Source organism: Paraburkholderia sp. SECH2 (assembly GCF_030464795.1).
Classification (GTDB): Bacteria; Pseudomonadota; Gammaproteobacteria; order Burkholderiales; family Burkholderiaceae; genus Paraburkholderia; species Paraburkholderia aspalathi.
This window is the reverse complement of sequence record NZ_JALPRH010000021.1, coordinates 1-54,580: the sequence shown is the minus strand read 5'-3', so window position 1 is coordinate 54,580 and position 54,580 is coordinate 1. Positions and strand designations below refer to the sequence as shown.

The following is a 54,580-nucleotide window of genomic DNA, read 5'->3' as shown; positions in this document are numbered from 1 at the left end:
ACGACACGCTTTGCGTCACCAGATGCGGCGTGCCATAACGGTCCGCGAGCGCCTCGCGCAGGTCTTCGGCGGTAATCTCGTCGATCACGAAGGAAATCTCGTATAGACGCAGCGCGCTCTGGCCGTCGACACGCGCAAAGCGCAGCACATGCTCCAGTGCCGGCGCGCCGTCGACGACGGCTTGCGACACCGCCCAACCATCGTCCGCACGATGCGCCCAGCGACAGGCCACCGTCAGACTCTCGCGCGATTTCAGCCGCATGCCGAGTGCGCCTGCCTGCACATCCGTCTCGCAGACCGGCACGCTGCCAATCGGCGTAGCGCGCACGGTCGAACCTGCGCGGAACTCGTCGAGCGTGATGCCGAGCGCAATGCCGCGAAATGCAAACGGCATGTCCTGCGAGCGCCGCCGTGCGTCAGCGGAACCCGCCTTCGACGCAGCGCTGGCCGCGTTCGCTTCGCGCACGACGGGCTGCGCCGCAGCGAACATCGAGAACGCGCCGCCCAGCAGCGCCAGCACGCAGGCAAACCGTTTGAGTGTCATGATTCAGTCGATCGCGGATGAACACATGTCGAACGGGGTGGCCGCGGCATGGCCGACGACCGGGACGATTTTCAGCGTAGCCGCAGTCAGCCGGCACGGCAGCGCGGCGACGGCGCAGCCGCCGAGTGGCAGCAGCGCCGAGCCGAGCGTCAACCACGCAGCGACACGGATGAAACGTTCAGGAATGCTCGGGGTCGACACACGGGCCTCGGTGCGTCAGGCAGTCGTGTTGACGTGATGCCCGACCAGCCCCGTCGGCAGCGACGGCGGAGCCTCGCCAGCGGGCTCCCTGGTCTGCGGCGTGGCCAGCGAGTTGGTTGGGGCTGCAGGTTTTTCCGCTGGCGGCGTGGGCGCGAGCGAAGAAAAGCGGGTTGAGCTGAGATTGCTATGAACGGTCATGATGAGCCTCGCGTGGCGCTAGGTTTCGATTTCACGCCGCCTGCCGTGGGCCCAAGGCGTTAGGCTGTTTTCGGCATGCGGCGCAACGTACTGCATGACGAATCATCTCGCTGCGCACGTAGTGGCGATGCGCGAAGGAACGCGCGCTTTTCCACGGTTCTTACGACCCGTTGCGACCCCTTGCCGTCAGTAGCAATTGCGCACAGATTCTTTCCCGGAAGAAATTCAAGCGGTGCAAAATGGCTTCCACGCCGCGCTATGCATGGGCAAATGGGCCAACGCCTTACCGGTGCGTTGCCGGCGCGTTGCCGGATATGGCGGCCGTGAAATGTGCCGTGAGCCTTTGGTGGCGGGCCTTACGCCCGCGCCGGAGGGCACGGCGCGGGCCGGGGTAAGCATTGGTAAGAAAACAGTCGATCGCGCGCCGCGCGTGCCAGTCTAAAATTTCGTTATGAATCCACAGGTCCTTATCGTCGACGACGACCCGGTAGTGCGCGATCTGCTCTGCAAGTTTCTGCAGACGAACGGGTTCGACGCGTCAGTGCTGCACGACGGCACCCATTTGCAACGCCGGCTCGAACGTGAACGACCGTCGGTCGTCGTGCTCGACATCATGATGCCGAACACCGACGGCTTACGCGCGCTCACCGCGCTGCGTGCCGCCGGCGACGACATTCCGGTGATTTTCGTAACGGCGCGCGGTACGGTGGCCGACCGCATCGTCGGGCTTTCGCTCGGCGCGGACGACTACCTGACCAAGCCGTTCGACCCACGCGAGCTGCTAGCGCGCATCCATACGGTGTTGCGCCGGCGTGGGCCGTCCACCACGAGCGCGCCGGAAGCCCGCAAGCCGTATCGCTTTGGGCCATTCGAACTCGACTTCGCCACGCGCGCGCTGTCGCGCGACGACTCGAAGCTGCCGCTGCGCGACAGCGAGTTCGCCCTGCTAAAGATTTTCGTCAACAATCCGTACAAAGTGCTGTCGCGCGTGCTGATCCACGATCTCGTACATCGTGACAACCTCGCCTTCCGCGATCGCAGCCTCGACGTGCCGATCTGGCGCCTGCGCCGCGTGATCGAAGACGACCCGTCCAATCCCTGCTACGTGCAGACAGTGCGCGGCAAAGGCTACGTATTCGTGCCGGACGCCGACGGCACACCGTTCGCCGACGAGGCTGCCTCAAGCGCATGAGAAACCCGCTGAACACGCTGTTCGGCAGAATGGCGTTATTGTCGGCAGCGGTGTTGTTCGCAATTCAGGCCGGGTGGTTCGTACTGGTGGTGATGCAGCCGCCGCGCCACGAAATCGACGGTTTCGCACGCGGCATTCTGCTCGTGCTGCAGGCCATCAACGGCGAGCCGATGAAGGGCGCCGCGCTCGCGCCCGCCATGCGGGTGCACCTCGTGCCTACGTGGAACATGCCGTCGAGCGTCCATCTGCGCACGCCGGATCAGCGTCCGCTGGTCGAATTGAGCCGGCACTTGCGCGAGAACCTGCCGCCCGGCACGCAGATCGCCGTCGACGACCTTCGCCCGCCGCAGCTATGGGTGCTGTTCCCCGGCAAATCAAACTGGGTTGTCGTGCCGGTGGACGTGCCGCCGCGCCCGCGCTTCGTGATCGAATCCGTCTCGATGCTGGCGGCGGCGCTGATTCTGTCGCTGTTCGCGGTCTGGCAGATGCAGCGGCCGCTGTCGCGCGTGGCCGATGCCGCTCGCGCGTTCGGTTCAGGCGGCCGGCCGGAACCTGTGACCGTGCAGGGCCCGCGCGAACTGCGCGATCTGATCGGCTCCTTCAACGACATGATGCGCCGCCTGAACGAGGCCGGCGACGACCAGGCGGTGATGCTGGCCGGCGTCGCGCACGACCTGAAAGCGCCGCTCACGCGGCTCAAATTGCGCGCGAGCGTACTGGTTGCGGAAAGTGAGCGGGCCGGCCTGATACGCGACGTCGACTCGCTGACCAACATCGTGCAGCAGTTTCTGGAGTTTGCGGGTCAGTCCGCCGACACCGGGCCGCCGGTCGAAGTCGACGAATTCCTGCAGGAACAGTTTTCCGCCGGCGACAGCGCCGAGACGCCGCTCTTCACGCTCGATCTACGCGCCGGTTCGTCGTTCACGCTGCCGCGCACCTTGCTCGACCGGCTGGTCACGAACCTTGTCGACAACGCGCTCGAGCACGGCTCACCGCCGGTGGATATCGCCACGGCGCGCGATGACAGCCGTTGGGTCATCAGCGTGCGCGACCACGGCCCAGGCATTCCCGACGACCGTATCGCGGCGGCGATGAAACCGTTCGTGCGGCTCGACGCCGCCCGCGGAGGCGAAGGTCATTGCGGCCTGGGTCTCGCGATTGTCGCGCGCCTCGCGCACGATCGCGGCGGACGCTGCCATGTGCGCAATCACGTGCAAGGCGGGCTGGAAGTACGGATCGAATTGCCGGTTGAGCCGGCACACGCGTAAGAATGATCGAGAAGGGTGAAGCGCCATTGAGCATGGGCACTTACGCGCCCTTACCAGATGGCCTTTTGTGATGGTTGCGGCCTTATAGTCGCCCCCGGCAACCTCGATGCCGCCCTTCTCTGTCCGCCCGCTTATTTGGGGCGGACTTTTTTTCGTTTGTACCTGCCGGTGTGGTCCACGCAATACCAGGCGCATCGGGCTCGCCAGGCGCGGCGAGCGCGGGTCAGACGACGAGGCGGTCGTGCAACGCGTCGATGGTGGCTTGAGACAGACCCAGGCCTTGTGTCAGATAGCTCGCCATCGTGCCGTAGCTCGCCTGCACCTGATCGAACCCCGCCTGCAGATAATTGTCCTGGACGGTGAACAGGGGCGACTCGCTCGCGGCGACCACGTCGCCGCTTTGCGCGCGTATCACCTCGGTCTGCGCCGCGATCGACTGAGCCAGATAGACGTTGCTCAGCAGATAGTCCTGCATGATGACGTCGAGTGGCACGTTGGCAATGCTGAGCAGGAGAGCCGAGACCCAACCGGCGCGATCCTTACCCGCATTGGAATGAAACAGTTGCGCGCCGGCGCCATTGGCGAGTCGCGTGAGGAGCTCGCCGTAGCCGACGCGCTGGGCGGCGCCGGTGACATAGGCGCGAGCCTGTGCCTCCATGAACGCGACGGCGGCAGCTGCCGTATCGAAGGTTGGCGCGACGAAGTCGCTGACACCGAGCACGTCGAGCGCTTGCGAGGTCGCGCCGGCCGGCAGGATATCCGCGGTACGCGCGATTTCACCGGGCGTGCGCAGATCGTAGACCGAGGCGATGCCGAGTTTGTTGAGCGTGATCGTGTCGGCGGCGCTCAAGGTCAGCGCGTTCGCGCGATAAAAGGCCCCGCGGCGCATCTGTTTGCCGTCAACTGTGGGATAGCCGGCAGCCGCGCCCGCCACATCGCGGAAGTTAGTTACCGAGGCGAGGCGTGGCGTTTCCGGCTGATCGGCGTCCAGATTTCCGCCCCCGCAAGCCGACAGCAGCGAGCTGCCCATGCCGGAGAGCAGCAACACGCTTGCCGAGGATTTCAGGAATGCGCGGCGCGATTGATAAGCCCGCAAAGGCGTACTCGCGGAGCGACGGGATGGCGAGCAGGTTTTTGCGGTTGCGTGCATTAAGGGTGACGGGTGCGGACGTGAATAGGACTTTCCCAGCTTGAGTGCTGCCGGCGCAGTTTAACGGCGAATAATTTTTTTCGGGTTACTTCGTAGTAGTTGGTAATGAACAGCAATGAAATTTCTTACTCCATCGCCATTTTTGACCACAACTGGCCGCACAACACCTCGTCCCCTTAGAATACAAAAAAACCCCCGATCAAGCCGCCGGAAGGCAAAAACTGCCTGGAGACCACAAAAAAACATGCCCTCTCTCCAATGGTTCACCGAACTGACCCAGCGCGAACGCCGGACCCTCTACGCTGGCTTCGGCGGCTACGCAGTCGACGCGTTCGACTTCATGATCTACTCATTCCTCATCCCGACGCTGATCGCAACGTGGGGCATGACCAAAAGCGAAGCCGGCATGATCGCGACCAGTTCGCTGATTTCGTCGGCGATCGGCGGCTGGCTCGCCGGCATTCTGGCTGACCGCTACGGACGCGTCCGTGTGCTCCAGTGGACCATCGCCACCTTCGCGATCTTCACCTGCCTGTCAGGCTTCACCCACTCGTTCTGGCAACTGCTCACCACCCGCACGCTGCAAGGCATCGGCTTCGGCGGCGAATGGTCGGTCGTGACGATCATGATGGCTGAAACCATCCGTTCACCTCAACATCGCGCGAAAGCCGTCGGCACCGTGCAGAGCAGCTGGTCCGTCGGCTGGGCCGCGGCGGCCATCATCTATTGGGCGTTCTTCGCGCTGCTGCCGGAACAGGTCGCATGGCGCGCCTGCTTCTGGATCGGCCTGCTGCCCGCGCTGTGGATCTTCTACATTCGCCGCAATGTCAGCGATCCTGACATCTTTCTCGAAACACGCCGCGCGCGCGACAGCGGTTTCGATACCTCGCACTTCCTGCAGATCTTCTCCTTCCCTCACCTCAAAACCACCCTGCTGGGCAGCGCGCTGTGCACCGGTATGCTCGGCGGCTACTACGCGATCACCACCTGGCTGCCGACCTATCTGAAGACCGTGCGCCATCTGTCGGTCTTCAACACCAGCGGCTATCTGATCGTGCTGATCGTCGGCTCGTTCACCGGCTATATCGTCGGCGCGATTCTGTGCGACAAGATCGGCCGGCGCGCGTCGTTCGTGCTGTTCGCAATCGGCTCGTTCGTGCTCGGCATGGTCTACACGATGCTGCCGATCACCGACGGCATGATGCTCGCGCTCGGCTTTCCGCTCGGCATCGTCGTGCAGGGGATTTTCGCGGGCGTCGGCGCATATTTGTCGGAACTCTATCCGAATGCGATCCGCGGCTCGGGACAAGGCTTCTGCTACAACCTGGGCCGCGGTCTCGGCTCGTTCTTTCCGATCCTGGTGGGTACACTGTCGCAAACCATGACGCTTGTTAAGGCGATGGGAATCGTCGCCGGTTCGGGCTATCTGCTGGTGATCGTCGCCGCCGTGTGTCTGCCGGAAACCAAGGGCAAGGTGCTCGGCGCGACCAGCCCTACCGCCTGAAATCGCTGTACACAACCATGAAAACGATTGTTCTGGGCGGCGGCGTCATTGGCGTCGCCACCGCGTTTTATCTGCGCCAGCAAGGCTGCGACGTCACCGTGATCGAGCGCGAGCCGGACGTCGCGCTCTCCACCAGCTTCGGCAACGCCGGCGTGATCGCGCCGGGCTATGTCACGCCGTGGGCCGCGCCCGGCATGCCGACGAAGATTCTCAAGTATCTGTTCGAGCCGGCCTCACCGCTGATTTTCCGCCCTACCCTGGATCCGGCTCAATGGCGTTGGATCGCGCGCTGGCTGCGTGAATGCGACCTCGAACGGTTTCGCGTCAACAAGCAGCGCATGCAGCGCATCGCTTATTACAGCCGCGAGTGCCTGCACGAATTCCGTGGCCGTCATCCGTTCGACTATGGCCGCAGCCAGGGCTATCTGCAATTGTTCCGCAGCGAATACGACGTCGAACTCGCGCAACCGGCGTTGGCGGTCCTGCGCGACGCGGGCATCGCGCATCGTGAAGTCAGTGCAGCGCAGTGCGTCGAGATCGAACCGGGCTTGCGCTGGGCGCGTCAGACTCCGCTCTCAGGCCTCTATCTCCCCGACGACGAAGCCGGTGATTGCGCCCGCTTCACCCGCGAATTGCGGGCGATCTGCGAGCGCAACGGCGTGCAGTTTCGCTTCGACACACGGGTAAGTTCGCTCGACGTGCGAGGCGGTACGGTGCGCGCGGTGCATCTCGAGAGCGAACGCGGCAGCGAGACATTGCAGGCGGATGCGGTCGTGGTGGCGCTGGGCGTCGACAGTGCGGCGCTGCTCGCGCCGCTCGGTGTGAAGGTGCCGCTCTACCCGGTCAAAGGCTACTCGGCGACGCTGCCGGTCACCGACGATGAAAAGGCCCCGCATGCGGCGCTGATGGACGAGTCGCTGAAGACGGCGATCACGCGCTTCGGCAACAACCTGCGCGTGGCCGGCACCGCGGAGCTCGGCAATCGCCAGACGACTCTGCGTGAGCAGGCCTTGCAGACGCTGATGAAAGTGCTCAAGGACTGGTTTCCGCACGCGGCCAACCCGACCTCTGCACACTTCTGGGTGGGCCGCCGGCCGATGACGCCCGATGGCGCGCCGCTGCTCGGCCCGGCCGGCGTGGACAATCTGTGGCTGAATCTCGGGCACGGCTCGACGGGCTGGGCAATGTCGATGGGCTCGGGCCGGGTGGTCGCGGATCTGATTACGCAGCGCACGCCGGAAATCGATCTGGACGGGCTGACGTTGGCGCGGTATCGGAAGTAGCAATAAAAAGCCGGGTCACCCTCTCAGGTGCCCGGCTTTGTTTTTACCGCTTTGTCGTCTCCACCACATCCTGCAAGTAGTGGCTGGTTTCCGCGTTGAAGAGCGAAAACCGGCCGGAGACGTTACGTTAGCGCGGCAGTTCCGAATGACCCATCAGGAACGCATCGACCGAACGTGCGCACTGACGGCCTTCGCGGATCGCCCACACCACCAGCGACTGGCCACGACGCATATCGCCCGCGGTGAAGACCTTGTCCACCGACGTGTAATACGCCTTGTCGCCTTCAGTCGAAGCGCGCACGTTGCCACGGTTGTCCTTGTCGACGCCGAACGCTTCGAGCACCGGCGACACCGGTTGCGTGAAGCCCATGGCCAGCAGCACCAGATCGGCCTTCATTTCGAATTCCGAGTTCGGCACTTCCTGCATCTTGCCGTCCTTCCATTCGACGCGCGCCGCGATCAGCTTCTCGACCTTGCCGTTCTTGCCTTCGAGGCGCTTGGTAGCCACCGCCCAATCGCGCGAGCAACCTTCGTCATGCGACGACGACGTGCGCAGCTTGATCGGCCAGTACGGCCACACGAGCGGCTTGTTCTCTTCTTCCGGCGGTTGCGGCAGCAGTTCGAATTGCGTGACGCTCTTCGCGCCATGACGGTTCGACGTACCGACGCAGTCCGAACCCGTATCGCCGCCACCGATCACGACCACATGCTTGCCCTTGGCGAGCAACTGGTTCGCGACCTTGTCGCCGGCGTTGACCTTGTTCTGCTGCGGCAGGAATTCCATCGCGTAGTGGATGCCTTCCAGCTCGCGGCCCGGCACCGGCAAATCGCGCGGCGTTTCGGAACCGCCGGCTATCACGACCGCGTCGAACTGCTCTTTCAGCTCGGCCGGCGTGATGGTTTCCTTCGCGGTGTTACCGATATGCGCCGGCAGCGAATCCGCCTTGCCGACGAATACGTTAGCGCGGAACGTCACGCCTTCGGCTTCCATCTGGCGCATGCGGCGGTCGATCAGCCACTTCTCCAGCTTGAAGTCAGGAATGCCGTAACGCAGCAAGCCACCGATGCGGTCGTTCTTTTCGAACACGGTGACATCGTGCCCCGCGCGCGCGAGTTGCTGCGCGACGGCCAAACCGGCGGGGCCTGATCCGACCACAGCGACCTTCTTGCCCGTCTTGTGCTTCGGCGGCAGCGGTGCGACCCAACCTTCGGCCCACGCTTTGTCGATGATCGCGTGTTCGATCGACTTGATGCCGACCGCGTCGTCGTTGATGCCGAGCGTGCATGCCGCTTCGCACGGCGCCGGGCAGATGCGGCCCGTGAACTCGGGGAAGTTGTTCGTGGAGTGCAGCACTTCGATCGCGGTCTTCCAGTCCTGATGGAACACCAGGTCGTTGAAGTCCGGGATGATGTTGTTCACCGGGCAGCCGTTGTTGCAGAACGGAATGCCGCAGTCCATGCAACGTGCGCCTTGAATCTTGGCTTCGTCGTCGGTCAGTGCCGCGACGAATTCCTTGTAGTGCTTCACACGCGTGAGCGGAGCTTCGTACGCCTCGTGGCGGCGCTCGAACTCGAGAAAACCGGTTGCCTTGCCCATGTGGTTCTCTTCTCTATCTGTATCAGGTGAGGTGATCTACACCCGCCGCGCGTCGAACAATCGAATCGTCGAGCGGCGGGTACGGCTAAATGTGACGTCTGCGGATCGAGCCGCGGGCGGGTCAGTTAAGCAGCGAGGACTTCCTTGTTCGCCTTCTTCGCTGCCATTTCGCCCAGTGCGCGCTTGTATTCGGTCGGGAACACCTTCACGAACTGACGGCGCGACGCATCCCAGTTTTCCAGCAACGCTTTCGCACGCGGCGAACCCGTGAACTGGAAGTGACGTTCGATGAGACCCTTGAGCAGGGCTTCGTCGGTTGCGCCGCTGTGCCACAAGCCCTTGTCGACCGTGCGTTCCTGTTCCGCCTGTTGCAGAACCGGATCGAGCGCGACCATCGACTTGTTGCACTTGCCCGCGAACGTGTTGTCCGGGTCGTACACGTAAGCGATGCCACCCGACATACCGGCCGCGAAGTTACGGCCCGTTTCGCCGAGCACGATCACCGTGCCGCCCGTCATGTATTCGCAACCATGGTCGCCCGTGCCTTCGACAACCGCCGTTGCGCCCGAGTTACGCACGCAGAAACGCTCGCCCGCGACGCCGCGGAAGAACGATTCGCCTTCGATCGCGCCGTACATCACCGTGTTGCCGCAGATGATGTTTTCTTCGGACTTGCCGCGGAAATCGTTGGTCGGGCGGATGATGATGCGGCCGCCCGAGAGGCCCTTGCCGACGTAGTCGTTGCCGTCGCCGACCAGATCCAGCGTCACGCCTCTCGCGAGGAACGCGCCGAAACTCTGGCCTGCGGTGCCCTTCAACTGGATGTGAATCGTGTCGTCAGGCAGGCCGTCGTGGCCGTACTTCTTCGCGATCGTGCCGGACAACATCGCGCCGACCGTACGGTTCACGTTGCGCACCGGCTGGATGAACGAGACGTGCTCGCCCTTCTCTATCGCGGCCTTCGCCTTCTCGATCAGCACGTGATCCAGTGCGCGGTCGAGACCGTGGTCCTGCACGTCGACGTGCTTGCGTGCGACATCAGCCGAAACTTGCGGCTGATAGAACACGCGCGAGAAGTCGAGACCCTTCGCTTTCCAGTGTTCGACGCCCTTCTTCATATCGAGCAGCTCGGCGTGACCGATCAGGTCCTCGAACTTGCGGATGCCCAGTTGCGCCATGATTTCGCGCGCTTCTTCCGCAACGAAGAAGAAGAAGTTGACGACGTGTTCCGGCTGGCCCTGGAACTTCGCACGCAGCACCGGATCTTGCGTCGCGACGCCGACCGGGCAGGTGTTCAGGTGGCACTTGCGCATCATGATGCAGCCTTCGACGACGAGCGGCGCCGTCGCGAAGCCGAATTCGTCCGCGCCGAGCAGCGCGCCGATCACGACGTCACGGCCGGTCTTCATCTGACCGTCGGCCTGCACGCGGATACGGCCGCGCAGCTGGTTCAGCACCAGCGTTTGCTGCGTTTCCGCCAGACCCAGTTCCCACGGCGTACCGGCATGCTTCACCGACGACAGCGGCGACGCGCCCGTACCGCCATCGTGGCCGGCGATCACGACGTGATCGGCCTTCGCCTTGGCGACACCGGCAGCAACCGTACCGACGCCCGACTCCGACACCAGCTTCACCGACACGCTGGCCGCCGAGTTGGCGTTCTTCAGGTCGTGAATCAGCTGCGCCAGATCTTCGATCGAGTAAATGTCGTGGTGCGGCGGCGGCGAAATCAGGCCAACGCCCGGCACCGAATAACGCAGCTTGCCGATGTATTCCGACACCTTGTGACCCGGCAGCTGACCGCCTTCGCCAGGCTTTGCGCCTTGCGCCATCTTGATCTGGATCTGATCGGCCGACGCGAGGTATTCCGCCGTCACGCCGAAACGGCCCGACGCCACTTGCTTGATCTTCGAGCGCAGCGAATCGCCGTCCTTCAGCGGAATGTCGACGATCACTTCGTCGCCAATCACCGACTTCATGGTGTCGCCGTTCTTGATCGGAATGCCGCGCAGTTCGTTGCGATAACGGTTCACGTCCTCGCCGCCTTCGCCGGTGTTCGACTTGCCGCCGATGCGGTTCATCGCGACAGCCAGCGTGGCGTGGGCTTCCGTGCTGATCGAGCCCAGCGACATGGCGCCGGTGGCGAAACGCTTGACGATGTCCTTCGCCGATTCCACTTCGTCGAGAGGAATCGCCTTGGTCGGGTCGAACTTGAATTCGAACAGGCCGCGGAACGTCATGTGGCGCTTGGTCTGATCGTTGATCAGATGCGCGTATTCCTTGTACGTCTGGTACGAGTTGCTGCGCGCCGAGTGTTGGAGCTTGGCGATCGCATCCGGCGTCCACATGTGTTCTTCGCCGCGCACGCGATAGGCGTACTCGCCACCCGCGTCGAGCATGTTCGCGAGCACCGGGTTGTCGCCGAACGCATCGCGATGCAGACGGATCGCTTCTTCCGCAACATCGAACAGGCCGATGCCGCCGACCTTCGACGAGGTGCCGTTGAAGTACTTCGACACCAGGCCTTCAGACAGACCGACTGCTTCGAAAATCTGCGCGCCGGTGTAGGACATGTAGGTCGAAATGCCCATCTTCGACATGACCTTCATCAGACCCTTGCCGACTGCCTTGGTGAAGTTGTAGACCGCCTTCTCCGCCGACAGGTCGCCCTTCAGGCCCACTGCCATCTGGCTGAGCGTTTCCATCGCGAGGTACGGGTGCACGGCTTCCGCGCCGTAGCCCGCAAGCAGCGCGAAGTGGTGCGTTTCACGCGCCGAGCCGGTTTCAACGACGAGGCCCGCGCTCGTGCGCAGACCGTGCTGGACGAGGTGCGTATGGATCGCGGCGGTGGCCAGCAATGCCGGGATCGCGACGTTGTCGCGGTCGGTCTTGCGGTCCGACACGATCAGCATGTTGTAGCCGGACTTGACCGCATCCACGGCTTCCGCGCACAGCGAAGCCAGACGCGCTTCGATGCCTTCCTTGCCCCAGGCCACCGGATAGCAGATGTTCAGTTCGTAGGAGCTGAACTTGCCGCCCGTGTACTGATCGATCGCGCGGATCTTGGCGATGTCCTTGAAGTCGAGCACCGGCTGCGACACTTCGAGGCGCATCGGCGGGTTGATGTTGTTGGTGTCCAGCAGGTTCGGCTTCGGACCGACGAACGACACCAGCGACATCACCATGTTTTCACGGATCGGGTCGATCGGCGGGTTCGTGACTTGCGCGAACAACTGCTTGAAGTAGTGATAGAGCGTCTTGTTCTTGTTGGACATGACCGCCAGCGGCGAGTCGTTGCCCATCGAACCGACGGCTTCTTCGCCGGCTTGCGCCATCGGCGCCATCAGGAACTTGAGGTCTTCCTGCGTGTAGCCGAACGCCTGCTGGCGATCCAGCAAAGCAGCGGCTTCGCGGCGTTCCGTCGCGACGTCTTCGGCCTTCGCCTCGATTTCGTCGAGCTTGATGCGCACGGCGTCGATCCAGCTCTTGTACGGCTTGGCGTTCGCGAGGTTGTCCTTCAGTTCCTTGTCGTCGATGATGCGGCCGTGTTCCATGTCGATCAGGAACATCTTGCCCGGCTGCAGACGCCACTTCTTGACGATCTTCGACTCGGGGATAGGCAGCGTGCCCGCTTCCGACGCCATGATGACCAGGTCGTCGTCAGTAACGATGTAGCGCGCCGGACGCAGACCGTTACGGTCAAGCGTGGCGCCGATCTGGCGGCCGTCGGTGAAGGCGATCGCGGCGGGGCCGTCCCACGGCTCCATCATCGCGGCGTGGTATTCGTAGAACGCGCGGCGGTTGTCGTCCATCAGCGTGTGCTGTTCCCACGCTTCCGGGATCATCATCATGACCGCGTGGACGAGCGGGTAGCCGGCCATGACCAGCAGTTCGAGGCAGTTGTCGAACGAGGCGGTATCCGATTGGCCCGGGTAGATCAGCGGCCACAGCTTGGGCAGATCGTCGCCGAGCACGTGCGACGCGATCGCGCCGGTACGGGCGTTCAGCCAGTTGACGTTGCCCTTCACCGTGTTGATTTCGCCGTTGTGGGCGATCATGCGGTACGGGTGAGCCAGTTCCCACGCCGGGAACGTGTTGGTCGAGAAGCGTTGGTGCACCAGCGCCAGCGCCGACACCGTGCGCTCGTCCTGCAGGTCGCGGTAATACACGCCGACCTGGCCGGCCAGCAGCAGCCCCTTATAGACGACCGTGCGCGCCGAGCACGACGGCACGAAGTATTCCTTGCCGTGCTTGAGCTTGAGCGCCTGGATGCGGTGGCTCGCTGTCTTGCGGATCACGTACAGCTTTCGCTCGAGCGCGTCGGTCACCATGATGTCCTTGCCGCGGCCGATGAAGATCTGGCGGATCAGCGGCTCGCTCGCCTTGACGGTGGGCGAAATCGGCATGGTGTGGTCGACCGGCACGTCGCGCCAGCCCAGCACGACCTGGCCTTCAGCCTTCACCGTGCGTTCCAGCTCCTGTTCGCAGGCGAGACGCGATGCATGTTCCTTCGGCAGGAACACCATGCCCACGCCGTACTCGCCGTTCGGCGGCAACACGACGCCCTGCTTGGCCATTTCCTCACGATAGAAACCGTCCGGAATCTGGATCAGGATGCCCGCGCCGTCGCCCATCAGCGGATCGGCGCCGACGGCGCCCCGGTGGTCGAGGTTCTCGAGAATCTTCAAGCCTTGCTCGATGATCTCGTGGCTTTTCTTGCCCTTGATGTGAGCGACGAAGCCGACGCCGCAGGCGTCATGTTCGTTTTGCGGGTCGTACAGACCTTGCGCGGCGGGAACCGGGTGAGTCGGTTGCTGGTGGTCGTTCATGGGGACACCGTCTGTGAGGGGCCGGACAGGCCGTTAAAACCGTTTTTCTATTGCCGCAGTGCGCTCCGCAACCGCGTCGGCGACTCTGTACGCTTGAATGCTACGCGTGCCAAAAAGTGCCGGAATTCGGAATATACGCGACGAATCAACGGAATAGCAAATAAAACGTGATGTTCGAACCCCAATTATCAAGTTGGTGCATTGCGGCTATTTTTTATTGGTGCCACATCAAAAAGGTGCAAAAGAAAACGGCATGCGAAGATGCCGTTTCGGGTGCAGCCCTTTGATATGGAACGTTTTATTGCGTCTGCGGTGTCTCGCGGACCTTGCGCGGCCGGCCGCGCGGCAGCGGCGAAACACGCCGGTTGGCGGCCCGCGCCGCCCATTCGCGGTAGGTGTCGCTGCCCAGAACCCAACCTTTCAGGGTGGCCTGCTGAAGCTGACTGGCTTCGCGTTCGTCGAGCGGCTGCTCGCACAACTCGCGGTAAGCGCGCTGTCGTTCGAACGGCGTGTTGCCGAGCGACCAGTACAACGGGTGGTCGGTAATCAGGCTGTCGAGCGTGAGGCCGATGTGATGCCGGTAGCTCGACCAGCGGTAGTCCTCGGGCGCGCTCACCAGCCCGGCTCGCACCGGCGACATCTCAACTACGCGGCTCGCCAGCAGGAAATACCGCTCACCTTCAATGACCGTGGCACGGTAGCGGCCCTCCCACAGGGTGCCGCGGCGCGCGTAACGCCGGTTGAAGTGCGCAACGTAGCGGCGCCCCACCGCCTGCATCGCCTTCGGCAGGCTCGACTCCTCAGTGGGCGTGACGAGCAGTTGGACAGAGCCAGGCATCAACGCATACGCGTGGATGGACAAGTGATGGTCGCGTGAAGCCGCTTTTAAACAGTCGATGAAAAGCTCGTAGTCCTGGTCGTCGACGAATGCGGGCTGCTGATCGAGTCCACGGAGGATGACGTGCTGCGGCTGGTCAGGGACATAGAGACGTGCAAGCCGTGCCATGCTGGAGTATCCAATAGTCGCGTTGGTACATACCCGAAGGTCCGAAGAACCGCGCGCGCCCGGGGTTCGGCGCAGCACGGCTAAGCCAGAAACCACGCGGAGCCTAGGGAGAAAGCTCTAACCGCCGCGTATGGTTTGTTTCAAACGTTGTAGTCATAATGAGCGGGCCTTTTTTGGAGGAGCACATATGAAATTAAAACAGGCCGTAACGGGGATCGCGGCGCTAGCCTGCATGACAACGGCAGCGCACGCGCAATCGGCCGGAAGCTTTTACGTCACATCAGGCTGGTTCCATCTTGCGCCTCAATCGAGCAGCGACCCGTTGAAAGTGACAAGCATTGGCGGCAGCCCGACCAACATCACCGAAGCCAACACCGGCGCATCACTCAGTTCAGCCGACACTCTTGGCTTCACCGCCGGCTACTTCATCACAGATCACATCGCGACCGAGTTCGTGATCGGCGTCCCACCTTCGTTCGACCTTGAAGGCTCGGGCAGCCTCGCCCAATTCGGCAAGCTGGGTCAGGCGAAACAGTGGAGCCCGACTCTGCTGTTCAAGTACTACTTCAACGCCCCGACCGCCACCTTCCGCCCGTATCTCGGCATCGGTGTAAGCCGCATCTGGTTCACCGACGAAAAGATCACCAACGGCGCATTCGAGGCAAACGTTCTGCATGGTCCGACCAGCGTCTCTACGGATAGTTCGTGGGAGCCGGTGTTTAATGCGGGTTTCACCTATGCGTTCAACCAGCACTGGTTCGCGGGCGTCTCGGTCTCGTACCTGCCGCTCAGCACGACCGCCAAGCTCAGCACCGCCGCAAACACGCCGGTCGGCACGCTGAATGTGCAATCGCAAACCAAGATCAAGCTGAACCCGATCGTTACCTACGTCAACATCGGTTACCGTTTCTAACGCGTCACGAAATTGGGGCCGTTTAGTTAGGGTAGTCGAATTTTCGCGGCTTGGACAACGCTGTCATCATCCAATGACGGCGTTTTTCATTTGGTGCGCGTGGAAGGGCTGTTCGCGGTGTGTGTGGCGATCATCCAGCGGGGCAAGTGCGAGCGTGCGTTTGTAAATTTGACCAGCAAGCGGGCCGGCTCGTGCAATATCTGCTGAGGAATCGCGGCCCGCGCCACGGTGCGTAGGGGCTTGGGGTTTGGCACCGAAGTTGCGCTCTCGAAGTGTTTCCCGCGTGGCGACGTGTATCTCTATGCCAGCGTGGGACCTTTTTCATCCTCATCTCATCGACGGAGCGACCATGACAACACTTCCGAACACGCGAGACGCCCTCGGCGAATCCTGGACCACCACCAGCCGCCGTGCGCGGCGTATCGCTCGCCATAGCCGCCACGCGGCCGAAGATATCGCAGGTGAACTGCGCACGCTGATGTCGGAACTCGAATCCACCCTGGCGGACGGCACCCAGGCGGATGCAGTGGCGCTGCGCAGCAAACTGCGCAAGCAGCTCGACACCGCTCGCGAGCGCCTGAACGACACCCGCGAAGCCATGCGCGAACGCGCTGAAGTGGCGATCGCCGACGCCGACGACTACGTGCACGAAAACCCCTGGCAGACGATTGCGATCGTCGGCGGCGTTGCGCTGATCGCGGGTGCGCTGTTCGCATCGCGGGTGCGCTAGGCGGGTTTTTGCAACGAGCAGCGAGACGGGCCGCCATCGCGGCGGCCTTTTTGCGCCGACGCCCGTCGGTGCAGGCCCGTTTAGTTGTCGTCGATTACGAACAGCCGTTGATACTCCTTCACCGCGTATCGATCCGTCATGCCCGCGATGTAATGGGCGATCAGGCGCGGTTGCTGCGACGCGTCCGTTGATTGATAACCGGGTGGCAATAGCCGCGAATCTTCGGTGAACGCATCGAACAAACCGGCCACCACGCGGCGGGCCTTATTGGCCATGCGCATCACGCGATAGTGGCGGTACAGATTTTTGAACAGGAAACGCTTGAGCACCGCCGCCTGCGCGGCGATTGCTTCGCTATGCGCGACCAGCGGCGGTGCGGCGCGCACTGCGTCCAGCGAAGCCGGCGCATGCTTTGCAAGATTGAGCGAGGTCGTATCGATCAGGTCGACGATCAACGTATTGATGATGCGGCGCACCGTCTCGTGAATCAGCCGGCGCCCTTCGATCTGCGGAAAGTCGCCGCGCGCCGCCACGTAGTGCGTCTGCCATAACTCCACTTCGGCAAGCTGCTCCACCGTGAGCAAGCCCGAGCGCAAGCCGTCGTCGACGTCGTGGTTGTTGTACGCGATCTCATCGGCGACATTGGCGATCTGCGCTTCGATGGAAGGCTGCCGCCCCTCCAGAAAGCGCTCGCCGAGCGCGCCGAGGCGCCGCGCATTCTCGCGCGAGCAGTGCTTGAGAATGCCTTCCCGCGTTTCGAAGCACAGATTCAGGCCGTTGAACGCGCCGTAGTGCTCCTCCAGATCGTCGACCACCGCGAGGCTTTGCAGATTGTGTTCGAAGCCGCCATGCTCGCGCATACATTCGTTCAGCGCGTCCTGGCCCGCATGGCCGAACGGTGTATGACCGAGATCGTGTGCAAGCGAAATGGCTTCAACGAGGTCTTCGTTGACGCGCAGATTGCGAGCCACCGAACGGGCGATCTGCGCGACTTCCAGGCTATGGGTGAGTCGCGTGCGAAACAGATCGCCCTCGTGATTCACGAATACCTGGGTTTTGTATTCGAGCCGGCGGAACGCCGTCGAATGGACAATGCGGTCGCGATCGCGCTGGAATTCGGTGCGCGCGCTGGGCGCGGCTTCGGGATAGCGGCGTCCGCGCGATTGAGCAGAACGTGCCGCATACGGCGCGAGGTGCGCTTCGAGTGCTTCCTGCGACGGCACGCCGCTCACGGGCGTGCCTGCCGGGTCATGCTTTACATCGTCGCTGCGCCTGTCAGTCACCGGATTCTCCGAAACATGGGCGGCGCCTCGTGACGCTCGTACGTGCTGCCTTGCTGCGAAGCCTCTGCCGGGTCGGTCTAGACGGCGGCGGCCAGCGTGGCGTGCACCTCGGCGTCGGGCGCCTGGGTGATCAGCGTCTCACCGAAACGCTTCAGCAGAATGAATTTGATCGCGCCGGCTTCAGCCTTCTTGTCGACCCGCATGAGGTCGACATAACGCGACTCGCCGAGCGCAGGCGCCCGGGTGGGCAGATGCGCGGCAACGATCACGTCGACCAGACGCTTGCGCGCCGCTTCGTCGAGATAACCCATGCGCACGGACAGGTCCGCCGCCATCACCATCCCGCAGCCCACCGCCTCGCCGTGCAGCCATTCGCCGTAGCCGAGTCCGGCTTCGATCGCGTGGCCGAAGGTGTGGCCGAAATTGAGGATCGCGCGCAGCCCGCCTTCGCGCTCGTCCTGCGCCACGACTGACGCCTTGATCTCACACGAGCGCTTGACCGCCAAGGCCAGCACTTCGGGCTCGCAGCGATTGAGCGCTTCGACGTTCGCTTCGATCCAACTGAAGAAACCGGCGTCGGCAATCGCGCCGGTCTTGATCACTTCAGCGACGCCCGCCGCCAGTTCACGCGCCGGCAGCGTGCGCAGCGCGCCGATGTCGGCGATCACGGCCTGCGGCTGGTAGAACGCGCCGATCATGTTCTTGCCAAGCGGATGGTTGATGCCAGTCTTGCCGCCCACCGACGAATCCACCTGCGATAGCAACGTAGTCGGTACCTGAATGAACGGCACACCGCGCATGTAGCACGCTGCGGCAAACCCCGTCATGTCGCCGATCACGCCGCCGCCCAAGGCAATCAGCGTGGTCTTGCGATCGGCGCGCGAGCCCAGCAGCGCGTCGAAAATCAGGTTCAGGGTTTCGAGGTTCTTGTACGCTTCGCCGTCGGGCAAAACAACCGTGGACACCTGCTTGCCAAGCGGCGCCAGCGCGGCGCGCAGCTTGTCACCGTACAGCGGGTCAACCGTGGTGTTCGTGACGATAGTGACCGAACTGCCGGCGATATGCGGCGCGAACAACGCGGTCTGGCCGATCAGATCGGCACCGATATGGATGGGGTAGGCGCGCTCGCCCAGTTCGACATTGACGGTAATCATACGGTCCATTATGACGCAGGATGTTTGGCGACGCCGGCCATCTCGAGCTGCATCAGAACCATGTTGACGAGTCCGTTGACCGAGGGCCGGCCAGTTTCGATCACGAAGTGCGCGCATTCCCGGTATAGCGGATCGCGTACTTCGTAGAGCGCCTCGAGGCGCGCTTTGGGGTCTTCAGTCTGCAAAAGCGGGCGATTCTTGTCGCGTCGGGTGCGCAGCCACAGATCGTGCGGATTGGCGCGCAAATAGATCACCACACCCCGATTTTGCAGCGCTTCGCGGTTTTCCGGCCGCAGCACCGCGCCGCCGCCCGTGGCCAGCACGATATTGTCGCGCCCGGTCAGGTCGGAAATCACGTGCGCTTCGCGATCGCGAAAGCCCGCTTCGCCTTCCAGCTCGAAGATCACCGGGATGCGCGCGCCCGTACGCGCCTCGATTTCATGGTCGGAATCGAAGAACGGGCGATCGAGACGGCGCGCAATGGCCCGGCCCACGGTGGTTTTGCCTGCCCCCATGAGCCCTACAAAAAATACATTGGCGTGTGCGTCCCGCGCTTGCAACGGTGTCCCTCTGGCTAATCCGGTATGGTTCGTGCCGCAGCTTACTGGCAAAGCGGCTGCCTTGTCGAGCCTGCAGGCCGCCGCTGGAGAGCGGCGGCAGCGTGCCCCTAATTTGTCTGAACGACGCGCGGCGTGATGAAAACTGCCAGTTCACTGCGCTGGTCCCGATGGGCCCGATGGCGGAAAAGCGCGCCTAAAACCGGTATTTTGCCCAGGAGCGGCACCCGCGTCACATCGTCCCGGTTGTCGGTCGCGTAAATTCCGCCGATCGACACCGTACCACCATCTTCGACTTCGACGCGCGTTTGCACGTGTTTGGTATTAATCGCGGGCCCGGCGTCGGTCTGCTCGCCGACGCTGTCTTTGGCGACGTCGAGGTCCAGCACCACTCTACCGTCCGGCATGATTTGCGGCTCGACCTCCAGTTTGAGCGTAGCGCGGCGAAACTGCACGCCCGACACGCCCTGCCCCACTTTTGCCTGATACGGCAGCTCTGTGCCTTGCTCGACAACCGCTTTCATGCGGTCCGCCGTCACGACGCGGGGGCTCGAGACGATTTCGCCGCGCCCTTCGGCCTCCAGCGCGCTCAGCTCGATGTTCAGGAGCCGCGTCGCGCCGGCTGCGAACAAGGTCAGCCCGGCGGTGGCGGCATCGAAACCGGAAATCGGACGCGCTGACAGATCGTACACGGTGCCGTCCGCGCCGCCGGTCAGGCCTCGGGCGGTGCCGTCGGCGCTGGTGGCCGCCATTGAGAGCCGTACGCCGAGATTGCGCGAAAAGCCGTGCTCTCCCTCGACGATGCGTGCTTCGATCAACACCTGACGGGTCGGCCGGTCGACGGAAGCAAGCAGCGCCGTGATTTGCGCGAGGCGTCCTTCGAGATCGGTGACGAACAGCAGATTGGTACGCGGATCGGCCGTCGCGGCGCCGCGTTTGGACAGCACGCGCTGGTTACCGGCGCCGGTCAGCAGGCGCCGCACGTCTTCGGCCCGCGCGTAGTGCAGCTCGAACGTGCGGCTTGCGAGCGGTTCGAGATCGGCGGCTCTCGCGTGCGCTTCGAAACGCTGCCGTTCGCGCGCGGCCAGCTCCGCGATCGGCGCGACCCAGATCACGTTGCCGTGGCGCTCCATGGCCAGCCCGTTGACGTCGAGCAAGGTGTCGAACGCGGTGCGCCACGGCACCTTGTCGAGTCGCAATGAGACGGCGCCGCGCACTCTCTCACTCGCGACGATGTTCAGGCCGGTGAACTGGGCGAACGCGTTGAGCACCGCACCGAGTTCCGCGCGCTGGAAGTTAAGTGAGATCGGTTTGTCGTCTGCGGCGAGTTTGGCGTCGTCGGGTGTTTTCGGTGCGTTGCTTAAGCGCGCAAGCGGAGGCAGCGGCACCGGCGGCCCTTCGAGCGCCGAGGTTCCCTTGGCGTCGTTGTGCGCCGACATCGCGGATTGCCTCCGTAGTGGCACCGAACCGTCTGCGTCGTCGGCAAGGTCGTCAGCGCGTCCGATGTCAGCGGGTGCCGTCCCTCGCGATACGCCAGAGTCGGCGACGGAATTGTCGCGGAACGGGTTGGGTACTTCGGCAGCGATGCCGCGCGGTAAGGGCGGTACATCGTATCGGGCTTCGGGCGCCGTAATGGCGTCGTCGAGCGGCATGTATGCGGGCAGCGGCGGCAACGGTGGCGTCGAAGCATGCACGATGCCGACGCTTATCGCCATGCATGCGATCAGGCTGCGAATCGGATTGCGAAGCAGGCTGCAAAGCGGATTGTGAATCGAGCTGCGAACCAAGTTGCAAACTGGGCTCGCACGCATCCTTCCAGACAAGCCGCGACACACGCCCGAACCAAACCACACACGAACGCCGACGCGCGACTCCGCAAAACCGAACGTCTTCATCAACCTCATCAGGACGTCCCCGTCAGTGCCAGCGTGCGTGTCACGCCGCCATTTGCCAGCGTGATGCTGAGCGCGTCGAGCCGCGTGACGCGCTCGGTGCCGAGTTGCTGCCCGGACACGACGGTGGTCGCACCATCCGGCGTATCTAGCAAGGCAAGTCCGCGCGTGCGATCGTGCAGCAAGCCGACGAGGCGCAGCTGCGAAGCATCAGGCGGCGGCTCACCGGACGCAAGCATCTGCGGAAGCGAGAACGGGTCGAAGAACACGATATTTTCTTCGTCATCCGAATCGAGGCTTTCGTCGGCGAACGCGTCCGCATTCGCAGTTGAAGGCAGCGGCCTCAGCGCGCTGAATACGTGCAGCGTTGCTTTCACCGCTAACCAATCCGCATCGCGCTTGACCGTCACATCGACGGGCACGATCAGCACCGGCAGATCCGACAGGCCGCGCAGAAATGCCATCAGGTGAACGAAATCGGTGTGCGCGGTGAGTTGCACAGGACGCATGCTTTCGGCACCTGAGCCACTGGCAGCACCCGGTTCTACCGAGAGCAACGAGACGCTATTCTGCGCCGCGAGTTCGGATACGATCCGCACGTCGTCCGCGGAGGTCCATGGCGCAGGCAACTGTGCACCCGGCATGGCGGCAACGTCCCGACGCAGCGCGGGCAATTGCGTCAGCGCACGGTGCGCGTCAGTGAGGTGCCGCGTGGCCGCCTCCAATGCCGCACGGCTCGCCTCGATGCCGCCGAGATCCGCCACAACCCAACCATGCGTGCCAAGTCCGAACACCACTGCAGCGATCAGCAACGCAACCGCCCAACGGCGCCGACGACTCCAGGCAGCGAGCGGCACGCGCACGCGCGTCATCCACTGAGAAAGCGCTGGCCGCGCGCTGGCCGCGCCGCCGAACCCGACAAAAGTCGTACTCATTTCGTATCTCCTGACTGTTCAGATTTCATGTGACGTTGCGCGGCGAGGCCCGACGTATGGGCTGTTTTCTTCGGCGGGTCGCCCCAACGCAGATGCGCTCCGAATTCGATCGGGCCGCTCACGCTGGCCGCCGCCACCGGACTGCTGCGTGACGCCGAGCGACGCAGATCGCTCACCTCGGCGCCCTTCACACCGCGGATCGCGCTCAAGCGTTTGAGCCACTCGGCCGATGCGATATGTCCGCGCGAGGTCGCGAGCAACTCCGTCTCATGCTCGCGCTGCCGCATCTGCTGCAACACCACACCGTCACCGGGTTCAAAACTCAGTGCATCCAGCAGGTCGCGCAAATGCGTAAGTGGCTCGGACAAGTTCATCGCACGCGCCACGCCTTTGCGTTGTTCGTCCTGCACCCGCAACAATCTGGTGTGCTCGGCGAGCGGCTCGGCCAGTTGCGCAAGCGATTGTTCGACCGACGCGCGCCGCGCATCCAGCCGCGCCCTTTCGAATGCCTGCCATCCGACTAACGCGAACACGGCCGCAAAACCGGCTAGCGCGGCGGCAAACCATTCGAGCAGACGCCGCCGGCGCGCGAGCCGGGCGTTGCGTTGCCTGTACGGCAGCAGGTTGAAGCCGCCGAGCCACGGCTGTGTGAAGCGCACGCCACGCGTAGAAGCACGCGTGTCCGGGGCCGCCGGATCCAAACGGGGCTGCAGACCGCGCATCATTCGAGTACTCCGCGCAACGCAAGTCCGAATGCGACCGCGGCAGCCGGCTCGTGCAACAGCGGATCGTGCAGTTGACGTGCGCGCCCACCCAGCGCCGCACACTCGAACGGCATCACGGTGCAACCCAACACATCGGCGATATCCGCGATCGAGAAACCCACGCTGTCGAGCAGATCGACCTCGCCGCTCAACAACGCACAATCGAGTACGGGGCCGTGGACAAGATCACGCAACGCGTCAGCGAGATCGGCGTGTTCGGGAGCCGGGTAGCGCATTTCACCGACCAGGCAATCGTCGACGATGCGCCAGCCATACACGCCGTCCGTGCCGATCCAGAGCGCGACATAGGGTTCGTGCGGATCGAGTTCGTGACTGGCCGCGTAGCGCATGGCGCGCAATGCCGCGTGCGGCTCGCCATCGATCGCGGTGAGCGAGATGCCGGCGGTCGCGGCGCATTCGATACGCGCTTCGAGATGCTGGCGTGCGGTTGCGGCGATCGTCACCGAACGGATTGGCGAACGCGTTTCGTCGACGAACCAGTCGACCGCCAACGCGTGCCGCTCGAGGCCTGCGATGCGCTCGACTTCGCTCATCACCGCCGGTTCGAGTTCGGCGAGTTCATGCCCGCCGTCTCCCACGCAACCGGCGAGCGCGGCAAGCCGTGTGAGCGGCACGGTAGTGGTCAACGTGGCCGAGGCGGGCAGCGCCATCGCGCAGCGCAATGCATGCGTCGCACACGCGCGCGGCAGCCCCGCGAATGCGTCACGCAACGCACGCGCCACCGCATGCCGGTCGGCGATCTCCGTACCGGCCATTGCGCCCGCGCCGAGCGGCACGGTGCTCGCATGTTCGATGTGCAGCGCGGCACGTGCGCGCGAATGCTGACTCACCACGACCAGCCGCACCGCCTGCGAACCCACATCGATGCCCGCCGCGAAACGCTGCGCGCCGAGTTGCACACCTTGAAGCCACGAACTTTTGAATGTCATCACGCCCTCCCTCAGACTCACGCGACGAACCATTCGAACGCGAGTAACGAGTGAGGATTGTGCTTAGCCGCGCCGCCGCGCGACACTCAGCCGAATGGCTAACGTTGCGCGACGCGCGCCCTCTCGGCCATCAAAGCGTCTACAGTGAAGTCATTCCCGCGCGCGGCGTGCAGACTTGTCAAGAACTGTCAGTAAGCACGCCGAAAGCTGAAAAGCGAGGCGGCTATAATCGCGGGACTGTTTTTTGGTGCCCATATGCAATCCACGTCTCCCACGTCTCCGCCGCCCGCGCCGCAGAAGCGCAAACGCCCCCTGTGGCTCAAGCTCATCATCGGCCTGGTGGGTCTGATCGTCGCAGGCATCCTGTGCGTGCTGCTGGTGCTCGGTTATGCGCTGGTGGTAGCAACGCCGAACCTGCCGTCGCTCGATGCGCTGACCGACTACCGGCCGAAGGTGCCATTGCGCATCTATACGGCCGACCACGTGCTGATCGGCGAATTCGGTGAAGAACGGCGCGATATCGTCCATATCCAGGACGTGCCGGATAGCCTGAAGAAAGCCGTGTTGGCGATTGAAGACGCGCGCTTCTACGATCACGGCGGCGTCGACCTCACAGGCATTGCGCGCGCCGGCTTCGTCGCACTGACCAACGGCCACGCCACGCAAGGCGCCAGCACGATCACCATGCAGGTGGCGCGCAACTTCTTCCTGTCGAGTGAAAAGACCTACACGCGCAAGATCTACGAGATGCTGCTCGCGTACAAGATCGAGTCGAAGCTGTCGAAAGATCAGATTCTCGAGGTGTACATGAATCAGATCTATCTCGGTCAGCGTGCGTATGGCTTCGCGAGCGCGGCGCGGGTCTACTTCGGCAAAGATCTGAAGGACCTGACCCTGGCGGAATCCGCCATGCTGGCGGGTTTGCCGAAGGCGCCGTCCGCGTATAACCCGGTGGTCAATCCGAAGCGCGCGAAGATCCGCCAGGAGTACATCCTGCAGCGCATGTACGAACTGCACTACATCACTCAGGAACAATACGACGAGGCAAGCAGGCAGCCGCTGATTGTCAAGGGCGCGGGCAAGGAATTCAGCGTGCACGCGGAATACGTCGCGGAAATGGTGCGGCAGATGATGTACGCGCAGTATCGCGAAGAGGCGTACACGCGTGGGCTGAACGTGGTGACCACCATCGACTCGGCCGACCAGGACGTTGCTTACCGGGCGCTGCGCAAAGGTCTGATGGACTACGAACGGCGCCACGGCTATCGCGGGCCGGAAGCGTTTATCGATTTGCCGTCCGATGCGGACGACCGCGAACAGGCCATCGACGACGCGTTGCTCGAACATCCCGACAACGGTGAAATCATCGCCGCGGTGGTCACGGCGGCGAGCCCGAAGCAGGTGCAGGCCACCTTCATCGACGGCAACGTCGCGACCATTCAGGGCGACGGCCTGCGCTTCGCGCAGTTCGCGCTCGGCACGCGCGCGCAGCCGAATCAACGCGTGCGGCCCGGCGCGATCATTCGCGTCGTGAAGGATGACGAGGGCAACTGGTCGATCACGCAGTTGCCTCAAGTGGAAGGCGCATTCGTTTCGGTGGTGCCGCAGGATGGCGCGATTCGCGCGCTGGTCGGCGGTTTCGACTTCAACAAGAACAAGTTCAACCACGTGACCCAGGCGTGGCGTCAACCGGGCTCGAGCTTCAAGCCGTTCATCTATTCGGCCTCGCTCGAAAAGGGGCTCGGACCGGCCACGGTGATCAACGATGCGCCGCTCTTTTTCAGCGCTGCGGAGACGGGCGGCCAGGCGTGGGAACCGAAGAACTACGGCGGCGGTTTCGATGGTCCTATGACCATGCGCACCGCCCTGCAGAAGTCGAAGAACCTCGTGTCGATTCGCATCCTGAACCACATCGGCACCAAGTACGCGCAGCAATACATCACGCGTTTCGGCTTCGACGCGGATCGTCACCCAGCTTACCTCCCGATGGCGCTCGGCGCGGGACTCGTTACGCCCTTGCAGATGGCCGGCGCGTTCTCGGTGTTTGCTAACGGCGGCTATCGCATCAACCCGTATCTGATCGCGGAAGTCACCGATCAGCGCGGCATCGTCGTGGCGCACGCGCAACCGCTGGTCGCCGAGCAGAGCGCGCCGCACGCGATCGAACCGCGCAATGCATATGTGATGAACAGCCTGCTGCAAAGCGTCGCGCAACGAGGCACGGGCGCGAAGAGCAACGTGCTGAAACGTACCGACCTCGGCGGCAAGACCGGCACGACGAACGATTCGCGCGATGCGTGGTTCGGCGGCTATCAGCACACGCTCACAGCGATCGCGTGGATCGGTTACGACAACCCGCGCAGTCTCGGCGATAAGGAAACGGGCGGCGGCCTCGCGTTGCCGGTTTGGATCGAATACATGGCGCGCGCGCTCAAGGGTGTGCCGGACTACAAGATGCCGATGCCCGACGGTGTGACCGAGCTCGGCTCAGAACTGTATTTCGACGAGTTCACGCCGGGCCACGGATTCGTCTCGACGGTCGGTATCAGTCAGGCAGCGCTGGATGCCGAGGCGAGCGGTGCGTCCGCGGCCGCGCCCGAGCAGGTCGGCGAACAGGAAAAGCAGGACATCATGAACCTGTTCCGCGGGCACTAAAGACGCGCTCAGAAGAGGCGGCAACGTTCGCCAGAAAAAACCGCCGCGCTCGATGCGCGGCGGTTTTTACCAAACGCTTTACGCTTTGAACTGAACCGGCTCGCCGGCCTGCTGCGTCGCGTACTCCGACAGCGCGGCGAAAAACTCGGTGCCGCTGCGCGTATCGCGCCATTCACCGTCGATGAAACGGAAGTGGAAACCACCCGCTTTCGCGGCGATCCAGATCTCGCTCATCGGCGGCTGCAGGTTGACGATGATCTTCGTGCGGTTCTCGAATTCGAGGGTCAGGACATTGCCGCTGCGCTCGAGTTCGATGTCGGCTTCCGTGTCGTCGAGCGCGCGTTCGATGGCGGCTAGCGCGGCTTCCGCGCGGGTCAGGTAATCACTATCGGACATGCTAAACTCCATCGATTATTTATTCAGGGACAGTCATGCGAGTCGTATCTCGGATGCGCGCGGCGGCGCCCGGCCGCGCGATTGTAGCGGGTTTAGCCATTCTCGCAGGTTGTGCACTTGCCGGCTGCGGGCAACGCGGTTCGCTCTATTTGCCCACCGTGCCGCCGCTACCGGCCAAGCCGATCGATCGCACACAACCGCCGTCGCCGGATACAGTGAAATCGGGCACGGCAACCCCCTCCACGATGGGTGAGGTGCCGGATACTTCCGGCGCGCCGCTCTCGTTGGCGCCGGAAAGCGAACTCGCCGCGCCGCCCGCATCCGCTGCTGCGCCTGCGCAACCTGCCTCCGCCGTCACTCCCGCTCAATAAGACTTTCGCATGACTCGATCCGCATTTGACTACGTCGACGGCGTGTTGCACGCCGAGGGCGTGTCCGCCGCCTCACTCGCCGAACAGTTCGGCACGCCGCTGTACGTCTATTCGCGCGCCGCGCTCACCGAAGCGTGGAATGCCTACGCAGGCGCTTGCGCCGGCCGCCATGCGACCGTGCACGTCGCCGTCAAGGCCAATAGTAATCTCGCGGTGCTGAACGTGTTCGCGCGTCTCGGCGCGGGCTTCGACATCGTGTCGGGCGGTGAGCTGGCGCGCGTGCTGGCCGCCGGCGGCAAAGCGGAAAACACCGTGTTTTCCGGCGTCGGCAAGCATGCGGACGAGATGCGTCAGGCGCTCGCGGCCGGCGTCAAATGCTTCAACGTCGAGTCGATTCCCGAGCTCGACCGTCTGAATGCGGTGGCGGCGGAAATGGGCAAAAAGGCCCCCGTCTCGCTGCGCGTGAATCCGGACGTCGACGCAAAAACGCATCCGTATATTTCCACCGGCCTGAAGTCGAACAAGTTCGGCGTCGCGTTCGAAGATGCACGCGCTACGTATCGCGCCGCCGCGGCGATGACGCATCTCGACGTGGTCGGCATCGACTGCCATATCGGCTCGCAGATCACTGAAGTCGCGCCGTATCTGGACGCAGTCGACAAGGTTCTCGAACTGGTCGAACAGATCGAACAGGACGGCGTGAAGATTCGCCACATCGACGTAGGCGGCGGTCTCGGCATCACGTATGACGACGAAACGCCGCCGGAAATCGGCGACTTCGTGCGCACCGTGCTGGATCGCATTGAAGCGCGCGGTCATGGGCATCGTGAAGTGTATTTCGAGCCGGGCCGTTCGCTGGTCGGCAATGCCGGTGTACTGCTTACGCGCGTCGAATTTCTGAAGCCTGGCGCGGAAAAGAACTTCGCCATCGTCGACGCGGCGATGACCGATCTTGCGCGCCCTGCGATGTATGAGGCGTATCACGCGATCGAGGCGGTCGTTAAGCGCGACGTGCCCGCCCACGTGTACGACGTGGTCGGCCCGGTTTGCGAAAGCGGCGATTGGCTGGGTCGCGAGCGTCTGCTGGCGGTCGAACCGAGCGATCTGCTGGCGATTCGCTCGGCCGGCGCCTATGGCTTTGTGATGAGCTCGAACTACAACACCCGTCCGCGTGCGGCCGAGGTGATGGTTGATGGTACACAGGTGCATGTGGTCCGTGCACGTGAAGAGGTGAAGCAGCTGTTTGCAGGCGAGACGATCTTGCCGGCGTAAACGTCTGAGCTTGGATCTCACGACAAAAAAGGCGATGCCACTGCGGCATCGCCTTTTTATTTGCGCGTTTGAACCTCGTGGTCAGCGTGTCTTTACCCTCCGCTCGCGCAGCCATACGAGCAAACGCCACCCCAGCAACGCAACCATGATCGCCCCGTAGATCTTCGGCAAGATCAGGTCGTGCTTGCCCGCCTTCATCCACCAGAAGTGCAGGATCGCGAGCCCGCCGATCGCATAGATCGCGCGATGCAATGTCTGCCAGCGGCGTCCAAGTTTTCGCACCATCGCGCGCGGCGATGTAACGGCCAATGCGATCAGCAGCACGAACGCCGCGAAACCCACAGTGATGAAAGGCCGTTTGCCGATGTCCTTGAGAATCGCGGCAACGTCGAACCACTTGTCGAACCACAGGTATGTGGTGAAGTGCAGCGTCGCGTAGAAGAATGCATAGAGACCTAGCATCCGGCGAAACCTGGCCATTGCAGTGATGCCGGTCAGTCGACGCAACGGCGTCACCGCCAGCGTGATGCAAAGAAAGACGAGCGTCCACAGGCCCGTCGAGCGCGTGATGAACTCGATCGGATTCGCGCCCAGCCGATCGGTCACGCCGAACAGCACGATGCGCGCAAGTGGATACCACGCCGCAATGAACACCACGATTTTCGCGGGTACGATCCAGCGCGCACCGGTGGCGGCCCGCTTTGTCGTCGCTGACGCCGGCGCTTTGGTACGCGGCGTTGTTCGCGAGGTCTCGGTAACAGGTTGCGTATCGGAAGAAGCCATGGAGATGCCGCTCAAAAGTTCTTCTTCAGGTCCATGCCCTGATACAGCGACGCTACCTGATCGCCGTAGCCGTTGAACATCAACGTCTTGCGCTTGGGCGTAAAGAAACCATCTTCGCCGATGCGCCGCTCGGTGGCCTGGCTCCAGCGCGGGTGATCGACGTTCGGATTCACGTTCGAATAGAAACCGTATTCGTTCGAAGCGTACGTGTTCCAGCTGGTCGGCGGCTGCTTGTCGAGGAAGCGGATTTTCACCAGCGACTTCGCGCTCTTGAAGCCGTACTTCCACGGCACCACGACACGGATCGGCGCCCCGTTCTGATTCGGCAGCACCTGGCCGTAGAGACCCATCGTCAGGAACGTCAGCGGGTTCATTGCTTCGTCCATTCGCAGACCTTCGGTGTACGGCCAGTCGAGTACCGGCGTCGACAGGCCAGGCATTTGCGACGGATCGGCGAGCGTGATGAATTGCACGTATTTGGCGTTGCCGGTCGGCTGCACGCGCTTGATCAACTCCGCGAGCGGCACGCCAATCCACGGAATCACCATCGACCAGCCTTCGACACAACGCAACCGATACACGCGTTCCTCGAGCGGCGCGAGCTTCAGCAATTCGTCGATGTCGTACACCTTCGGATTCTTGATTTCGCCCTCGACGCTCACCTTCCACGGGTGCGGACGCAACGTACCGGCGTTGTGCGCGGGATCCGCCTTGTCGGTGCCGAACTCGTAGTAGTTGTTGTACGTGGTGATGTCCTTGTACGGCGTGATCTTGTCGGGCGCGACGAACTTCGGGTTGGTCTTCGCCATGAGCTTCTGCGCCTTCGGATCCGGCGACGAATACGCGGCTAGCGCTTCGCCATTTACGCCGATCAGACTACCGAGCGCCAACGCGCCCGCAGCCTGCAACACGCGCCGCCGGTTCTCGAAGACATGCTGAGGCGTGATTTCGCTGCGTGCGATGTCATCGCCAACGAGTTGAGTTCTGTCGCTTCGCTTGATCCACATCGTGCTGCTCCTTGCCGGCCCATCGGGTTGTCTATCTTACGGGGCCATATTGATGATCGGCTCGTTTAGCCACTCGCCCAGCCATCCTTGGGTGCTGATCTAACAAACACACTGGATGCAGCGAATATTCCGCCGGACGTAAAAAAACCGCCGGTGCGAAACACGCGGCGGTTTTTAGTCGGCTCAGAACGGCAGATCTTACAGCTTGCCGTAGCTATGCAGCCCCGACAGGAACATGTTGACGCCGAGGAACGCGAAGGTCGTCACCAGCAGGCCGGTCAGCGCCCACCATGCCGCCACCGCGCCGCGCAGGCCCTTCATCAGGCGCATATGCAGCCAGGCCGCGTAGTTCAGCCACACGATCAGCGCCCACGTTTCCTTCGGGTCCCAGCTCCAGTAACCGCCCCATGCTTCAGCAGCCCACAGCGCGCCGAGAATCGTCGCGATCGTGAAGAATGCGAAGCCGACGGCGATCGACTTGTACATCAGGTCGTCGAGCACATCGAGCGGCGGCAGGCGGTCGGCCAGCACGCCGCGTTCTTTCGCCAGATACGCAACGCCGACCATGGCCGACAGCGCGAAGCTGCCATAACCGATGAAGTTAGCCGGCACGTGGATCTTCATCCACCAGCTCTGCAGCGCCGGCACGAGCGGCTGGATCTGCTGGGCGTCGCGCGCGACCGAGTACCACATCAGGAAGCCGACCGCCGCGCTGATCACCAGCAGCACGAATGCGCCGAGCGCACGCGTGTTGTAGTGCTGCTCGTAGTACAGATAGAACAACGCGGTGATCAGGCTGAACAGCACGAACACTTCGTACAGGTTCGAGATTGGGATATGGCCGACGTCCGCGCCGATCAGGTACGACTCGTACCAGCGCACCATCAGACCGACGAAGCCCATCACCACCGCAGCCCACGTCATTTTTGAACCGATCGCGGCGCCGGTCGGGGAACGCGACAGCAGGCCGATCCAGTAGAAGACGGTGGCGAAGACGAAGAGCGCGCTCATCCACAGGATTGCGGACTGGCTCGACAGGAAATATTTGAGCAAGAACGCGTTATCCGCGCGCGTCAGATCGCCGTGATAGATCTGGATCGCCAGCAGCGACAGCGCGGCAATGCCCACCATCAGCGGACGCACCGGCTTCCAGCGCCAGCCGAGTACGACGAACACCGGCACCGCCAGGCACAGCACCAGTTTGTCGTAGTAATTCATGAACGGGTGATAGCGCGACAGCGCAAACCCCGCGCCCGCGACCATCACGACGGCGAACAGCCAGTCGACGACGCCGAGGCGTTTCAGAAACGGCCGCTCGTCGAACTGAGCAACGTTGAGTGCCTCGTTCGCGAACGACTTCTGCGGCCGCGAGGCTGAAGAGGAGGATGAGGAAACCTGAGTCAAGTCCATGATCTTACCGGGTCGAATCTTGTGAGCGTGCGGACGGCGCGCCGGCCTGGCCGGGTTTGTCGGAGGCGCCGGCGGCGTCGGATGCTTCAGTGAGTTTGGCGCCCAACGCGGCGCCGACAGCGTCGCGCGTTTGAACGAACTCCTTTTCGAAATCGAGCGTTTTGCGCGCGCTCGACATCGCCATCACGACATTCGTGCCGTGATCGGTATCTTTGAGCCAGAACCAGAGGCGCCGTTCGCGGACATAGAACATCGAAAAGATGCCCAACACGAGGAGCAGGCTGCCAAGATACACGACTTTTTTGCCGGGCGCGCGCGTCAACTGAAATACCGAAGCTTGCACCTGCTTGAATGAGTCAAGCTGCAAATAGACCGGCGAACCATACAAAAAGCTGTCGGATATTGCATTGATCGAGCTCTGGACAAAGCGGCTGGCGTCCGCGTTGGGCTGCGCATCCGGCTCGCCCAGTTGCTCACGCGACAGTTGCCACAGGTCCCACGTCGCGCCTTCCAGCATGCGCAGCAGCAGGCCGGCGGCTTTTTCCTGCTCGCCCTTCGGCACCGAATGGTCGATGAACCCCGCAACCGCCTGGAAACCGCCAACTGTCTGGCCGTTCGGCATCTTGATACTGTTGTCCGCACCGGCAAACAGGGTCAGGACACGCAATGCGCTTTCTTCGAGGTGCTGTTGCAGTTCGGTATTTGAACCCGGCACCGAGCGCTGCGCGAAACGGTGAGCGGCCGCCGCGCGCATGGCCGGATCTTCAAGCGTGGCGCGCAGGTTCATCCATTCCTTCACGGTCCCACCGGTGTCGGCGGGAATCCGCAGGTAGCGGAAGGGATCGTCCGGATTCAGACGCATGCCGGCGAGGAACATCTTTTCGCCCGCGACGTCCACCGGCAGCATGTAGTTGTTGTACTCGCGCGCCTGGCCGTCCTTGTCGCGCACCTTGTACTGCACCGACGGACCGACGTTATGCAGATCGAGCGGCTTCGAGCTCTTGGCGCCGGAGCCGAGACGCTCGTCGAACGCTTCTTTCAGTGACCGATGCGCGGCGACGCCACGCGCATCGTTCTGGCCGCTGCCATTGGAGACGTTTTCGACGTTGATCGCGCGGAAATCGGTGAATTCGACGGTCTGGCCGTCAGCCAGCGGCGTGGCCGTGCCCAACGGCGCATTGCCGCCGATCGTGCCACCGAACGGCGCGGTCTTCGCGCTCGCGCCGGACATCGGGTACGCGGTCATCTGCATCTGCGAGCCGCCATCCTGGAAGCTCGACTGATAGATCGACACACCGTCGTAGGTGAACGGCTTGTTCACTTCGACGCGCGCCGGCACGCGTGCGCCCGTCTTATGGTCGACCACGACGATGTCGCTCGCGAACAGCTTCGGCATGCCCGTCGAGTAGTAATCGACGATGAATTTGTTCAGCTCGATCGAGAACGGCAGGTCCTGGATCAGCGAGCCGTCCGGCTGGTTAAGGATCGCCGTCGACACATGCTGCCCTTCCGGCACCCACGCATAGCCGCGGAAAGTCGGGTTCGATTGCGACAGACGATGTTCTGGCGGAATGTCGTTGATCACCGTGTTGGCGCGGATCGGCGACTTGTCGAACAGCCACATTTGCAGCTTGATCGGCAGATTGCTGTCGAGCAGGCCGCCCAGACAGATCACCACAATCGCAATGTGCGCGGAGATGTAGCCAAACTTGGTCAGCGCGCCGCGCTTGGCGGCGATCAGCGTTGCGCCGTCCGACTCACGCGTGACGAACTTGTAGCCGAGCTTGGCCGAGAGTTTGGCGAGTACCGCCGCGGTCTGCGCGCGCGTGCCGTGCACCGCGAACTCGCCCTTGTGATGGAACGCGCGCAAGCTGCCTTCGCGGACCTTGTCTTTCCAGCTCTTGGCGTCCGCAACCATTTTCGGTGCATTGCGGATCACACACAGCGACACCGACACCATCAGGAAGCCGAGAATCAGCATGAACCACCACGAGCTGTACACCGTGTACAGGCTCAGCGAGCGGAAGATGTCCGCCCAGAACGGGCCGAACTGATTGACGTAGTTGGGATACGGATCGTCCTGCGTGAGGACGGTGCCGATGATGCTGGCGATCGACAGAATCACGAGCAGCGCGATCGCGAAACGCATCGAACTCAATACCTCGATGATGCTGCGCGTGATGCGATTGCCCGACTTCGACTGCAAACCCGACGTGGTGACGCTCATTCATACTCCGACTGAACAGCAAAAAAGGGTGAAGGGCTGTCGTAGACACGACGCCCTCACCCTTTTCTTGTTTTGTACCGGCCTCGCCGGGCCGGTGGTTGCTTGCGTGCGGACTTCTTAGTGCAAGCCCGCGATGTAATCGGCTACAGCCTTGATCTCGCTGTCCGACAGACGCGATGCAATAGCGTGCATCGCCTCATTGTTGTTACGTGCGCCCGGACCCTGCGTGAACGCGGTCAACTGCGCCACCGTGTATTCGGCCCACTGGCCCGACAGACGCGGATACTGCGACGGAATCCCCTGACCGGTCGGCCCGTGGCAGCTTGCGCACGCCGGTATTCCCTTGTCCGCAATACCGCCGCGGTAAATCTTCTGGCCGAGCGGGACGGTGTCCTTGTTATGCGCGTAGCCTGGCTTCGGGGTCTGCGTCGAAAAATAAGCAGCCACGTTGACCACGTCCTGATCGGACAGCGCCGCGGCCATGCCCGCCATGATCGCATTGTTGCGCGCGGGCTGCTTGGCGCCCGGCTGCGTTTTGAAATCCATCAGTTGCTTGACGAGATACTCGGGATGCTGACCCGCCAGCTTTGGATACGCACCGCCAGCACTGTTGCCGTCTGCACCGTGACATGTCGCGCAAACCTGCACTGCGATTGCCTGCCCCCGATTGACGTCCGGCTTTGCCGGATCTGCTGCTCGTGCCTGAATTGCCAAACCTGAAAGACCTGCCGCTACTTGAAGCACCATCAGAGTCTTGCACAGTCGATTCATTCGCACACCCTGTCTCGTCTTGTGGGATTTTAGAGGTTTTGCAAGATACGACAGCGACTGAGTGACCGCAAAGAGCCGCCAAGGCACGCGGGCTGGCCCCCTCAGGTTTTCAGTAAACCATCGTATTGTACAATAACTCGCTAATCGCTAAGACGCCAGTCGGGCTTGACCCGTCCCCACTCCGGGTTCCCCGGCGTCTCGAATACCGGCCTGATCATGTCCTTCCTGCTCCACCAATCCCGCTTTTTCACGACCGTCAATCACCTACGTGATCTGCCGGCCACGGCGCAACCCGAGATCTGCTTTGCGGGACGCTCGAATGCGGGCAAGTCCACGGCCATCAATATTCTGTGCAATCAGAAGCGTCTGGCCTTCGCCAGTAAGACGCCTGGCCGCACCCAGCACATCAACTATTTCTCGGTGGGCAAGGAGGATGAGCCGACTGCGCATCTGGTCGACCTGCCGGGCTACGGCTATGCGGAAGTGCCGGGCGCAGCCAAGGCCCACTGGGAAGCGCTGCTCTCCACCTACCTGCAATCGCGCTCGCAACTGCGCGGCATGATCCTGATGATGGACTCGCGCCGCCCGTTGACGGACCTGGACCGGCGGATGATCGAGTGGTTCGCGCCGACCGGCAAGCCGATCCACACGCTGCTGACGAAGTGCGACAAATTGACGCGTCAGGAAAGCGTCAACGCCTTGCGCGCAACGCAGAAAGGTTTGGCCGAATATCGCGCCGCTGGCTACCAGGGGGAATTGACCGCGCAGCTCTTCTCGGCGCTCAAGCGCGTCGGCATCGACGAAGCGCATGAACTGATCGAAAGCTGGCTGATCCCCGAGGCGAAGGGCGAAACGGACGCGCCGCAGTAATCGCGCGGCGGGTACGAATCCAGGCAAAAAAACGCCATTCCGGCCGCCCATAAAAAAACCCGCCGCTTTAACGGCGGGTCAAACAGCCTAATCGAAAAAACGACAGGCACCCGCTCAGGGAGGAGAAGCGGGGAGGTCAGCGCAGGGCGCCTTGCTCGATCGGTATGATATACCATTGTCTCGAAAAGTTTCCGGGAGCGGAGGCACGCGTTACTCGCCCACTCCACACATCCACGTTTCCTCGATTCGGTTATGAGCTTCTTTCCGCACTACCGTCCGCGCCGCATGCGCCGTGACGACTTCTCGCGCCGCCTGATGCGAGAAAACATCCTCACCACCAACGACCTGATCTACCCCGTGTTTATCGTCGAAGGCACCAACGTGCGGCAAGCCGTACCGTCGATGCCAGGCGTCGAGCGCGTGTCGGTGGATCTTCTGATGGGCGTGGCCGAGCAATGCGTCGAGCTGGGCGTGCCGGTACTGGCGCTCTTTCCGGCCATCGACCCTTCCTTGAAGACGCCTGATGGCCGCGAGGCGACCAATCCGGCTGGCCTGATTCCGCGCGCGGTTCGCGAACTGAAAAAGAATTTCCCCGACCTCGGCGTGCTGACCGACGTCGCGCTCGATCCGTACACGAGCCACGGCCAGGACGGCGTGCTGGACGAAGCGGGCTACGTGATCAACGACGAGACCGTCGAGATCCTTGTGGAACAGGCTCGCGTGCAAGCTGAAGCGGGCGTCGATATCGTTGCGCCCTCGGACATGATGGACGGCCGCATTGGCGCGATCCGCGAAATGCTCGAGAGCGAGGGACATATCCACACGCGCATCATGGCTTATGCAGCCAAGTTCGCGTCGGCGTTTTACGGCCCGTTCCGCGATGCCGTCGGTTCCGCGACGAACCTCGGCAAGGGCAACAAGATGACCTACCAAATGGACCCAGCTAACTCGGATGAAGCGCTGCGCGAAGTGCAAGCGGACATCGAAGAAGGCGCGGATATGGTGATGGTCAAGCCGGGCATGCCGTATCTGGACATCGTGCGTCGCGTGAAGGACGAGTTCAAGTTCCCGACCTACGTGTATCAGGTCAGCGGCGAATACGCGATGCTGAAGGCGGCCGCGCAAAATGGCTGGCTCGATCACGACAAGGCGATGATGGAATCGCTGCTGGCGTTCAAGCGGGCAGGTGCGGATGGCGTGCTGACCTACTTCGCGCTGGATGCCGCGCGGATTTTGCGCTCGCAGAAGTGATTTAACGTGTTGCTTTATCGGCGACGCTAGTCTTCTGACAACGCCCCAAAAAAAAACGGAGGCCGACTTTAAGTCGTGCCTCCGTTTTTTATGCGTGTTCTGGCGCGCTTTTTTTTGCGGGCGCGTCGGGGGTGCGGGTTTTTTTGTGCGCTCAGGCGGCCTAGCTACTTTCCGTTACGCCCCGGGCGCGTTGGCGCGATCGAGGGTGCGCAAAAACTTGTCCGCGGACTCGTAGCCGACGACGCGAAGCACTTCCTTGCCGCCCTGGTCGAAAAAGATGATGCCCGGCGGCCCGAACAGGCTGAAGCGCTTGAGCAGCATCTGGTCGTCGGCGTTATTCGCGGTCACGTCGGCGCGTAGCAGGTTCATCTGCTTCAACTTCGCCTGAACGCGCGGATCGCTGAACGTGAACTTCTCCATCTCTTTGCAGCTCACGCACCAGTCTGCGTAAAAATCGAGCATAGCGGGCTGAGCAGCCGTTTTGACGGCCTCGTCGAGCTCGGTCGAGGAACGAACCGAAGCGAACGTCAGATCGCTCTGTGACGCTGTATTGGGCTTGTTGGAGGCGTTTGCCACGCTAAGGTTGGCGTCCCCACCGCCACGCGCGGCCAGGACCGCTAGCGGACGCAGAGGATCGGACGAGCCCGCTGCCAGGCCAACCAGCAGCACCGCGGCCCAGATTGCCAGCGCCGCTCCGATACCACGGCCAAGCCGGCGCCACACCGAAGCGGCCACCGCTGGGGCCGAGAAAAGACCAAGCCCGGCTGCGGCAATCAGCAGCCACAGCGCGCTCAACAGCATGGTCGCGGTCGCACCGAGCACCGGCCAAACGATCCACAGGGCTGCGGCAAGCAGCACCACGCCAAAAAACACCTTGACGCCGTCCATCCATGCGCCGGCGCGCGGCAGCAAGGTCCCGGCGCCAAGGCCGATGATCAGAAGCGGCACGCCGAGCCCGAGTCCCATCGAGAATAGCGCCGCGCCACCGAGCAACGCATCGCCCGTATGCGCAATGAATGCCAGCACAGCAAAAAGCGGCGCGGTCATGCAGGCCCCGACCACCAGCGCGGACAACGCCCCCATAACAGCGACAGCGGCAAACTTGCCGCCGGAACGTCCAGTCGACGCGCGCGACACGCCATCCTGCCAGCGCTGCGGCAACGCGATGTCGAAGCCAGCGATCAGCGTCAAGGCGAAAACGGTCAGCAATACGCCGAACGTACCGAGCACCCACGGGTTCTGCAGCCACGCGCCAAGGCTCTGCCCAACGAGCGCGGCCGCAATACCAAGCGCCGTGTACACGAGCGCCATGCCGATCACGTAGGCCAGCGACAAGGCAAAGCCTCGGGCACGCGTCACCCGCGCGCCTTCGCCGATGATGATTGCCGACAGGATCGGGATCATCGGATAGGAGCACGGCAACAGGCTGAGCACGGCGCCGGCCACGAAATAGAGCCCGATGATCGCGAAGAAGCCACCGCCTTGCAGCAGCGATTGCGCATAGTCGGCGCTGGTGGCGCGCTCATACCACGACGCGCCGGCGGCTGCGGATTGCTGCGTGGCGGCGGTAGTCGCCGCGGCGCTACCGGCCGGCTGCAAAGCCTCGCCGCTCACGTGGTACACGCGCTCCATCGGCGGATAGCAGATGCCCGCATCGGCGCAGCCCTGAGACGTGACGGCCAGGTCGAACGGCCCCTGGGCCTGTTTCACCGGGATGCGGATCGTCAGCTCATTGCGATACGTCTCAACGTTCTTGTTGAAGGTCTGATCGAACTTGACATGACCGGCCGGCAATTGGGGCTCGCCAATCGTCGTCGTGCCGTTGCGGGTCGCGAACGCGAAGCGCTCGCGGTACATGTAGTAACCATCCGCGATTTTGTACGTAACGTCGACTTCGCCCGGCTTCTCGGTTGCGCTGAATTTGAAAGCGACGGCGGGATCGAGGAAGTCGTCCGCAGCGCGGGCAAGCGTGCTGAACTGCGCAAAGACCAGGCAGCCGAGCAGGAAGAAGACTGCGCGCAACGCGTGGCGCGCACGTCGATTGAGACCGTTAAACATGGAGAGGACGTTGGGTTTCAGCAGTGATCCACTGGCCGTACGCGGCCGATGCCGTAGCTTGCCACGAGAGGATTTCCGGCGTGTCGTAGGGATGGTGCGCCTGAATGTACTGCTCGAGCTCGAGCGCGCGTGCCGCGCTGGTCTTGAACAGCAACTGGATCTCCTGCGCTGTTTCGACCGCGCCCTGCCAGTGATAGCTGGACTGCACCGTGCCCAACTGCGTGACGCAGGCGCATAGCCGCGCGGCCAACGCATCTGTGGCGAGCTTCTGAGCAGCGGCGGCATCCGGTACCGTGGTCAGAATCAAGGTCACATTCAAGCTCACGCTCACGAAGGCTCCAGACAGGCACAATTCAAGTGCCAATATCGTATCACCTAGCCTTGCGAAGCCGCAGACGCCCGCGCAGCAAGCATGCGGCATTTGGCCGCCGCGATCGACATGCCGCAGTGAAATTCGCCGCCATAAACAAAAAAGCCAGGCTTGGTGCCTGGCTTTTTCTTCGATGCTAAAAAGCTTACTCAGCTTCTTGCACTTCAACTTCTTCGACTTCCGGACGGTCCAGCAATTCGACCAGTGCCATCGGTGCGTTGTCGCCGACGCGGAAACCGAACTTCAGGACGCGCAGGTAGCCGCCCGGACGGGTAGCGTAACGCGGGCCGAGAACTTCGAACAGCTTCGTGACCGAGTCACGATCGCGCAGGCGGTTGAACGCCAGACGACGATTTGCCAGCGACGGCTTCTTGCCGAGCGTGATCAGCGGCTCGACGACTTTACGGAGTTCTTTCGCCTTCGGCAGCGTCGTCTTGATGACTTCGTGCTCGATCAACGAGTTGGACATGTTACGGAGCATTGCCAGACGGTGGCTGCTCGTGCGGTTCAGTTTCCGCAAACCATGACGGTGACGCATGTTAATTCCTTTGATTCAAAGTTTTGGTCCAGCTCTTCTATCGCGCTCGGTCTACCCTCGGTTTCCCAACGGTGACGAGTGCACGGGCCGGTAGTGAAAAAAGACAAGACGCGGATTTTAAAGGAAAATCCGCGTCTTTGCCAGTGCAGCGGCGGGGTCTTATCCCGAGACTACTACTCGACTTACTTGTCCAAACCTGCCGGCGGCCAGTTTTCGAGTTTCATGCCGAGCGTCAAACCACGCGACGCCAGTACTTCCTTGATTTCGTTCAACGACTTGCGACCCAGATTCGGGGTCTTGAGCAACTCGTTTTCCGTGCGCTGGATCAGGTCGCCGATGTAGTAAATGTTCTCAGCCTTCAGGCAGTTCGCGGAACGAACCGTCAGTTCGAGATCATCAACCGGACGCAGCAGGATCGGATCGATCTGCGGCGCACGCGACGGCGCTTCCGCCGTTGCTTCGGTGCCTTCCAGTGCAGCGAACACCGACAGCTGATCAACCAGAATACGCGCCGATTGACGGATCGCTTCTTCCGGCGAGATCACACCGTTGGTCTCGATGTTCATCACGAGCTTGTCGAGGTCGGTACGCTGTTCGACGCGCGCGCTTTCAACGGCGTAGCTCACGCGGCGAACCGGCGAGAACGACGCGTCCAGCACGATACGGCCGATGATCTTGGCCGACTCTTCGCCATAACGACGCACATTGCCCGGCACATAACCACGGCCCTTTTCGACCTTGATCTGCACGTCGAGCTTACCGCCCTTCGACAGATGCGCAATCACGTGATCCGGGTTGATCACTTCGCAATCGTGCGCGAGTTCGATGTCGCCAGCGGTGACAACGCCTTCGCCTTCCTTGCGCAGCGTAACCGTCACTTCGTCACGGTTATGCAGCTTGAAGACCACGCCCTTCAGGTTCAACAACAGGTTGACCACATCCTCTTGCACACCGTCGAGCGTCGAATACTCATGTACGACGCCTGCGATCGTCACTTCGGTCGGCGCGTAGCCGATCATCGACGACAGCAGCACGCGCCGAAGCGCGTTACCCAAGGTGTGGCCGTAACCGCGTTCAAACGGTTCCATGACCACTTTCGCGTGGCTCTCACCAAGCGATTCAACAGCGATGATCTTGGGCTTCAACAAACTGGTTTGCATAGGTTTTCCTTTTCAATACCCTCGGCTCGTTACACCGATAAGGCTGACCGGTAACAACCTGAAAATAAACAGCCGAGACGCCCCCTTGCGCAACGCAATCGAGGTGCCCCGGCCGTTAATCCGATTACCGCGAATACAATTCGACGATCAGGCTTTCGTTGATATCGCCAGCGATGTCGCTGCGTTCCGGCTTGCTCTTGAACGTACCTTCGAATTTCTTCGAATCGACAGCGACCCAGCTCGGCAGACCGCCTTGCTCGGCCAGCGACAGCGCTTCGAGAATACGCGCCTGCTTCTTCTTTTGTTCGCGCACTGCGACGACGTCGCCTGCCTTCACTTGCATCGACGGGATGTTCGACACCACGCCGTTCACCGTGATCGCCTTGTGGCTCACGAGCTGACGCGCTTCAGCGCGCGTCGAGCCGAAGCCCATGCGATACACGACGTTGTCGAGACGCGATTCGAGCAATTGCAGCAGGTTTTCACCCGTGTTGCCCTTCAGGCGGTCGGCTTCAGCGAAGTAACGGCGGAATTGACGCTCGAGGACACCGTAGATGCGCTTCACTTTTTGCTTTTCGCGCAGCTGCGTGCCGTAGTCGGACGTACGTGCACCCGACGTGCGGCCGTGTTGGCCAGGCTTGCTGTCAAGCTTGCACTTGTCAGCGAGCGAACGACGGGCGCTCTTCAGGAAGAGGTCAGTGCCTTCACGGCGGGACAGCTTGGCCTTAGGGCCGATATAACGTGCCACGTTGATTCCTTCTATGATTGATCACACGAATGCATGCACTCGCGCTAGTCCGAACCCTTTGGGTCGAACGGTGGGCTTAGTCAATTCAATAGCGCAAGCAGCCTGTGGTCGCCGGCTTGAACACCGGCGGCAACAGGCGCTAGCGAAAACAGCGTCTTAGATACGACGACGCTTCGGCGGACGGCAGCCGTTGTGCGGGACCGGCGTCACGTCGGAGATCGCGGTGATCTTGATGCCAAGACCATGCAACGCGCGCACCGCCGATTCGCGGCCAGGACCGGGGCCCTTGATACGCACTTCGAGGTTCTTCACGCCGTATTCCATCGCCACGCGGCCAGCCGATTCAGCTGCCACCTGGGCTGCAAACGGGGTCGATTTACGCGAACCCTTGAAGCCCTGACCACCCGACGTTGCCCAGGCAAGTGCATTGCCTTGACGATCGGTGATCGTGATGATGGTGTTGTTGAACGACGCGTGAACGTGAACCACGCCCTCGGCGACGTTCTTCTTGACCTTCTTGCGAACGCGTTGCGCCGCGGAGTTGTTCGAAGCCTTAGCCATTACGTTTTCCTGTAACTGTCAGTTCCGCTTACTTCTTCAGCGATTGCGCTGCACGACGCGGACCCTTGCGCGTACGGGCATTCGTACGCGTGCGTTGGCCACGCAGGGGCAGGCCCTTGCGATGACGCACGCCACGGTAGCAGCCGAGATCCATCAGGCGCTTGATGTTCATCGTCGTTTCACGGCGCAGATCGCCTTCAACGATGAACTTGCCGACTTCTTCACGCAGCTTTTCGAGGTCTGCGTCGTTCAGGTCCTTGACCTTCTTCGAAAATGCCACACCAGCAGCGACGCAGATGTCGCGCGAGCGCGTGCGGCCGATACCGTAAATTGCCGTCAGGCCGATTTCGGTATGCTGGTGATTCGGGATGTTAACCCCTGCGATACGAGCCATTGTTTTTCCTCAAACAAAAAGCGCAGCAAAAAGCGCGGCGTTCAGCCTTGACGCTGTTTGTGGCGCGGATCAGAGCTGCAAATCACGCGCACAACGCCTTTGCGCTTGATGATCTTGCAATTGCGGCAAATGCGCTTAACCGATGCCATCACTTTCATGATATTACCCTTTTTTCAAATCACTTCGCCCGGAACACGATCCGCGCACGCGACAGATCGTAAGGCGTCAATTCAACCGTTACCTTGTCGCCCGGCAAGATTCGGATGTAGTGCATCCGCATCTTGCCGGATATGTGTCCCAATACGACATGGCCGTTTTCCAGCTTCACCCTAAAGGTAGCGTTAGGCAGGTTTTCGATGACTTCACCCTGCATCTGGATAACATCGTCTTTGGCCATAAGTCCTTTCAACGCATCGGGACGCCGCCGCCTTTGAAATTAGCTTTCTTCAGCAGCGATTCATACTGTTGCGACATAACGTACGACTGCACCTGCGCCATGAAATCCATTGTGACGACGACAATGATCAGCAGCGACGTTCCACCAAAATAAAACGGCACGTTCCAGCGCAGTACCAAAAATTCAGGCAGCAGACAAACAAACACGATGTAGATCGCACCAGCCAGCGTCAGACGCGTGAGAATGCGGTCGATGTATCGCGCCGTTTGATCGCCCGGGCGGATGCCTGGGACGAAAGCGCCACTCTTTTTCAGGTTGTCGGCCGTTTCTCTGCTGTTGAACACCAGTGCGGTGTAGAAGAAGCAGAAGAAGACGATCGCCAACGCGTACAGCAACACGTACACGGGTTGACCGGGCTTAAGGGCTTCGGCCACGTTGTGCAACGTGTCTGCGAACCAGCTGGTACGCGACCCCGAACTAAACCAGTTCAGGATGGTTGCCGGGAAGAGAATGATCGACGATGCAAAGATCGGCGGAATCACGCCCGACATATTCAACTTCAGCGGCAGATGTGAAGACTGTCCGCCGTAAATCTTGTTACCGACTTGCCGCTTGGCGTAATTCACAAGAATCTTGCGCTGGCCGCGTTCGATGAACACCACCAGATACGTCACACCGGCAATCAGCGCGACCACGATAATCGCCGAGATGATGCTCATCGAGCCGGTTCGCACCAGTTCGAAAAGACCACCGATTGCGTTCGGGAAACCCGCCGCAATACCGCCGAAAATGATGATCGAGATACCGTTACCAAGCCCGCGTTCCGTGATCTGCTCACCCAGCCACATCAGGAACATCGTGCCGGTCACCAGCGTCACGACCGTCGTCAGCCGAAATACCATCCCCGGATCGATCACCAGGCCCGGCTGATTTTCCAGTGCGACGGCAATGCCGAACGCCTGGAATGTCGCCAGCAGGACCGTAAAGATACGCGTGTACTGCGTAATCTTCCGTTGACCCGCCTGCCCTTCCTTTTTCAGCGCTTCCAGCTGCGGCGAGACAATCGCCAGCAACTGCATGATGATCGACGCCGAAATGTACGGCATGATCCCCAGCGCAAAAATCGTGAACCGCGAAAGTGCACCACCCGAAAACATGTTGAACATGCCAAGGATGCCGCCCGACTGGCTTTGGAACAACTTTGCCAGCTGGTCCGGGTCAATACCCGGCACCGGAATGTGCGCGCCGATACGGTAGACGATCAACGCCAGCAGCAGGAATACTGCACGCCGACGCAGATCGCCGAACTTCGCCGCGCTGCGACCGGGTTTTGCGAGACTCGGACTGTTAGCCAAGTACCTTCTCCGATGCAAATGCTAGTGACGGCAAATAACTTGCGCGTTACTCGGCAAAAGAGCCGCCGGCTGCTTCAATAGCAGCGCGCGCACCCTTCGTCGCACCCAGACCCTTCACAACGATCTTGCGCTTAAGCTCGCCCGTCGCGATGATCTTGGCGCTCTTGATCAGCTCGCCGAGCAGGCCGGCTTGCTTCAGAGCCAACAGATCGATTTCGTCGACCGGCAGCTTTTCCAGATCAGAGAGACGCACTTCACCGACGAATTCCTTCGTCAGCGAGGTGAAGCCACGCTTCGGCAGGCGACGTTGCAGCGGCATTTGACCGCCTTCGAAGCCAACCTTGTGAAAGCCGCCCGAACGCGACTTCTGACCCTTGTGACCGCGGCCAGCCGTCTTGCCCAGACCGGAGCCGATGCCACGGCCGACGCGACGCTTAGCGTGCTTCGAGCCTTCAGCCGGCTTCAGGTTATTCAATTCCATTATCAACTCCTTGAGTCCTGGTCAGCCGCTTAGCTGATGACCTTAACGAGGTACGAAACCTTGTTGATCATGCCGCGCACAGCCGGCGTGTCCTGCAACTCGCTAACCGAGTTGAGTCGGCGCAGGCCCAAGCCACGCACCGTTGCACGGTGCGTTTCACGGGTGCCGATCAGGCTCTTGACGAGCTGGACCTTGACAGTTTTATCAGACATGGTGTCCACCTTAGCCCAGAATATCTTCGACGGACTTGCCGCGCTTCGCCGCGATATCACCCGGCGTCGACTGCTTGCGCAGACCGTCGAGCGTTGCACGAACGAGGTTGTACGGGTTCGTCGAACCGTGGCTCTTGGCCACAACGTTCTGCACGCCCATCACGTCGAACACTGCGCGCATCGGGCCGCCAGCGATCACACCGGTACCGTCCTTCGCCGGAGCGAGGAGGACCATCGATGCGCCGTGCTTACCGTGCACTTCGTGTTGCAGGGTACCGTTCTTAAGCGGCACCTTGAACATGTTGCGGCGAGCCTGTTCCATCGCCTTCTGAACAGCGACCGGCACTTCCTTCGCCTTGCCCTTGCCCATACCGACGCGGCCATCACCGTCGCCGACCACGGTCAGTGCGGCAAAACCGAGAATCCGGCCGCCCTTCACAACCTTGGTCACGCGGTTGACCGAAATCATCTTTTCGCGCAGGCCGTCGTCGCGTTCGTCAGCCTGAACTTTCGCTTGCATCTTTGCCATGACGAATTCTTCCCTTAGAACTTGAGTCCGGCTTCGCGCGCCGCATCAGCCAGCGCTTTCACGCGGCCGTGGTAACGGAAACCCGAACGGTCGAAGGCGACGGATTCGATGCCGGCAGCCTTAGCCTTTTCTGCAATGCGCTTACCGATCAGGGTCGCAGCGGCGACGTTGCCGCCCTTGCCAGTCTGATCAGCCAGTTGCGCACGCACTTCGGCTTCGAGCGTCGACGCGCTGGCGAGCACCTTGGTGCCGCACGGCGAGAACACTTGCGCATAGATGTGCGTGTTCGTGCGATGCACGGCGAGACGCGCGACCTGCAGCTCAGCGATCTTGATACGCGTCTGACGAGCGCGGCGCAGGCGAGATTGAGTCTTATCCATGATTGCGCACCCTTACTTCTTCTTCGTTTCTTTGAGGATCACAACCTCGTTGGCGTAACGCACACCCTTGCCCTTGTAGGGCTCCGGCGGGCGATAGCCGCGCACTTCTGCAGCGACCTGGCCAACTTGTTGCTTATTGATCCCCTTGATCACGATTTCGGTTTGCGTCGGGGTTTCAGCCTTGACGCCTTCCGGCATCTGGTGCACCACGGGGTGCGAGAAACCCAGCGACAGGTTCAGCTTGTCGCCTTGCGCCTGTGCGCGGTAACCGACGCCAACCAGCGTCAGCTTGCGCTCGAAACCCTTCGTCACGCCGTTCACCATGTTCGCAACCAGTGCGCGCATCGTGCCCGACATCGCATTCGCTTCGCGGCTTTCGTCCACCGGCTCAAACTTCAGCGTGCCGTTGTCGTTCACCACCTTCACGAGGCTGTTTGCAGCCTGCGAAATCGTACCCAGCGGGCCCTTGACGGTAATGCGTTCGTCGCTCAGGGCCACTTCTGCGCCTTGCAGCGCGATCGGGCTTTTACCTACTCGAGACATGTTTCTCTCCTTTCGGCCTTAAGCGACGTAGCAGATGACTTCGCCGCCAACGCCCGTTGCACGCGCCTTGCGGTCCGTCATCACGCCCTTCGGCGTCGACACGATTGCCACGCCGAGGCCATTCATGACCACGGGGATGTCGTTACGGCCGCGGTACACACGCAGACCAGGCTTCGAAACGCGTTCAATGCGCTCGATCACCGGACGGCCAGCGTAGTACTTCAACACGATGTTCAATTCAGACTTCGCACCTTCGGACTTCACTGCGAAATCATCGATATAGCCTTCGTCCTTAAGGACCTGCGCAATCGCAACCTTGACTTTCGACGAGGGCATTGTCACCGAAACTTTCTCAACCATCTGCGCATTGCGGATGCGAGTCAGCATATCGGCGATAGGATCACTCATGCTCATTTACGTTTCTCCTATTACCAGCTCGCCTTGGTCAGGCCAGGGATCTCGCCGCGGAACGCGATTTCGCGAATCTTGTTACGCGCCAGCCCGAATTTACGGAACGTGCCACGCGGGCGACCGGTAATTGCGCAACGATTGCGCTTACGGGTCGGGTTAGAGTTGCGCGGCAGTTGTTGCAGTTCCAGACGTGCTGCGTAATGCTCTTCGTCCGACTTGCTCATATCGCCGATAATCGCTTTCAGCTCAGCACGCTTGGGAGCGTACTTAGCGGCCAGGCGAGCACGCTTCTTTTCACGTTCGATCAGTGCCAGTTTAGCCACGGTAACCTCAGTTTCTGAACGGGAACTTGAAGCTGGCGAGCAGAGCCTTTGCTTCGTCGTCGGTCTTCGCAGTTGTCGTGATGCTGATGTTCAGCCCACGCAGTGCGTCGATCTTGTCGTAGTCGATTTCGGGGAAAATGATCTGCTCTTTCACACCGATGTTGTAGTTGCCGCGACCATCGAACGCACGACCCGACACGCCACGGAAGTCGCGCACACGGGGGAGCGCAACCGTCACGAAACGGTCCAGAAATTCGTACATTGCCTGACCACGCAACGTGACCATTGCACCGATCGGATAGCCCTGACGGATCTTGAAGCCAGCGATTGCCTTGCGTGCCTTCGTGATCACCGGCTTCTGGCCTGCGATCTTCGTCAGGTCGCCAACGGCGTTTTCGATGATCTTCTTGTCAGCAACCGCTTCGCCAAGGCCCATGTTCAGGGTGATCTTGGTGATGCGCGGCACTTCCATCACGGACTTGTAACCGAACTTCTCGATGAGGCCGGGTACAACCTTCTCTTTGTAAAACTCTTGCAAACGAGCCATTTTTTTACTCCGCAGCGTCAGGCGCTCAGCACGGCACCGGTCGTCTTAAGGAAACGGACTTTCTTGTCTCCCTCGACCTTGATGCCTACACGCGACGCCTTGCCATTCGCGTCGACCAATGCGACGTTCGAAATTTGCAGCGGCATCGTCTTGGCTTCCACGCCACCCGTCGTACCCTTCATCGGGTTCGGCTTGACGTGCTTCTTGACGAGGTTGATGCCCTCGACAATTACCTTGTCTTCGCCAACGGACAGCACGACGCCGCGCTTGCCTTTATCTTTGCCGGTGATGACGATAACTTCGTCACCTTTGCGAATCTTGTTCATCGCGACTCCTTACAGCACTTCAGGTGCCAACGAAACGATCTTCATGAATCGTTCGCTGCGCAACTCGCGCGTAACAGGCCCGAAAATACGGGTGCCAATAGGTTCGAGCTTGGCATTCAACAGCACTGCAGCATTGCCATCGAACTTGATCAGCGAGCCGTCCTGACGGCGCACGCCCTTGGCGGTGCGAACCACCACGGCGTTGTAAATTTCGCCTTTCTTCACGCGCCCGCGCGGCGTTGCTTCTTTGACGGTCACCTTGATGATGTCGCCAATGCTGGCATAACGACGCTTCGAGCCGCCGAGAACCTTGATGCACATGACTTCACGCGCACCGGTGTTGTCGGCCACTTCAAGCCGAGTTTCGGTCTGGATCATGGTTTATCTATCCCAACTTAATCCGGTCACACCACCATGGCGTACCCGGTCAGTCTTGGTCCCGTCAGCCAATCGGCTGCTTGGGTATGAACAGCAGCGACGGCAAACGAAACCCGCCATCGCAATCCGGTGAATCCTTCGGAACAGACTGGCGCCTGCACCGCTTCCCCCACCAACTTCGCCCGCGACGGGGCTCCCATAAAAGAGGGAAGACCGAGATTATAACAAATAATCTCGGTCTTGCAAGCGAAACTTACTGCGATTTCAACTACTTCTACAACTTTGCGGCGTCAGATGACGCGAGCAGCCTCGACCAGGCGAGCCACAACCCAAGCTTTCGTCTTCGAAATCGGACGCGTTTCCTGGATTTCAACGAGGTCACCCTCGTTGTACGTGTTCGCATCGTCGTGCGCGTGGTACTTCTTCGAACGCACAACGTACTTGCCGTAGATCGGGTGCTTCACGCGGTGCTCAACCAGCACGGTGACCGTCTTGTCCATCTTGTTGCTGACGACCTTGCCGACCAGCGTCCGCTTGAGCGAGGTTTTTACGCTATCGTTCATTTCTGGTTCGCCTTCTCAGTCAGGACGGTCCGCACACGTGCGATGTCGCGACGAACCTTCTTCAGCTGGCTCGTGTTCGTGAGCTGCTGGGTCGCGAGTTGCATGCGCAGGCCGAATTGCGCCTTCAACAGGTCCGACAGCTCCTTGTTGAGCGCGGCCTGATCTTTCTGGTGAAGTTCGGAAGCCTTCATCATTTGCTCCTTAGGCGCCGAGCTGACGCACGATAAACGTCGTCTTGAGCGGCAGCTTAGCTGCAGCCAGACGGAACGCTTCGCGTGCCAGCTCTTCGGTTACGCCGTCCATTTCGTACAGCATCTTGCCCGGTTGAATCTCTGCGACGTAGTACTCAGGGTTACCTTTACCGTTACCCATACGTACTTCAGCCGGCTTGTGCGAGATCGGCTTGTCCGGGAAGATGCGGATCCAGATGCGGCCACCACGCTTGATGTGACGCGTCATTGCACGACGTGCCGCTTCAATCTGGCGCGCGGTCAGACGACCACGACCGATAGCCTTCAGGCCGAACTCACCGAACGACACCGCGTTGCCGCGGGTAGCGATACCGGTGTTACGACCCTTCTGCTCTTTGCGATACTTTCTGCGTTTCGGTTGCAGCATCGTTATTCTCCAGTCTTCCCGCCGTCGCCGGCACCGCCAGCACGACGGGGAGCGCCACGGCGTGCACCTGCCGGGCCACCACCTTCACCATCGCGACGCGGACGGCGATCGCCACCCGGACGTGCGTTACGGCGCGGACGCTTTTCTTCGGCGACTTCTTCAACCACCGGTGCGTCGTTGCGGCCGAGCGTGTCGCCCTTGTAGACCCACACCTTCACGCCGATGATGCCGTACGTCGTCTTCGCTTCCGAAGTTGCGTAGTCGATATCAGCACGCAGCGTATGAAGGGGCACGCGACCTTCGCGATACCATTCCGTACGAGCGATTTCGATACCGTTCAGGCGGCCAGCGCTCATGATCTTGATGCCTTGAGCACCCAGACGCATTGCGTTTTGCATCGCACGCTTCATCGCGCGGCGGAACATAATCCGGCGCTCGAGTTGTTGCGTGATCGAGTCAGCGATCAGTTGCGCATCGGTTTCCGGCTTGCGGATTTCTTCGATGTTGACGTGGACCGGAACGCCCATGCGGCGTTGCAGTTCCGACTTCAGCAGCTCGATATCCTCGCCCTTCTTACCGATGACGACACCCGGACGCGAGCTATAAATCGTGATGCGCGCGTTTTTCGCCGGACGCTCGATAACGACGCGACCAACCGAAGCGTTTTTCAGCTTCTTCTTCAGGTATTCACGAACACCGATGTCTTCCTGCAACATCGCCGCGAAATTGTTGTTGTTCGCGTACCAACGCGACGCCCAATTGCGGCTGACGGCCAAACGGAAGCCAGTCGGATGAATTTTCTGTCCCATCGTATGACCCCTTAATTCCCGACCGTCACAGTGATGTGACAGGATTGCTTCTCGATGCGGTTACCGCGGCCTTTAGCGCGCGCAGTAAAACGCTTGAGCGATGCAGCCTTGTCGACCATGATGCTCGTTACTTTGAGCTCGTCGATATCGGCGCCTTCGTTATGCTCCGCATTCGCGATCGCCGACAGCACGACCTTTTTCACGATTCCCGCAGCCTTCTTCGGCGAAAACGTCAGAACGTTCAGCGCCTTGTCGACCGGCAAACCGCGGATCTGGTCAGCCACAAGGCGCGTTTTCTGCGCCGAGATGCGGGCACCGCGATGAATTGCTTTCACTTCCATCATGAGCCCCTTATTTCTTAGCCTTCTTGTCGGCTGCGTGACCCTTGAACGTCCGGGTCAATGCAAACTCGCCAAGCTTGTGGCCGACCATGTTTTCCGAGATGTACACCGGAACGTGTTGACGTCCGTTGTGCACAGCAATCGTCAAACCGATGAAATCCGGCAGAATCGTCGAACGACGCGACCAGGTTTTGATCGGCTTCTTGTCACGTGCAGCGGCTGCCGACTCAACTTTCTTCAGCAAATGGGCGTCGCAGAACGGACCTTTTTTTACAGAACGTGCCATTGCCTACTCCTTAACGCTTGTGACGGCGCTGGACGATCATGCTCGTCGTGCGCTTGTTGCTGCGGGTGCGATAACCCTTAGCAGGCGTGCCCCACGGGCTCACCGGATCGCGACCTGCAGCCGTCTTGCCTTCACCACCACCGTGCGGGTGATCGACCGGGTTCATTGCAACGCCACGCACCGTCGGGCGGATACCGCGCCAGCGGTTCGCGCCAGCCTTACCGATTTGACGGAGGCTGTGCTCTTCGTTGCCAACTTCACCAATCGTCGCGCGGCATTCAACGTGAACGCGGCGGATTTCACCAGAGCGCAGGCGGACCTGTGCGTAGATGCCTTCACGAGCCAGCAACATCGCCGACGTACCAGCCGAACGCGCCATTTGCGCGCCCTTGCCCGGCAGCATTTCGATGCAGTGGATCGTCGTACCGACCGGAATGTTGCGGATCGGCAGCGTGTTACCTGCGCGGATCGGAGCTTCCGAACCCGACATCAGTTGCTGACCAACCGTCACACCCTTCGGAGCGATGATGTACTTGCGCTCGCCGTCTGCGTACAGAACCAGCGCGATGTTCGCGCTACGGTTCGGATCGTACTCAAGACGTTCGACCTTTGCCGGAATGCCGTCCTTGTTGCGACGGAAATCGACGACACGGTAGTGATGCTTGTGACCACCACCCTTATGACGCGTGGTGATGTGACCGTTGTTATTACGGCCGGCGGTCGTGGATTGCGAGTCGAGCAGCGGTGCGAACGGCTTGCCCTTATGCAGATCCTTATTGACCACCTTGACCATCGCACGGCGACCCGGCGAAGTCGGCTTAACTTTAACGATTGCCATGATTACTTGGCCTCCGCTTCAAAGTTGATTTCCTGGCCGGGCTTCAGGCAGACGTACGCCTTCTTCACGTCCTTGCGCTTGCCCATGAAGCGGCCAAAGCGCTTGGCTTTGCCCTTCGAGACCAGCACGTTGACGGAATTGACTTCCACCTTGAACAGCAGCTCGACTGCAGCTTTCACTTCCTGCTTCGTGGCATCGGGCGCGACTTCGAACACAACTTGCTCGTTCTTGTCGGCCACCAGCGTCGCCTTTTCGGAGATCACCGGCGCGAGCAGGACCTGCATCAAACGATGATCGTTCTTGCGAATCTCGCTCATGACAGCAACTCCTCGATCTGGGCGACCGCAGCCTTCGTGATCAGGATCTTCTTGAAGTAGATCAGCGACAGCGGGTCGGCGTAACGCGGCTCGACAACTGCCACATGGGCGAGGTTGCGCGACGCGAGGTACAGGTTTTCGTCAACCGTGTCGGTAATCACCAGCACGGAGTCGAGACCCATCGCCTTGAATTTTTCGGCCAGCAGCTTCGTCTTCGGCGCTTCGAGCGTCAGCTCGTCAACCACCGAGATGCGGCCTTCGCGAGCCAGCTGCGAGAAGATCGAGCAGAGGCCTGCGCGATGCATCTTCTTGTTAACCTTGTGCGAAAAGTTTTCTTCCGGCGAATTCGGGAAGATCCGGCCACCGCCGCGCCACAACGGGCTCGACGACATACCGGCACGGGCGCGACCCGTACCCTTTTGGCGCCACGGCTTCTTGGTCGTGTGCTTGACTTGCTCACGGTCCTTCTGCGCGCGGTTACCGCTACGGGCATTCGCTTGATACGCCACCACAACCTGGTGAATCAGGGCTTCGTTGTAATCGCGGCCGAACACTACGTCCGACGCGCTAACGCCTGCACCTTCCTGACCATTGGCATTCAGGAGCTTAAGTTCCATTATTTCGCTCCTTTCACGGCACGCGTCTTCACGGCCGGCGTAACGAATACCTTGCCACCCTTCGCACCCGGAACGGCGCCCTTGACCAGCAACAGCTTGCGGTCAGCGTCGATACGAGCGATTTCGAGGTTTTGCACGGTTACCGTATCGTCACCCATGTGACCGGTCATGCGCTTACCCGGGAAAACACGACCCGGATCCTGCGCCATACCGATCGAACCCGGCACGTTGTGCGAGCGCGAGTTACCGTGCGATGCACGGCCGGATGCGAAGTTGTAACGCTTGATGGTACCGGCGTAGCCCTTACCGATCGACACGCCTTGCACGTCGACCTTTTGGCCTACTTCGAACAGGTCGGGACCGACCACGGTGCCGTTCGACAACTCGGCAGCCTTGGCAGCATCGATCTGGAATTCTTTGAGGATTTCACCGGCTTGAACACCGGCTTTGGCGAGATGACCGGCCAACGGCTTCGTCACACGCGATGCACGGCGCGTACCGAATGCAACCTGCACGGCGGTGTAGCCGTCGGTTTCAACAGTCTTGATCTGCGTCACGCGGTTGTCGGACACGTCCAGCACGGTAACGGGAATCGAATCCCCTTCTGCCGTGAAGATACGGGTCATGCCAACCTTGCGACCTACGAGTCCAAGGCTCATCGTTTTCTCCATTCCCGACTGCGATTGGTCGGGGCTAATTTACAAAATGCCGGTGCCGTTTCGGGCGTGAAATCACGCTGCAGCACACCGACTTTTTTGCGCAAATGCGCGAAAAGCCCACTATTATAGCGAGGCTTTTCGTTTTCCGCAAGCAATCAATGACTTAGCGTTGCCCGGCACGCCAGGCAACCGCTACAAGCCTTATTGGAGCTTGATTTCCACGTCCACGCCAGCCGGCAGGTCCAGCTTCATCAGTGCGTCGACGGTCTTGTCCGTCGGATCGACGATGTCCATCAGACGTTGGTGCGTACGGATTTCGAGCTGATCGCGCGACGTCTTGTTGACGTGCGGCGAACGCAGGATGTCGAAACGTTGAATGCGGGTCGGCAGGGGCACCGGACCACGAACGATTGCGCCAGTCCGCTTTGCCGTGTCGACGATTTCAGCTGCCGATTGATCGATCAGGCGATAGTCGAAAGCCTTCAGGCGAATGCGGATTTTCTGGTTCTGCATGACAATTCCTTGGAAAGAGCGAGGCGGTATTGCGCCGCCAGATAGTAAAAGAACGTAGAGCCGGGCACCTGCTATGGCGCTGGCGCCCGGCTCCGGGCACCACTTACTGCAACTTCAACCCTCGATTTTACTCGAGAATCTTGGCAACCACACCTGCGCCGACCGTACGGCCGCCTTCGCGGATTGCGAAGCGCAGACCTTCTTCCATCGCGATCGGGTTGATCAGCTTCACCGTGATCGACACGTTGTCGCCCGGCATGACCATTTCCTTGTCCTTCGGCAACTCGATCGAGCCCGTCACGTCCGTCGTACGGAAGTAGAACTGCGGACGATAGTTGTTGAAGA

The 54,580-nt window shown here is 61.4% G+C and carries 62 protein-coding genes and 1 pseudogene (1 of these 63 cut by a window edge); 11 read left to right on the top strand and 52 right to left on the bottom strand.

Going from position 1 to position 54,580, the window contains the following annotated elements:
- The 3 genes in view from M0D66_RS27900 to M0D66_RS27890 are tightly spaced (at most 45 nt apart) and all read right to left on the bottom strand, a layout consistent with a single transcriptional unit that may run on beyond the window.
- Positions 1-544: the 5' portion of a hypothetical protein gene (locus tag M0D66_RS27900; RefSeq protein WP_093643418.1), read on the bottom strand. Its footprint begins 170 nt before the window's first position; 544 of the gene's 714 nt are visible here — the first part of the coding sequence; the start codon lies at positions 542-544; the stop codon falls past the left edge of the window.
- Positions 545-547: 3 nt separating this feature from the next.
- Positions 548-715 (bottom strand): DUF6726 family protein, encoded by a 168-nt coding sequence (locus M0D66_RS27895; protein WP_323137087.1) that lies wholly within the window; start codon positions 713-715, stop codon positions 548-550.
- 45 nt (positions 716-760) lie between these two features.
- On the bottom strand, positions 761-943 hold the full coding sequence (locus M0D66_RS27890) for a hypothetical protein (RefSeq protein ID WP_093643414.1): 183 nt from the start codon (positions 941-943) through the stop codon (positions 761-763).
- A 451-nt stretch (positions 944-1,394) separates the two neighbouring features.
- Here M0D66_RS27890 and M0D66_RS27885 point away from each other — a divergent pair, with 451 nt between their 5' ends.
- Both M0D66_RS27885 and M0D66_RS27880 read left to right on the top strand, forming a co-directional pair.
- Entirely contained in the window at positions 1,395-2,135 is a 741-nt protein-coding gene (locus M0D66_RS27885) for a response regulator (RefSeq protein WP_093643412.1), read from the top strand.
- Positions 2,132-3,403 (top strand): ATP-binding protein, encoded by a 1,272-nt coding sequence (locus M0D66_RS27880; RefSeq protein WP_093643410.1) that lies wholly within the window; start codon positions 2,132-2,134, stop codon positions 3,401-3,403. Before M0D66_RS27885 ends, M0D66_RS27880 begins: the two co-directional genes overlap by 4 nt.
- 223 nt (positions 3,404-3,626) lie before the next feature.
- On the opposite strand, the gene M0D66_RS27875 is transcribed toward M0D66_RS27880, so the two are convergent.
- On the bottom strand, positions 3,627-4,553 hold the full coding sequence (locus M0D66_RS27875; RefSeq protein WP_266212271.1) for a tyrosine-protein phosphatase: 927 nt from the start codon (positions 4,551-4,553) through the stop codon (positions 3,627-3,629).
- A gap of 244 nt (positions 4,554-4,797) precedes the next feature.
- On the opposite strand from M0D66_RS27875, the gene M0D66_RS27870 reads away from it, so the two are divergent.
- Positions 4,798-6,057, top strand: coding sequence for an MFS transporter (locus M0D66_RS27870; RefSeq protein WP_200619834.1), 1,260 nt, complete (start codon positions 4,798-4,800; stop codon positions 6,055-6,057).
- A gap of 17 nt (positions 6,058-6,074) precedes the next feature.
- Positions 6,075-7,340 (top strand): D-amino acid dehydrogenase, encoded by a 1,266-nt coding sequence (locus M0D66_RS27865; protein ID WP_266212270.1) that lies wholly within the window; start codon positions 6,075-6,077, stop codon positions 7,338-7,340.
- Positions 7,341-7,467: 127 nt separating this feature from the next.
- Here M0D66_RS27865 and M0D66_RS27860 read toward each other — a convergent pair whose 3' ends face one another.
- The 3 genes from M0D66_RS27860 to M0D66_RS27850 form a co-directional block, all read right to left on the bottom strand.
- A complete protein-coding gene (locus M0D66_RS27860) occupies positions 7,468-8,937 on the bottom strand; it encodes a glutamate synthase subunit beta (RefSeq protein WP_054036589.1) in 1,470 nt (489 codons plus the stop codon).
- 125 nt (positions 8,938-9,062) lie between these two features.
- Positions 9,063-13,766, bottom strand: coding sequence for a glutamate synthase-related protein (locus M0D66_RS27855; protein WP_093643402.1), 4,704 nt, complete (start codon positions 13,764-13,766; stop codon positions 9,063-9,065).
- Positions 13,767-14,064: 298 nt separating this feature from the next.
- Positions 14,065-14,772, bottom strand: coding sequence for a transposase (locus M0D66_RS27850; RefSeq protein ID WP_054036587.1), 708 nt, complete (start codon positions 14,770-14,772; stop codon positions 14,065-14,067).
- A gap of 187 nt (positions 14,773-14,959) precedes the next feature.
- Between M0D66_RS27850 and M0D66_RS27845 the strand changes: the two genes are divergently transcribed.
- Positions 14,960-15,685, top strand: a complete 726-nt coding sequence (locus M0D66_RS27845; RefSeq protein ID WP_200619836.1) for an OmpW family protein — start codon at positions 14,960-14,962, stop codon at positions 15,683-15,685.
- A gap of 349 nt (positions 15,686-16,034) precedes the next feature.
- On the top strand, positions 16,035-16,415 hold the full coding sequence (locus M0D66_RS27840) for a YqjD family protein (protein WP_093643400.1): 381 nt from the start codon (positions 16,035-16,037) through the stop codon (positions 16,413-16,415).
- An 80-nt stretch (positions 16,416-16,495) separates the two neighbouring features.
- On the opposite strand, the gene M0D66_RS27835 is transcribed toward M0D66_RS27840, so the two are convergent.
- From M0D66_RS27835 to pilM, 7 genes are all read right to left on the bottom strand, one after another.
- Complete coding sequence (locus M0D66_RS27835) at positions 16,496-17,698, bottom strand: deoxyguanosinetriphosphate triphosphohydrolase (protein WP_200650941.1); 1,203 nt, start codon at positions 17,696-17,698, stop codon at positions 16,496-16,498.
- Between the two features lie 77 nt (positions 17,699-17,775).
- The gene (gene aroB, locus M0D66_RS27830) at positions 17,776-18,861 is read right to left on the bottom strand and encodes a 3-dehydroquinate synthase (RefSeq protein ID WP_200619838.1); all 1,086 of its coding nucleotides are present in this window, start codon (positions 18,859-18,861) and stop codon (positions 17,776-17,778) included.
- Entirely contained in the window at positions 18,861-19,412 is a 552-nt protein-coding gene (locus M0D66_RS27825) for a shikimate kinase (protein WP_093643398.1), read from the bottom strand. The genes aroB and M0D66_RS27825 overlap by 1 nt, the downstream gene beginning before the upstream one ends.
- A 107-nt stretch (positions 19,413-19,519) precedes the next feature.
- On the bottom strand, positions 19,520-21,124 hold the full coding sequence (locus tag M0D66_RS27820) for a type IV pilus secretin PilQ (protein WP_266212269.1): 1,605 nt from the start codon (positions 21,122-21,124) through the stop codon (positions 19,520-19,522).
- Positions 21,125-21,312: 188 nt separating this feature from the next.
- Positions 21,313-22,236 (bottom strand): hypothetical protein, encoded by a 924-nt coding sequence (locus tag M0D66_RS27815; RefSeq protein ID WP_211703573.1) that lies wholly within the window; start codon positions 22,234-22,236, stop codon positions 21,313-21,315.
- Positions 22,233-22,958 (bottom strand): fimbrial assembly protein, encoded by a 726-nt coding sequence (locus M0D66_RS27810; RefSeq protein ID WP_266212292.1) that lies wholly within the window; start codon positions 22,956-22,958, stop codon positions 22,233-22,235. Before M0D66_RS27810 ends, M0D66_RS27815 begins: the two co-directional genes overlap by 4 nt.
- Positions 22,958-23,950 (bottom strand): type IV pilus biogenesis protein PilM, encoded by a 993-nt coding sequence (pilM, locus tag M0D66_RS27805; protein ID WP_211703574.1) that lies wholly within the window; start codon positions 23,948-23,950, stop codon positions 22,958-22,960. The genes M0D66_RS27810 and pilM overlap by 1 nt, the downstream gene beginning before the upstream one ends.
- 255 nt (positions 23,951-24,205) lie before the next feature.
- Here pilM and M0D66_RS27800 point away from each other — a divergent pair, with 255 nt between their 5' ends.
- Positions 24,206-26,605 carry a penicillin-binding protein 1A gene (locus M0D66_RS27800; RefSeq protein WP_200650938.1) on the top strand — a complete coding sequence of 800 codons (2,400 nt, stop codon included), beginning with the start codon at positions 24,206-24,208 and terminating at the stop codon, positions 26,603-26,605.
- Positions 26,606-26,683: 78 nt separating this feature from the next.
- Here the strand turns inward: M0D66_RS27800 and cyaY are convergent, their stop codons facing one another.
- Positions 26,684-27,001, bottom strand: coding sequence for an iron donor protein CyaY (cyaY, locus tag M0D66_RS27795; protein WP_093643394.1), 318 nt, complete (start codon positions 26,999-27,001; stop codon positions 26,684-26,686).
- 35 nt (positions 27,002-27,036) lie between these two features.
- On the opposite strand from cyaY, the gene M0D66_RS27790 reads away from it, so the two are divergent.
- Both M0D66_RS27790 and lysA read left to right on the top strand, forming a co-directional pair.
- Entirely contained in the window at positions 27,037-27,372 is a 336-nt protein-coding gene (locus tag M0D66_RS27790) for a lipoprotein (RefSeq protein ID WP_200619841.1), read from the top strand.
- 9 nt (positions 27,373-27,381) lie between these two features.
- Positions 27,382-28,644, top strand: coding sequence for a diaminopimelate decarboxylase (gene lysA, locus M0D66_RS27785; RefSeq protein WP_266212268.1), 1,263 nt, complete (start codon positions 27,382-27,384; stop codon positions 28,642-28,644).
- 81 nt (positions 28,645-28,725) lie between these two features.
- Here lysA and msrQ read toward each other — a convergent pair whose 3' ends face one another.
- The 5 genes from msrQ to M0D66_RS27760 all read right to left on the bottom strand — a co-directional run bounded on the left by msrQ (position 28,726) and on the right by M0D66_RS27760 (position 34,842).
- A complete protein-coding gene (gene msrQ / locus M0D66_RS27780) occupies positions 28,726-29,427 on the bottom strand; it encodes a protein-methionine-sulfoxide reductase heme-binding subunit MsrQ (protein ID WP_200619843.1) in 702 nt (233 codons plus the stop codon).
- A gap of 11 nt (positions 29,428-29,438) precedes the next feature.
- Entirely contained in the window at positions 29,439-30,434 is a 996-nt protein-coding gene (gene msrP, locus M0D66_RS27775; protein WP_093643387.1) for a protein-methionine-sulfoxide reductase catalytic subunit MsrP, read from the bottom strand.
- A gap of 198 nt (positions 30,435-30,632) precedes the next feature.
- Entirely contained in the window at positions 30,633-31,844 is a 1,212-nt protein-coding gene (gene ccsB, locus M0D66_RS27770; protein WP_093643384.1) for a c-type cytochrome biogenesis protein CcsB, read from the bottom strand.
- A gap of 4 nt (positions 31,845-31,848) precedes the next feature.
- Positions 31,849-34,071, bottom strand: a complete 2,223-nt coding sequence (locus M0D66_RS27765) for a cytochrome c biogenesis protein ResB (protein ID WP_266212267.1) — start codon at positions 34,069-34,071, stop codon at positions 31,849-31,851.
- Between the two features lie 117 nt (positions 34,072-34,188).
- Positions 34,189-34,842 (bottom strand): cytochrome c, encoded by a 654-nt coding sequence (locus M0D66_RS27760; protein ID WP_200621092.1) that lies wholly within the window; start codon positions 34,840-34,842, stop codon positions 34,189-34,191.
- Positions 34,843-35,058: 216 nt separating this feature from the next.
- Here M0D66_RS27760 and yihA point away from each other — a divergent pair, with 216 nt between their 5' ends.
- Both yihA and hemB read left to right on the top strand, forming a co-directional pair.
- Entirely contained in the window at positions 35,059-35,712 is a 654-nt protein-coding gene (gene yihA / locus M0D66_RS27755) for a ribosome biogenesis GTP-binding protein YihA/YsxC (RefSeq protein WP_175054086.1), read from the top strand.
- Between the two features lie 252 nt (positions 35,713-35,964).
- On the top strand, positions 35,965-36,963 hold the full coding sequence (gene hemB, locus M0D66_RS27750) for a porphobilinogen synthase (RefSeq protein WP_093643376.1): 999 nt from the start codon (positions 35,965-35,967) through the stop codon (positions 36,961-36,963).
- 174 nt (positions 36,964-37,137) lie between these two features.
- Here the strand turns inward: hemB and dsbD are convergent, their stop codons facing one another.
- The 32 genes and pseudogenes from dsbD to tuf all read right to left on the bottom strand — a co-directional run.
- Positions 37,138-39,021: a protein-disulfide reductase DsbD gene (gene dsbD, locus M0D66_RS27745; RefSeq protein ID WP_266212266.1), complete on the bottom strand. Its 1,884-nt coding sequence runs from the start codon at positions 39,019-39,021 to the stop codon at positions 37,138-37,140.
- A complete protein-coding gene (gene cutA / locus M0D66_RS27740) occupies positions 39,014-39,340 on the bottom strand; it encodes a divalent-cation tolerance protein CutA (protein ID WP_256456501.1) in 327 nt (108 codons plus the stop codon). The genes dsbD and cutA overlap by 8 nt, the downstream gene beginning before the upstream one ends.
- Positions 39,341-39,536: 196 nt before the next feature.
- Entirely contained in the window at positions 39,537-39,929 is a 393-nt protein-coding gene (gene rplQ, locus M0D66_RS27735; RefSeq protein ID WP_006052227.1) for a 50S ribosomal protein L17, read from the bottom strand.
- 182 nt (positions 39,930-40,111) lie between these two features.
- Positions 40,112-41,089 (bottom strand): DNA-directed RNA polymerase subunit alpha, encoded by a 978-nt coding sequence (gene rpoA, locus M0D66_RS27730; protein WP_006052226.1) that lies wholly within the window; start codon positions 41,087-41,089, stop codon positions 40,112-40,114.
- 124 nt (positions 41,090-41,213) lie between these two features.
- Entirely contained in the window at positions 41,214-41,837 is a 624-nt protein-coding gene (gene rpsD, locus M0D66_RS27725) for a 30S ribosomal protein S4 (protein WP_027800372.1), read from the bottom strand.
- 156 nt (positions 41,838-41,993) lie between these two features.
- Positions 41,994-42,398, bottom strand: coding sequence for a 30S ribosomal protein S11 (gene rpsK / locus M0D66_RS27720; RefSeq protein WP_006052224.1), 405 nt, complete (start codon positions 42,396-42,398; stop codon positions 41,994-41,996).
- Between the two features lie 28 nt (positions 42,399-42,426).
- Positions 42,427-42,792 carry a 30S ribosomal protein S13 gene (gene rpsM, locus M0D66_RS27715; protein ID WP_006052223.1) on the bottom strand — a complete coding sequence of 122 codons (366 nt, stop codon included), beginning with the start codon at positions 42,790-42,792 and terminating at the stop codon, positions 42,427-42,429.
- A 41-nt stretch (positions 42,793-42,833) separates the two neighbouring features.
- A complete protein-coding gene (gene rpmJ / locus M0D66_RS27710) occupies positions 42,834-42,950 on the bottom strand; it encodes a 50S ribosomal protein L36 (protein ID WP_004199844.1) in 117 nt (38 codons plus the stop codon).
- Positions 42,951-42,970: 20 nt separating this feature from the next.
- The gene (gene infA / locus M0D66_RS27705; RefSeq protein WP_004521905.1) at positions 42,971-43,189 is read right to left on the bottom strand and encodes a translation initiation factor IF-1; all 219 of its coding nucleotides are present in this window, start codon (positions 43,187-43,189) and stop codon (positions 42,971-42,973) included.
- Positions 43,190-43,197: 8 nt separating this feature from the next.
- Complete coding sequence (secY, locus tag M0D66_RS27700) at positions 43,198-44,544, bottom strand: preprotein translocase subunit SecY (RefSeq protein WP_063497536.1); 1,347 nt, start codon at positions 44,542-44,544, stop codon at positions 43,198-43,200.
- A gap of 46 nt (positions 44,545-44,590) precedes the next feature.
- Entirely contained in the window at positions 44,591-45,025 is a 435-nt protein-coding gene (rplO, locus tag M0D66_RS27695; RefSeq protein WP_054036556.1) for a 50S ribosomal protein L15, read from the bottom strand.
- Between the two features lie 29 nt (positions 45,026-45,054).
- Entirely contained in the window at positions 45,055-45,237 is a 183-nt protein-coding gene (gene rpmD / locus M0D66_RS27690; protein ID WP_007180126.1) for a 50S ribosomal protein L30, read from the bottom strand.
- A 10-nt stretch (positions 45,238-45,247) separates the two neighbouring features.
- Positions 45,248-45,766, bottom strand: a complete 519-nt coding sequence (gene rpsE, locus M0D66_RS27685) for a 30S ribosomal protein S5 (RefSeq protein ID WP_006052219.1) — start codon at positions 45,764-45,766, stop codon at positions 45,248-45,250.
- Between the two features lie 14 nt (positions 45,767-45,780).
- Positions 45,781-46,146, bottom strand: coding sequence for a 50S ribosomal protein L18 (gene rplR / locus M0D66_RS27680; protein WP_006052218.1), 366 nt, complete (start codon positions 46,144-46,146; stop codon positions 45,781-45,783).
- Positions 46,147-46,158: 12 nt separating this feature from the next.
- Positions 46,159-46,689, bottom strand: coding sequence for a 50S ribosomal protein L6 (rplF, locus tag M0D66_RS27675; protein ID WP_028199570.1), 531 nt, complete (start codon positions 46,687-46,689; stop codon positions 46,159-46,161).
- Between the two features lie 18 nt (positions 46,690-46,707).
- Positions 46,708-47,103 (bottom strand): 30S ribosomal protein S8, encoded by a 396-nt coding sequence (gene rpsH, locus M0D66_RS27670; protein ID WP_006052216.1) that lies wholly within the window; start codon positions 47,101-47,103, stop codon positions 46,708-46,710.
- A gap of 14 nt (positions 47,104-47,117) precedes the next feature.
- Positions 47,118-47,423, bottom strand: coding sequence for a 30S ribosomal protein S14 (rpsN, locus tag M0D66_RS27665; RefSeq protein ID WP_006052215.1), 306 nt, complete (start codon positions 47,421-47,423; stop codon positions 47,118-47,120).
- 7 nt (positions 47,424-47,430) lie between these two features.
- Positions 47,431-47,970, bottom strand: coding sequence for a 50S ribosomal protein L5 (gene rplE, locus M0D66_RS27660; protein WP_006052214.1), 540 nt, complete (start codon positions 47,968-47,970; stop codon positions 47,431-47,433).
- A gap of 17 nt (positions 47,971-47,987) precedes the next feature.
- Positions 47,988-48,296, bottom strand: a complete 309-nt coding sequence (gene rplX, locus M0D66_RS27655) for a 50S ribosomal protein L24 (RefSeq protein ID WP_028199569.1) — start codon at positions 48,294-48,296, stop codon at positions 47,988-47,990.
- A gap of 9 nt (positions 48,297-48,305) precedes the next feature.
- The gene (gene rplN, locus M0D66_RS27650; RefSeq protein ID WP_006052212.1) at positions 48,306-48,674 is read right to left on the bottom strand and encodes a 50S ribosomal protein L14; all 369 of its coding nucleotides are present in this window, start codon (positions 48,672-48,674) and stop codon (positions 48,306-48,308) included.
- Positions 48,675-48,964: 290 nt separating this feature from the next.
- Positions 48,965-49,237, bottom strand: a complete 273-nt coding sequence (gene rpsQ / locus M0D66_RS27645) for a 30S ribosomal protein S17 (RefSeq protein ID WP_007180129.1) — start codon at positions 49,235-49,237, stop codon at positions 48,965-48,967.
- A complete protein-coding gene (gene rpmC, locus M0D66_RS27640; RefSeq protein ID WP_007180130.1) occupies positions 49,234-49,428 on the bottom strand; it encodes a 50S ribosomal protein L29 in 195 nt (64 codons plus the stop codon). The genes rpsQ and rpmC overlap by 4 nt, the downstream gene beginning before the upstream one ends.
- A 10-nt stretch (positions 49,429-49,438) precedes the next feature.
- A complete protein-coding gene (rplP, locus tag M0D66_RS27635; protein WP_007180131.1) occupies positions 49,439-49,855 on the bottom strand; it encodes a 50S ribosomal protein L16 in 417 nt (138 codons plus the stop codon).
- A gap of 2 nt (positions 49,856-49,857) precedes the next feature.
- Positions 49,858-50,664 carry a 30S ribosomal protein S3 gene (gene rpsC, locus M0D66_RS27630; RefSeq protein WP_011490053.1) on the bottom strand — a complete coding sequence of 269 codons (807 nt, stop codon included), beginning with the start codon at positions 50,662-50,664 and terminating at the stop codon, positions 49,858-49,860.
- A gap of 11 nt (positions 50,665-50,675) precedes the next feature.
- A complete protein-coding gene (gene rplV, locus M0D66_RS27625) occupies positions 50,676-51,008 on the bottom strand; it encodes a 50S ribosomal protein L22 (protein WP_197070230.1) in 333 nt (110 codons plus the stop codon).
- Positions 51,009-51,015: 7 nt separating this feature from the next.
- Positions 51,016-51,291, bottom strand: a complete 276-nt coding sequence (rpsS, locus tag M0D66_RS27620; RefSeq protein ID WP_054036552.1) for a 30S ribosomal protein S19 — start codon at positions 51,289-51,291, stop codon at positions 51,016-51,018.
- 10 nt (positions 51,292-51,301) lie between these two features.
- Positions 51,302-52,129 (bottom strand): 50S ribosomal protein L2, encoded by an 828-nt coding sequence (gene rplB, locus M0D66_RS27615; RefSeq protein WP_063497538.1) that lies wholly within the window; start codon positions 52,127-52,129, stop codon positions 51,302-51,304.
- A gap of 2 nt (positions 52,130-52,131) precedes the next feature.
- A complete protein-coding gene (rplW, locus tag M0D66_RS27610; protein ID WP_007180135.1) occupies positions 52,132-52,446 on the bottom strand; it encodes a 50S ribosomal protein L23 in 315 nt (104 codons plus the stop codon).
- Entirely contained in the window at positions 52,443-53,063 is a 621-nt protein-coding gene (rplD, locus tag M0D66_RS27605) for a 50S ribosomal protein L4 (RefSeq protein WP_007180136.1), read from the bottom strand. The genes rplW and rplD overlap by 4 nt, the downstream gene beginning before the upstream one ends.
- Positions 53,063-53,722 (bottom strand): 50S ribosomal protein L3, encoded by a 660-nt coding sequence (gene rplC, locus M0D66_RS27600; protein ID WP_007180137.1) that lies wholly within the window; start codon positions 53,720-53,722, stop codon positions 53,063-53,065. The genes rplD and rplC overlap by 1 nt, the downstream gene beginning before the upstream one ends.
- A 201-nt stretch (positions 53,723-53,923) precedes the next feature.
- Positions 53,924-54,235, bottom strand: coding sequence for a 30S ribosomal protein S10 (gene rpsJ / locus M0D66_RS27595; protein ID WP_006998489.1), 312 nt, complete (start codon positions 54,233-54,235; stop codon positions 53,924-53,926).
- A 127-nt stretch (positions 54,236-54,362) separates the two neighbouring features.
- Positions 54,363-54,580 (bottom strand): annotated as a pseudogene (gene tuf / locus M0D66_RS27590) (elongation factor Tu); the annotation flags it as partial.

What these genes read in the sequence shown, in the direction of transcription:
- M0D66_RS27820 (WP_266212269.1), bottom strand. Translation starts at nt 21,124, where the DNA reads ATGGCGATAAGCGTCGGCATCGTGCATGCTTCGACGCCACCGTTGCCG.
- rpsQ (WP_007180129.1), bottom strand. Translation starts at nt 49,237, where the DNA reads ATGAACGATAGCGTAAAAACCTCGCTCAAGCGGACGCTGGTCGGCAAG.
- rplW (WP_007180135.1), bottom strand. Translation starts at nt 52,446, where the DNA reads ATGAGCGAGATTCGCAAGAACGATCATCGTTTGATGCAGGTCCTGCTC.
- rpmC (WP_007180130.1), bottom strand. Translation starts at nt 49,428, where the DNA reads ATGAAGGCTTCCGAACTTCACCAGAAAGATCAGGCCGCGCTCAACAAG.
- rplE (WP_006052214.1), bottom strand. Translation starts at nt 47,970, where the DNA reads ATGGCTCGTTTGCAAGAGTTTTACAAAGAGAAGGTTGTACCCGGCCTC.
- rpoA (WP_006052226.1), bottom strand. Translation starts at nt 41,089, where the DNA reads ATGCAAACCAGTTTGTTGAAGCCCAAGATCATCGCTGTTGAATCGCTT.
- M0D66_RS27870 (WP_200619834.1), top strand. Translation starts at nt 4,798, where the DNA reads ATGCCCTCTCTCCAATGGTTCACCGAACTGACCCAGCGCGAACGCCGG.
- rplV (WP_197070230.1), bottom strand. Translation starts at nt 51,008, where the DNA reads ATGATGGAAGTGAAAGCAATTCATCGCGGTGCCCGCATCTCGGCGCAG.
- rplX (WP_028199569.1), bottom strand. Translation starts at nt 48,296, where the DNA reads ATGAACAAGATTCGCAAAGGTGACGAAGTTATCGTCATCACCGGCAAA.
- rpmD (WP_007180126.1), bottom strand. Translation starts at nt 45,237, where the DNA reads ATGTCTGATAAAACTGTCAAGGTCCAGCTCGTCAAGAGCCTGATCGGC.
- rplN (WP_006052212.1), bottom strand. Translation starts at nt 48,674, where the DNA reads ATGATCCAGACCGAAACTCGGCTTGAAGTGGCCGACAACACCGGTGCG.
- lysA (WP_266212268.1), top strand. Translation starts at nt 27,382, where the DNA reads ATGACTCGATCCGCATTTGACTACGTCGACGGCGTGTTGCACGCCGAG.
- rplQ (WP_006052227.1), bottom strand. Translation starts at nt 39,929, where the DNA reads ATGCGTCACCGTCATGGTTTGCGGAAACTGAACCGCACGAGCAGCCAC.
- M0D66_RS27885 (WP_093643412.1), top strand. Translation starts at nt 1,395, where the DNA reads ATGAATCCACAGGTCCTTATCGTCGACGACGACCCGGTAGTGCGCGAT.
- rpsK (WP_006052224.1), bottom strand. Translation starts at nt 42,398, where the DNA reads ATGGCTAAGGCTTCGAACAACTCCGCGGCGCAACGCGTTCGCAAGAAG.
- M0D66_RS27880 (WP_093643410.1), top strand. Translation starts at nt 2,132, where the DNA reads ATGAGAAACCCGCTGAACACGCTGTTCGGCAGAATGGCGTTATTGTCG.
- ccsB (WP_093643384.1), bottom strand. Translation starts at nt 31,844, where the DNA reads ATGGACTTGACTCAGGTTTCCTCATCCTCCTCTTCAGCCTCGCGGCCG.
- rpmJ (WP_004199844.1), bottom strand. Translation starts at nt 42,950, where the DNA reads ATGAAAGTGATGGCATCGGTTAAGCGCATTTGCCGCAATTGCAAGATC.
- rpsS (WP_054036552.1), bottom strand. Translation starts at nt 51,291, where the DNA reads ATGGCACGTTCTGTAAAAAAAGGTCCGTTCTGCGACGCCCATTTGCTG.
- rpsM (WP_006052223.1), bottom strand. Translation starts at nt 42,792, where the DNA reads ATGGCTCGTATCGCAGGGGTTAACATCCCGAATCACCAGCATACCGAA.
- rplC (WP_007180137.1), bottom strand. Translation starts at nt 53,722, where the DNA reads ATGAGCCTTGGACTCGTAGGTCGCAAGGTTGGCATGACCCGTATCTTC.
- msrQ (WP_200619843.1), bottom strand. Translation starts at nt 29,427, where the DNA reads ATGGCTTCTTCCGATACGCAACCTGTTACCGAGACCTCGCGAACAACG.
- rplD (WP_007180136.1), bottom strand. Translation starts at nt 53,063, where the DNA reads ATGGAACTTAAGCTCCTGAATGCCAATGGTCAGGAAGGTGCAGGCGTT.
- M0D66_RS27855 (WP_093643402.1), bottom strand. Translation starts at nt 13,766, where the DNA reads ATGAACGACCACCAGCAACCGACTCACCCGGTTCCCGCCGCGCAAGGT.
- M0D66_RS27860 (WP_054036589.1), bottom strand. Translation starts at nt 8,937, where the DNA reads ATGGGCAAGGCAACCGGTTTTCTCGAGTTCGAGCGCCGCCACGAGGCG.
- msrP (WP_093643387.1), bottom strand. Translation starts at nt 30,434, where the DNA reads ATGTGGATCAAGCGAAGCGACAGAACTCAACTCGTTGGCGATGACATC.
- rpsH (WP_006052216.1), bottom strand. Translation starts at nt 47,103, where the DNA reads ATGAGCATGAGTGATCCTATCGCCGATATGCTGACTCGCATCCGCAAT.
- yihA (WP_175054086.1), top strand. Translation starts at nt 35,059, where the DNA reads ATGTCCTTCCTGCTCCACCAATCCCGCTTTTTCACGACCGTCAATCAC.
- rplR (WP_006052218.1), bottom strand. Translation starts at nt 46,146, where the DNA reads ATGGATAAGACTCAATCTCGCCTGCGCCGCGCTCGTCAGACGCGTATC.
- M0D66_RS27845 (WP_200619836.1), top strand. Translation starts at nt 14,960, where the DNA reads ATGAAATTAAAACAGGCCGTAACGGGGATCGCGGCGCTAGCCTGCATG.
- M0D66_RS27815 (WP_211703573.1), bottom strand. Translation starts at nt 22,236, where the DNA reads ATGAGTACGACTTTTGTCGGGTTCGGCGGCGCGGCCAGCGCGCGGCCA.
- rplP (WP_007180131.1), bottom strand. Translation starts at nt 49,855, where the DNA reads ATGCTGCAACCGAAACGCAGAAAGTATCGCAAAGAGCAGAAGGGTCGT.
- M0D66_RS27810 (WP_266212292.1), bottom strand. Translation starts at nt 22,958, where the DNA reads ATGCGCGGTCTGCAGCCCCGTTTGGATCCGGCGGCCCCGGACACGCGT.
- M0D66_RS27865 (WP_266212270.1), top strand. Translation starts at nt 6,075, where the DNA reads ATGAAAACGATTGTTCTGGGCGGCGGCGTCATTGGCGTCGCCACCGCG.
- hemB (WP_093643376.1), top strand. Translation starts at nt 35,965, where the DNA reads ATGAGCTTCTTTCCGCACTACCGTCCGCGCCGCATGCGCCGTGACGAC.
- M0D66_RS27840 (WP_093643400.1), top strand. Translation starts at nt 16,035, where the DNA reads ATGACAACACTTCCGAACACGCGAGACGCCCTCGGCGAATCCTGGACC.
- rplB (WP_063497538.1), bottom strand. Translation starts at nt 52,129, where the DNA reads ATGGCAATCGTTAAAGTTAAGCCGACTTCGCCGGGTCGCCGTGCGATG.
- infA (WP_004521905.1), bottom strand. Translation starts at nt 43,189, where the DNA reads ATGGCCAAAGACGATGTTATCCAGATGCAGGGTGAAGTCATCGAAAAC.
- dsbD (WP_266212266.1), bottom strand. Translation starts at nt 39,021, where the DNA reads ATGTTTAACGGTCTCAATCGACGTGCGCGCCACGCGTTGCGCGCAGTC.
- M0D66_RS27850 (WP_054036587.1), bottom strand. Translation starts at nt 14,772, where the DNA reads ATGGCACGGCTTGCACGTCTCTATGTCCCTGACCAGCCGCAGCACGTC.
- M0D66_RS27760 (WP_200621092.1), bottom strand. Translation starts at nt 34,842, where the DNA reads ATGAATCGACTGTGCAAGACTCTGATGGTGCTTCAAGTAGCGGCAGGT.
- M0D66_RS27875 (WP_266212271.1), bottom strand. Translation starts at nt 4,553, where the DNA reads ATGCACGCAACCGCAAAAACCTGCTCGCCATCCCGTCGCTCCGCGAGT.
- pilM (WP_211703574.1), bottom strand. Translation starts at nt 23,950, where the DNA reads ATGACATTCAAAAGTTCGTGGCTTCAAGGTGTGCAACTCGGCGCGCAG.
- rpsC (WP_011490053.1), bottom strand. Translation starts at nt 50,664, where the DNA reads ATGGGACAGAAAATTCATCCGACTGGCTTCCGTTTGGCCGTCAGCCGC.
- M0D66_RS27790 (WP_200619841.1), top strand. Translation starts at nt 27,037, where the DNA reads ATGCGAGTCGTATCTCGGATGCGCGCGGCGGCGCCCGGCCGCGCGATT.
- rplO (WP_054036556.1), bottom strand. Translation starts at nt 45,025, where the DNA reads ATGGAATTGAATAACCTGAAGCCGGCTGAAGGCTCGAAGCACGCTAAG.
- M0D66_RS27890 (WP_093643414.1), bottom strand. Translation starts at nt 943, where the DNA reads ATGACCGTTCATAGCAATCTCAGCTCAACCCGCTTTTCTTCGCTCGCG.
- aroB (WP_200619838.1), bottom strand. Translation starts at nt 18,861, where the DNA reads ATGGACCGTATGATTACCGTCAATGTCGAACTGGGCGAGCGCGCCTAC.
- M0D66_RS27765 (WP_266212267.1), bottom strand. Translation starts at nt 34,071, where the DNA reads ATGAGCGTCACCACGTCGGGTTTGCAGTCGAAGTCGGGCAATCGCATC.
- rplF (WP_028199570.1), bottom strand. Translation starts at nt 46,689, where the DNA reads ATGTCTCGAGTAGGTAAAAGCCCGATCGCGCTGCAAGGCGCAGAAGTG.
- rpsJ (WP_006998489.1), bottom strand. Translation starts at nt 54,235, where the DNA reads ATGCAGAACCAGAAAATCCGCATTCGCCTGAAGGCTTTCGACTATCGC.
- rpsE (WP_006052219.1), bottom strand. Translation starts at nt 45,766, where the DNA reads ATGGCAAAGATGCAAGCGAAAGTTCAGGCTGACGAACGCGACGACGGC.
- M0D66_RS27800 (WP_200650938.1), top strand. Translation starts at nt 24,206, where the DNA reads ATGCAATCCACGTCTCCCACGTCTCCGCCGCCCGCGCCGCAGAAGCGC.
- cyaY (WP_093643394.1), bottom strand. Translation starts at nt 27,001, where the DNA reads ATGTCCGATAGTGATTACCTGACCCGCGCGGAAGCCGCGCTAGCCGCC.